Annotated in this window: 52 protein-coding genes (1 of these 52 running past the window's edge); 23 read left to right on the forward strand and 29 right to left on the reverse strand. The window is 42.8% G+C overall.

The features are described 5' to 3' along the window. From FDK13_RS30640 to FDK13_RS30685, 10 genes are all read right to left on the reverse strand, one after another. Nucleotides 1-374: DUF7133 domain-containing protein (locus FDK13_RS30640; protein WP_445438716.1), on the reverse strand; the 374-nt coding region annotated here is incomplete at its 3' end. Nucleotides 375-530: 156 nt separating this feature from the next. Continuing rightward, nucleotides 531-1559: a hypothetical protein gene (locus FDK13_RS30645; RefSeq protein ID WP_137343840.1), complete on the reverse strand. Its 1029-nt coding sequence runs from the start codon at nt 1557-1559 to the stop codon at nt 531-533. A gap of 62 nt (nt 1560-1621) precedes the next feature. Continuing rightward, nucleotides 1622-2458, reverse strand: a complete 837-nt coding sequence (locus FDK13_RS30650) for an SMP-30/gluconolactonase/LRE family protein (protein WP_220417466.1) — start codon at nt 2456-2458, stop codon at nt 1622-1624. Nucleotides 2459-2520: 62 nt separating this feature from the next. Further along, nucleotides 2521-4008 carry a M81 family metallopeptidase gene (locus tag FDK13_RS30655; RefSeq protein ID WP_137343842.1) on the reverse strand — a complete coding sequence of 496 codons (1488 nt, stop codon included), beginning with the start codon at nt 4006-4008 and terminating at the stop codon, nt 2521-2523. 30 nt (nt 4009-4038) lie between these two features. Continuing rightward, a complete protein-coding gene (locus tag FDK13_RS30660) occupies nt 4039-4422 on the reverse strand; it encodes a RidA family protein (protein ID WP_137343843.1) in 384 nt (127 codons plus the stop codon). Further along, a complete protein-coding gene (locus tag FDK13_RS30665; protein ID WP_137343844.1) occupies nt 4419-5063 on the reverse strand; it encodes an RraA family protein in 645 nt (214 codons plus the stop codon). The genes FDK13_RS30660 and FDK13_RS30665 overlap by 4 nt, the downstream gene beginning before the upstream one ends. Nucleotides 5064-5247: 184 nt before the next feature. Further along, entirely contained in the window at nt 5248-6471 is a 1224-nt protein-coding gene (locus tag FDK13_RS30670; protein ID WP_229216288.1) for an MFS transporter, read from the reverse strand. 80 nt (nt 6472-6551) lie between these two features. Next, entirely contained in the window at nt 6552-7631 is a 1080-nt protein-coding gene (locus tag FDK13_RS30675) for a pyridoxal-phosphate dependent enzyme (protein ID WP_137343846.1), read from the reverse strand. Next, on the reverse strand, nt 7628-8443 hold the full coding sequence (locus FDK13_RS30680; protein WP_137343847.1) for an SDR family NAD(P)-dependent oxidoreductase: 816 nt from the start codon (nt 8441-8443) through the stop codon (nt 7628-7630). The genes FDK13_RS30675 and FDK13_RS30680 overlap by 4 nt, the downstream gene beginning before the upstream one ends. A 57-nt stretch (nt 8444-8500) precedes the next feature. Next, complete coding sequence (locus tag FDK13_RS30685; RefSeq protein WP_137343848.1) at nt 8501-9568, reverse strand: sialidase family protein; 1068 nt, start codon at nt 9566-9568, stop codon at nt 8501-8503. 200 nt (nt 9569-9768) lie between these two features. On the opposite strand from FDK13_RS30685, the gene FDK13_RS30690 reads away from it, so the two are divergent. After that, nucleotides 9769-10470: a FadR/GntR family transcriptional regulator gene (locus FDK13_RS30690; protein ID WP_137343849.1), complete on the forward strand. Its 702-nt coding sequence runs from the start codon at nt 9769-9771 to the stop codon at nt 10468-10470. On the opposite strand, the gene FDK13_RS30695 is transcribed toward FDK13_RS30690, so the two are convergent. The 11 genes from FDK13_RS30695 to FDK13_RS35935 form a co-directional block, all read right to left on the reverse strand. Further along, on the reverse strand, nt 10454-11818 hold the full coding sequence (locus FDK13_RS30695) for an enolase C-terminal domain-like protein (RefSeq protein WP_137343850.1): 1365 nt from the start codon (nt 11816-11818) through the stop codon (nt 10454-10456). The two genes, FDK13_RS30690 and FDK13_RS30695, sit on opposite strands and share 17 nt — an antisense overlap. Beyond that, the gene (locus FDK13_RS30700; protein WP_137343851.1) at nt 11815-13197 is read right to left on the reverse strand and encodes a hypothetical protein; all 1383 of its coding nucleotides are present in this window, start codon (nt 13195-13197) and stop codon (nt 11815-11817) included. The genes FDK13_RS30695 and FDK13_RS30700 overlap by 4 nt, the downstream gene beginning before the upstream one ends. Nucleotides 13198-13221: 24 nt before the next feature. Then, nucleotides 13222-13584, reverse strand: a complete 363-nt coding sequence (locus tag FDK13_RS30705; RefSeq protein ID WP_137343852.1) for a high-potential iron-sulfur protein — start codon at nt 13582-13584, stop codon at nt 13222-13224. Between the two features lie 71 nt (nt 13585-13655). Continuing rightward, nucleotides 13656-15788, reverse strand: a complete 2133-nt coding sequence (locus FDK13_RS30710; protein ID WP_229216289.1) for a PVC-type heme-binding CxxCH protein — start codon at nt 15786-15788, stop codon at nt 13656-13658. A 90-nt stretch (nt 15789-15878) separates the two neighbouring features. Continuing rightward, nucleotides 15879-17321: a hypothetical protein gene (locus tag FDK13_RS30715; protein ID WP_220417467.1), complete on the reverse strand. Its 1443-nt coding sequence runs from the start codon at nt 17319-17321 to the stop codon at nt 15879-15881. A gap of 133 nt (nt 17322-17454) precedes the next feature. Further along, nucleotides 17455-19104, reverse strand: a complete 1650-nt coding sequence (locus FDK13_RS30720; protein WP_137343853.1) for a RagB/SusD family nutrient uptake outer membrane protein — start codon at nt 19102-19104, stop codon at nt 17455-17457. A gap of 22 nt (nt 19105-19126) precedes the next feature. Further along, nucleotides 19127-22555 carry a SusC/RagA family TonB-linked outer membrane protein gene (locus tag FDK13_RS30725; protein ID WP_137343854.1) on the reverse strand — a complete coding sequence of 1143 codons (3429 nt, stop codon included), beginning with the start codon at nt 22553-22555 and terminating at the stop codon, nt 19127-19129. A 168-nt stretch (nt 22556-22723) separates the two neighbouring features. Then, nucleotides 22724-23710 (reverse strand): FecR family protein, encoded by a 987-nt coding sequence (locus tag FDK13_RS30730; protein ID WP_137343855.1) that lies wholly within the window; start codon nt 23708-23710, stop codon nt 22724-22726. A gap of 239 nt (nt 23711-23949) precedes the next feature. Next, a complete protein-coding gene (locus FDK13_RS30735) occupies nt 23950-24636 on the reverse strand; it encodes an RNA polymerase sigma factor (RefSeq protein WP_137343856.1) in 687 nt (228 codons plus the stop codon). Nucleotides 24637-25039: 403 nt separating this feature from the next. Then, a complete protein-coding gene (locus FDK13_RS30740) occupies nt 25040-26020 on the reverse strand; it encodes a Gfo/Idh/MocA family protein (protein WP_137343857.1) in 981 nt (326 codons plus the stop codon). 660 nt (nt 26021-26680) lie between these two features. Continuing rightward, entirely contained in the window at nt 26681-26956 is a 276-nt protein-coding gene (locus FDK13_RS35935) for a BON domain-containing protein (RefSeq protein WP_220417468.1), read from the reverse strand. A 498-nt stretch (nt 26957-27454) separates the two neighbouring features. On the opposite strand from FDK13_RS35935, the gene FDK13_RS30750 reads away from it, so the two are divergent. The 19 genes from FDK13_RS30750 to FDK13_RS30840 all read left to right on the forward strand — a co-directional run bounded on the left by FDK13_RS30750 (nt 27455) and on the right by FDK13_RS30840 (nt 45502). Further along, entirely contained in the window at nt 27455-27799 is a 345-nt protein-coding gene (locus FDK13_RS30750; protein WP_137343858.1) for a hydrogenase maturation nickel metallochaperone HypA/HybF, read from the forward strand. Nucleotides 27800-27805: 6 nt separating this feature from the next. Continuing rightward, nucleotides 27806-28519, forward strand: coding sequence for a hydrogenase nickel incorporation protein HypB (gene hypB, locus FDK13_RS30755; protein WP_137343859.1), 714 nt, complete (start codon nt 27806-27808; stop codon nt 28517-28519). Next, nucleotides 28516-30906 carry a carbamoyltransferase HypF gene (gene hypF / locus FDK13_RS30760; protein WP_229216290.1) on the forward strand — a complete coding sequence of 797 codons (2391 nt, stop codon included), beginning with the start codon at nt 28516-28518 and terminating at the stop codon, nt 30904-30906. Before hypB ends, hypF begins: the two co-directional genes overlap by 4 nt. Before the next feature lie 103 nt (nt 30907-31009). Then, on the forward strand, nt 31010-31288 hold the full coding sequence (locus FDK13_RS30765; RefSeq protein WP_137343860.1) for a HypC/HybG/HupF family hydrogenase formation chaperone: 279 nt from the start codon (nt 31010-31012) through the stop codon (nt 31286-31288). A 1-nt stretch (nt 31289) separates the two neighbouring features. Then, the gene (hypD, locus tag FDK13_RS30770; protein WP_137343861.1) at nt 31290-32378 is read left to right on the forward strand and encodes a hydrogenase formation protein HypD; all 1089 of its coding nucleotides are present in this window, start codon (nt 31290-31292) and stop codon (nt 32376-32378) included. A 120-nt stretch (nt 32379-32498) separates the two neighbouring features. Further along, the gene (gene hypE / locus FDK13_RS30775) at nt 32499-33554 is read left to right on the forward strand and encodes a hydrogenase expression/formation protein HypE (protein ID WP_229216291.1); all 1056 of its coding nucleotides are present in this window, start codon (nt 32499-32501) and stop codon (nt 33552-33554) included. A 4-nt stretch (nt 33555-33558) separates the two neighbouring features. Then, entirely contained in the window at nt 33559-34665 is a 1107-nt protein-coding gene (locus FDK13_RS30780; protein WP_137343862.1) for an NHL repeat-containing protein, read from the forward strand. Nucleotides 34666-34698: 33 nt separating this feature from the next. Further along, entirely contained in the window at nt 34699-35325 is a 627-nt protein-coding gene (locus tag FDK13_RS30785) for an urease accessory protein (protein ID WP_137343863.1), read from the forward strand. Between the two features lie 11 nt (nt 35326-35336). Beyond that, nucleotides 35337-35564, forward strand: coding sequence for a hypothetical protein (locus FDK13_RS30790; RefSeq protein WP_137343864.1), 228 nt, complete (start codon nt 35337-35339; stop codon nt 35562-35564). Nucleotides 35565-35611: 47 nt separating this feature from the next. Beyond that, nucleotides 35612-36160 carry a bifunctional nuclease family protein gene (locus FDK13_RS30795; RefSeq protein WP_137343865.1) on the forward strand — a complete coding sequence of 183 codons (549 nt, stop codon included), beginning with the start codon at nt 35612-35614 and terminating at the stop codon, nt 36158-36160. Next, entirely contained in the window at nt 36160-36822 is a 663-nt protein-coding gene (locus tag FDK13_RS30800) for a TetR/AcrR family transcriptional regulator (RefSeq protein ID WP_137343866.1), read from the forward strand. The genes FDK13_RS30795 and FDK13_RS30800 overlap by 1 nt, the downstream gene beginning before the upstream one ends. 190 nt (nt 36823-37012) lie before the next feature. Continuing rightward, nucleotides 37013-37372, forward strand: a complete 360-nt coding sequence (locus tag FDK13_RS30805; protein ID WP_137343867.1) for a hypothetical protein — start codon at nt 37013-37015, stop codon at nt 37370-37372. A 4-nt stretch (nt 37373-37376) separates the two neighbouring features. After that, on the forward strand, nt 37377-37994 hold the full coding sequence (locus tag FDK13_RS30810; protein ID WP_137343868.1) for a TetR/AcrR family transcriptional regulator: 618 nt from the start codon (nt 37377-37379) through the stop codon (nt 37992-37994). Between the two features lie 189 nt (nt 37995-38183). Continuing rightward, a complete protein-coding gene (locus FDK13_RS30815; RefSeq protein WP_137343869.1) occupies nt 38184-40229 on the forward strand; it encodes a tetratricopeptide repeat protein in 2046 nt (681 codons plus the stop codon). A 321-nt stretch (nt 40230-40550) separates the two neighbouring features. Further along, on the forward strand, nt 40551-41534 hold the full coding sequence (locus FDK13_RS30820; RefSeq protein ID WP_137343870.1) for an NADH-quinone oxidoreductase subunit B family protein: 984 nt from the start codon (nt 40551-40553) through the stop codon (nt 41532-41534). Nucleotides 41535-41589: 55 nt separating this feature from the next. Next, the gene (locus FDK13_RS30825) at nt 41590-43185 is read left to right on the forward strand and encodes a nickel-dependent hydrogenase large subunit (protein ID WP_137343871.1); all 1596 of its coding nucleotides are present in this window, start codon (nt 41590-41592) and stop codon (nt 43183-43185) included. After that, the gene (locus FDK13_RS30830) at nt 43185-43661 is read left to right on the forward strand and encodes a hydrogenase maturation protease (RefSeq protein ID WP_137343872.1); all 477 of its coding nucleotides are present in this window, start codon (nt 43185-43187) and stop codon (nt 43659-43661) included. Before FDK13_RS30825 ends, FDK13_RS30830 begins: the two co-directional genes overlap by 1 nt. Further along, nucleotides 43662-43982, forward strand: a complete 321-nt coding sequence (locus tag FDK13_RS30835) for a hypothetical protein (RefSeq protein ID WP_229216292.1) — start codon at nt 43662-43664, stop codon at nt 43980-43982. A gap of 8 nt (nt 43983-43990) precedes the next feature. Then, nucleotides 43991-45502, forward strand: coding sequence for a tetratricopeptide repeat protein (locus FDK13_RS30840; protein WP_137343873.1), 1512 nt, complete (start codon nt 43991-43993; stop codon nt 45500-45502). A 714-nt stretch (nt 45503-46216) separates the two neighbouring features. On the opposite strand, the gene FDK13_RS30845 is transcribed toward FDK13_RS30840, so the two are convergent. Together FDK13_RS30845 and FDK13_RS30850 are read right to left on the reverse strand one after the other, a co-directional pair. Next, nucleotides 46217-46573, reverse strand: a complete 357-nt coding sequence (locus FDK13_RS30845; RefSeq protein WP_137343874.1) for a hypothetical protein — start codon at nt 46571-46573, stop codon at nt 46217-46219. Nucleotides 46574-46807: 234 nt separating this feature from the next. After that, nucleotides 46808-47893 (reverse strand): imelysin family protein, encoded by a 1086-nt coding sequence (locus FDK13_RS30850; protein ID WP_137343875.1) that lies wholly within the window; start codon nt 47891-47893, stop codon nt 46808-46810. 89 nt (nt 47894-47982) lie between these two features. Here FDK13_RS30850 and FDK13_RS30855 point away from each other — a divergent pair, with 89 nt between their 5' ends. Continuing rightward, a complete protein-coding gene (locus FDK13_RS30855; RefSeq protein ID WP_137343876.1) occupies nt 47983-48603 on the forward strand; it encodes a hypothetical protein in 621 nt (206 codons plus the stop codon). 692 nt (nt 48604-49295) lie between these two features. Here the strand turns inward: FDK13_RS30855 and FDK13_RS30865 are convergent. The 5 genes from FDK13_RS30865 to FDK13_RS30885 all read right to left on the reverse strand — a co-directional run bounded on the left by FDK13_RS30865 (nt 49296) and on the right by FDK13_RS30885 (nt 54983). Continuing rightward, nucleotides 49296-50156, reverse strand: coding sequence for a DUF8740 domain-containing protein (locus FDK13_RS30865; protein ID WP_137343877.1), 861 nt, complete (start codon nt 50154-50156; stop codon nt 49296-49298). Between the two features lie 4 nt (nt 50157-50160). Then, nucleotides 50161-50940, reverse strand: a complete 780-nt coding sequence (locus tag FDK13_RS30870; protein WP_170982959.1) for a T9SS type A sorting domain-containing protein — start codon at nt 50938-50940, stop codon at nt 50161-50163. A 504-nt stretch (nt 50941-51444) separates the two neighbouring features. Next, on the reverse strand, nt 51445-53703 hold the full coding sequence (locus tag FDK13_RS30875) for a response regulator (protein WP_137343879.1): 2259 nt from the start codon (nt 53701-53703) through the stop codon (nt 51445-51447). A gap of 14 nt (nt 53704-53717) precedes the next feature. After that, nucleotides 53718-54317: a TlpA family protein disulfide reductase gene (locus FDK13_RS30880; RefSeq protein ID WP_137343880.1), complete on the reverse strand. Its 600-nt coding sequence runs from the start codon at nt 54315-54317 to the stop codon at nt 53718-53720. 339 nt (nt 54318-54656) lie between these two features. Then, nucleotides 54657-54983 carry a PAS domain-containing protein gene (locus FDK13_RS30885; protein ID WP_310589953.1) on the reverse strand — a complete coding sequence of 109 codons (327 nt, stop codon included), beginning with the start codon at nt 54981-54983 and terminating at the stop codon, nt 54657-54659. Nucleotides 54984-55468: 485 nt separating this feature from the next. Here FDK13_RS30885 and FDK13_RS30890 point away from each other — a divergent pair, with 485 nt between their 5' ends. Both FDK13_RS30890 and FDK13_RS30895 read left to right on the forward strand, forming a co-directional pair. Continuing rightward, complete coding sequence (locus FDK13_RS30890) at nt 55469-55681, forward strand: hypothetical protein (RefSeq protein WP_137343882.1); 213 nt, start codon at nt 55469-55471, stop codon at nt 55679-55681. 268 nt (nt 55682-55949) lie between these two features. After that, a complete protein-coding gene (locus FDK13_RS30895) occupies nt 55950-57164 on the forward strand; it encodes a PQQ-dependent sugar dehydrogenase (protein ID WP_137343883.1) in 1215 nt (404 codons plus the stop codon). A 275-nt stretch (nt 57165-57439) separates the two neighbouring features. On the opposite strand, the gene FDK13_RS30900 is transcribed toward FDK13_RS30895, so the two are convergent. Then, nucleotides 57440-57671: the end of a 3-keto-disaccharide hydrolase gene (locus FDK13_RS30900; protein ID WP_137343884.1), read on the reverse strand. The gene runs 509 nt beyond the window's last position; 232 of the gene's 741 nt are visible here — the last part of the coding sequence; the start codon falls outside the window, past its right edge; its stop codon occupies nt 57440-57442.

Below are 57671 nucleotides of genomic sequence, written 5' to 3' on the forward strand. Positions count from 1 at the left end.
GTAACATATAAACTGCCCTGATAGAAGACTCCGCCCTTCGGGAAAGGGATATTTCTTGCGAAAATCTGATTTTTTTCAAACTTACCATCGCCGTCCACGTCTTCTAAAAGACGGATGTGATAGGACGGATTCGCAAGCATTTTAACAGTTCCCATGATATTGGGTTCAGTAGACTCAAAAACAAAAAGGCGCCCTTTGCCGTCGAAGCTGGCAAACATTGGATAAGAAATTGAATCCGATGCAATCGCACTTTCAATGGTAAAACCTTCCGGAACACTGAGCCCTGAAACTTCATCCGGTGCCTTTCCTATGGATCCCATAAAGAAAGTACCTGCTATAAAAAGACTCGCTCTTAATACCGTTTTTTGTATCATAGCTGATCTGCGGTTAGTAAAAAACTTATAAATTCTATTTGATATCATTGGATTGACGATTTGATAAAAAATTCACCTGGGACGTTTACGATCTTTTTTGATAATCACTATTATGGATATACGCAAATCTATTTTTCAGCCGGTTTCATTTTTTAACTACTGTATTCCTATCACGGTGGGCGTCCGTATTCCAGGTTTTATTTCGCCGCTCACGTACACCCACTGATTATTCCAGAACACAACCGGCAAAGTAACTCTTGACAAAATTTCAGTTTGCTCGCCGGCATATTCCCAGCGATCCGTTTCGGGAAAATAGTAAAGCAAACTTTGTGTAATGCCCAGGTGTGTTTCAGGATTTTTGTACAAAGCAGTAATCGGATCGATCCCACCCCAAAAAAGAAATCGGTCATTATTCAATATGGGTAACACAGTACCCGCGGCCGATATTCCTTTGGGCATGGGTGCCAGCTTTTGCCATTCGCTTTTCCATTTCCCATCCCTTTTATGCAAAGTCAGCCGGTAACTGTCCGAAAGGATGTGTCTGTATTTTACACCTTTGGAATTAATTGCTGTCGTTTCCCCGCCAAACAAATAACATTGGCCCTGATAAAAAGTACAAACCGGAAACACACGTTCCGGCCCAGGCCAGGCATCCAGTTCAAACCAACCGGCAGACATATCTTTCATATCAAGCGCAAAGCATTTTTTCAATGCACTTCCTGAGGAAGAACTGCTTCCTCCAAAAATGACAATGATATCATCAACGAGGGTACCCGCCATATTAGCCAGTGGAACGGGTAGCTGTGGATAATCTAATTTCAGGAATTTCATCCCGTCCCATTCCAAACCCGTTACCTGACTGAGGTGCCCGTTCTCATTATTTCCCCCGATCAAAATAATTTTATCATCATACGAAACGGTAACTCCATAACCCGAAGGCTCTGTTAGTTTTTCATTTGCCTTTATCCAATTTTTACCATTTTGAAACACGTAGATTTCATCATACCATTTTTTTTTGCCACCTGCCCAGGGATATTTATCAGGAAAGTTGGCTCCTCCCATTGCAATCAGCGTGTGATGACTTACCCCTGCATACATTCCTGCCCAGCCTTTTTCTGTTGGAAGCGGCGGCAGCTGAGTCCAGTGAATTGTTTGCTGAGCCTTCGTTTCTGAAATTATCATCATAAAAATCAATAGCAAACTGTGAGAATAATTTATCATTTTTTTGGAGCGCATTTAAGACATATTCAATGATCAACAGTAATCAAGAGAACAGCTCCCGGGCCTGGCTCGTCATATCCTCCCGTTACCAGTAAAACCTGGCATGAACCGTTTTCTTCCACAAAACACAGATTGCTGGTTAGTGGAAGAACCGTATCAATAGTAAAAAGCAAATTACCATCAGAACTCAAAATCTGTATGGCACCCATTCCATAATGAGCGACCCATAATTTTCCGTCAGCATCCACAGCCAACCCGTCGGGAAGATTGTCCGTTATTTTTCCTGATAGATGACAAGGAAGCCGGGCGAAAACTTCTGGCTTGTTTTTAGCAATGCCAGGTTCGCTAAGTTCAATCACAAGGATCCGGTTTTGATAGCTTTCCGCCACATATAAATATTTTTCATCCGGTGAAAGTGCCAGTCCATTTGCATAATCGATGTTACCGGCAACCAACAATTCTTTTCCTTCGTGTCCTTTAAAAAACACTTTTCCTTCGTGTCTGATGGAATCCGTAAAGTATAAATTCTGATGCTTGTCAATTACTAAATCATTGGGTGAACTGACGGAAAACCCTGCCCATTGGTACTGAATAATATAACCCGTAAATTTTCCCGAAGCATCATAACGACTGATACCAGCCTGCTTGCTGTCGCAGGACCAATGCTCATGATCCGGCAAAATTACCTGACCATTTGGACAGCTTCCCGTTGCCCATTTTGTATACTTTCCTTCTTTATCAATTTTTCCAATAAAACCTCCCGTTAATGTTGAAAAGAAAAAATTTCCGTCACGATCCACCGAAGGTCCTTCTGTATAAAAAGGCAAATCGATGAGTTTCTTAACGGAATAGTTTTTCATCATTAAAGGCATTAAAATAAATATTTAAAATACTTACAATCAGTAATATAAAACTAAATTTTCATTTAAAACCATTCAAATGGAAACATTGGTTTTCGCCTGTTTTTGTATTTAAATAAAGTCATGTCGGCCTGCGTTACGCCGGGTGTATTTACCTGCATAATGGTTGGGCAGACCGGCGCATAAGCGGCAATTGGAGCATTTACACCTTTGGCTATGATGATATCAAAAGATTCGGGTTCAATGCCAAAAGCTGTCATTTGCCGCAGACTATATGGAGGAGTCCGCTTTGTTGTGAGCATAATTGTGTTGCCTTTGGCTGTCGCCACAATGGCAGTGATTCCCATGTCATAATTTACAAAGCCACCGTGTTTCGGCGTGTCCTCAGTAAAAATTCCGTTGGAAATTTGTTTGAGTAAAACCATAGATTTGTACCCTTTTTCACCCATTTTTAGTTCAAAAGAATCTCCCTGTTGATGTTTGCAAGCCTGCTCAATGGCCAATGGATCATGAATGCAAATAAATATTTTACTGATGTTCTGCCCTTCCAGAAATTCCAAAAGATACGTGCTGTTTCCGGCTGATCCCGCGCCCACATTGTCTCCCATATCCAGCATTAGTACCGGCTTGGGAATCGTTGACAGCGAATCGACAAGCGTTTCTATCTCATTTTTTCTGCCATTAAAATCTTCCTTTCTGGCAAGCATGTATGCATGGAGCTTACTTCCCATTTCAGCAAGAAATTCTCCGCTTTCCGATGTCGTTTTTTTATCACCAATGATAATAAAGGCAGAGCCCATTTCAGCAACATCGGCATAGGGAAATCCAAGCAGCACACTGATAGAAAGCAGTTTATATTGATCCTTCAAATCTTTTACATAAGCATATAAACTTTTACATGGCTCTTGAGAAGTATACTGCTGCTCAATGCTGATCGCCAGCGGAAGCTGTATCAATTGCTGCACCGGCGATATATTTCCTCTTAATATTTCTGCCATAATGGTTGCTGCACGCCGCCCCGTTTCAAACTGATCAATGTGCGGATTGGTACTGTAAGCTACCAGCGCGTCCGTAGCAGCAACCATGGCATGACTCACATTGGCGTGCGGATCCAATGTACCGGTAACAGGAATTTTTGTTCCCAATTTATTTCTTAATAATGTAAGCCAATGGCCGTCCATATCAGCATAAGATTCTGCAACTCCGGCTCCGTGAGGCACTACAATACAACCGTCAACAGGAAGCACCCCGTCAAGTGTCAGCATCATTTGATTCAGGATAAATTCATAAGTTTCCTTTTGAATCAGCCCGCCGGGAATCGCCGAGGCATACAAAACCGGAACCAGTTCCATGTCAAAGCTGCTGTCAATGAGATCTATAACACCGCTTATTTCATGATTTGCACCTTCATATTCCGTCCTTATCGCATTTCCTACAAGCCAATAGCCATTATTGAAATCATCCAAAGTTGTGGACGTTTCGATAAAAGTGTTGGTTTCATGATAAATACCAAGAAGTGCGATACGTTTTTTGAGCACCGGTTTTATTGCCATATTATTAACTTTAAATATGAAAACCTGATCTTACTTTCCTACATAAATCACTGCATCCACTTCAAATTTCAACAGTTCTCCCAGGCAGCCGATAAGCGTTGTACGGGCAGGAAAAGGTTCTTTGAAATATTCTCTGTAAATGGCATTAAACTCGGAAAGGTATTCCTGTTTCCCAACATAATTCCTTACCTGAACCGCCTCATCCAGACTGGCGCCGGCTGCTTCCACAATCCTTTTAAGATTATCGAAAGAACGCCTGCATTCTCCTTCAAAAGTATCGTCAACAAAATTTCCCTGATCATCAACAGAGGCTTGGCCCGATACAAAAAGATAATCGCCGGAGATAATTCCCGGGGAAAAAGGTAATGTGCTTTTCGGAATATTTCCTCCGTTAATTATAATTTTCTTGCTCATAATACGCCGTATTTTTGATAAGCTTCCTCTGCTTTCATTCCATTTTTGATCGCATCGCGTGTGATGTTTTCAGCATTTATTTTTTGCAAAGCAGCTTCGATCACTTCCGCTTCCACTTCTTTGGGAATTACCACAATACCGTCTTCATCGGCCATTACAATATCGCCCGGCCGAAACTTCACACCATCTATTTCCACGGTAACATCCATATCCACAACACGTTGTCTGTTCTGACTGTCATAAGGATTTTTTGAAGTCGCGAAAACCGGAAATTTCATGTCTCTCATTTTGTCAATGTCCCTGACACCACCGTACACAATCACACCGGTACAGCCTCTGTTTCCGGCAGCGGTCGAAAGCAATTCTCCCCATATTCCTGAACGGGTTGAACCTCCCGCAGCAGCAATAAGAACGTCGCCTGGCTGACAGGAATCCACTGCCCGTAATTCCATCTCATAAGGATTCGGATCCACATCAAACATATCCATCCAAAGCGTCGTTTTACATCGCCCGATGATCTTCGAAATACCAGTGTAGGAAAAAAAAGCAATTCTTGTAGCCTGCCGGGTGTAACCCATCTTATCCAGTACGTCCGACAAAACGGCAACATAGAGCTGGTCTTTTAATTTTTCTAAATCCATTTTTGAAAAAGTAACAATATGGTTTAAGTTTTTTACTGATTTTGACTAGGGTGGATTTGTCACAAAGGCACAAAGACACGGTTTTTATATACTTATACAGATCAAAACAACTAATAATCTGACCTGGCAACTTTTTACTTTCTACTTTTTACGTTTTACGTTTTTCCAAATAAGCACCTGTAAACTAAACACGCTCCTCATCCTGTCTGACGAAGTACAACAATCCGGCACATACAAGTAAGCTGACCGCAGCTATCTGAAACATTCTTTCCAGATTAATTTCAGCATCTCTCAAGGCGCCAGCGGCATACAATCCCAACCCTCCGATAATACAGGAAATCATGTTCAGCACACCATAACCGGTTGCCCTGTATCTGGGATTTACGATCATGCAAAGAATAGGCATCATATTGGCATCCAGGAATGTACGTGTAAAAGCATAGATCATAAAACACACCACTGCAACGCCTAAAATAGTGGTGCTGCTGGCAATAAATATTCCGGGAGCTGCTACGATAAGGCCGATTACGGGCACCATAATCCGGGCTCTGGGAAAGCTGCGGCTCCACCGGTCGGCAAGGTATCCTCCTGTTAAAACGCCAAGTAATGATGCAGTATGAAAATAACCTGTCGCATACATACCAGCTATTGTCTGTGAAAGATTAAAATGCTCTTTATAATACGTTGGAAGCCAGCCCACAACCATCCAGCTGACCATACCACCCAAACCCCAAAAACCCATTGCCAAAAGGTAAGATCTGTTTTTGAACAAATCTGTAATCGCATTTTTAAAACTGATAACCGGTAGGTCTTTTATGGCAATCTTTTCCTGAACACCCTCTTTTCTGTCACGAAGTGTAAAAAGAAGAACCAAAGAGTAGATCATTCCAATTCCTCCAAATATGTTAAAAGCGAAATTCCAGGTACGATCCTCTGCAAGCCAGCCACCGATAAACCCCAGACTCTGGCCAACCATAATTCCGCCCATGTGGATACCGGTGGCGAGTGAACGGGTGCTCCCGCGGTGATAGTCGGTAATGAGCGCAAGGGCTGCGGGAATATAACACGCTTCACTTACTCCCATCAGCGCACGCGTCCATAATAATTCTTCAAACGTGGTGGCGTGGGCAGTAAACCAGGTAACTACCGACCAGACAAATAAACTGCCGATTATTACCCGGCTGCGATTAAAGCGGTCGGCAAGAAAACCTGCCAGCGGACTTAGCAAGCCATAAACCCAAAGGAAAAGCGAAGTCAGCAAACCAAACTGCGCGTCGGTCATCGGTATGGAATGCAAAATTGATCCCCGCATGGTAGTGATCATCGTCCGGTCCAGGTAATTGAGACAGCCCACCACGCAAAGCAGCGCTACAATGATCCAGGGATAAATATTTGATTTCGGATTCATTTCACCTGCCATTTTATTCATAGTAAAATATCATCCTTAAATTTTTTACAAAGTAAATGCTGCCTCTTCACGCATATCTTTTACAAGCATTCTTCAATGGTTGAAATGCAGTTTTCCCGGCTTAAAGTCTTAACCTCAGGCAATTCGAAATTCCGGTCCACGGACATCATATCTTTGAAACCGCTCCCTGTTACCAGGCAAACAACCGTTTCATTTTTCCCGATTTCTTTTCGTGCAATCGCATCCGCCAATCCGGCTAATGCCACTGCTCCTGCCGGTTCGCAGAAAATACCTTCTTTCCGGGCCAGCATTTTTTGCCACTTAAAAACATCCGGATCATTGACAACATAACCATTCCCACCAAGCTTGCGGCAGTTGTTAATAACCTGATCTCCGTCAATAACATTTGCCACTTGCAAACCACTTACTGCTGTAAAAGAAGCACTTACAGATTTTGCCTTCATTTCCCCTTTTCTCAATGCAGAAGCAATTGTATCATTTCCCTCGGGCTGGACACAATTCACTTTAATGTTAAATGAAGATGAGAAAACACCTTTAGTTATCGCCAAAGTAAGACCGCCGCCACCCGCAGGAACAAAAATTTGATCGACTCCGTCAGGAAGCATTTCCTGTATTTCGTATACGATTGTTTCCACGCCTTGCATAGCCGAAGGACAGTATCGATAGGCGCTGATTGGCAGAGGCAATTGTCTGGAAGAGCATATTTTTTCAAGATCATCAAAGACCTTGCTAGTCGTTTCAGCATTTTTCCCAAAATCCTTTACCATCAAAATCTGTGCCCCATACAACTGCATTTGCTTCACTTTTGATTCTGGGGCGCCGTCGACTACCACCAGCATGCAAGTGATACCCGCGGCTGCACAATAGGCAGACAACGCAGCACCGGTATTTCCGCTCGATGTAGCAATGCAGACTTTTTGCCCGGCCGCCCTCATTTCACTGACCAATACGGCTGCAAACCTGTCTTTATAAGAGCCAGTGGGATTTAGGTTTTCCAGTTTGAAATACAAATTACTCAAACCCAATTCATTACCAATAAATCCTGATTTTATCAATGGCGTATCGCCCTCTCCCAGTGACAGGCGATACTGTTCAGGGACATCCGGTAAAAAAGATTCGTATTTCCAGATTGTTTTCAAAACTCGTCAGGGAACTGTTGTTTTTTAATAGAATATTTACTGAAATTCGGTTTAAAACCGCCATCGACCAATATGGTTGTACCGGTAATGTAGGAGGCCGAATCTGAACTTAACCAAAAAATAGCTTCCGCGACTTCACTGGATTTTCCTCCTCTCCCGAGTGGCGTGTAATCTGTAATTTCCTGAATGATGCGGTCGCTGATATTGTTTCCATCCGGACTTGTATAATCATTACTAAGTTCGGTTTCAATAAAACCTGGCGCCACACCCACCACACGAATTCCGCTGCGTCCATAGGTTATTGCCGATTCCCGGGTCAGACTTTCCAAAGCTCCTTTGGCAGCAATATATGCCGGACTGGTTCCAGATGGACGTTCCGACATGATACTTGTGACGTTAATAATGACACCTCCGGTTTGCTTTTGCTCCATCACCAAAGCAACCCATTTGGTTAAAAATAAAGGAGCAGTCAGGCAGATTTTCAGCGTCTTTCCCCAGGTATTTATTTGTATTGTCCGTAAAGTTTCTATCGTTCTCCAAGCAGCATTATTGACCAAAACATCTATCCTACCCCACTTTTCCTCTGTTTTCCTTGCTATACTTTCCAGATAAAAATCATCCGAAAGATCGCCCTGCAATAGCAGGCATTCGGTTCCGTACTTTTGTACCAAAGATTCTGACAAAATGCTTAAACCGGTTTTATCAATATCACAAAGCGCCATTTTATAGCCTTTCTCTGCAAATTTATTAGCCGTGGCAATGCCGATACCTCCGGCCGCTCCGGTCAGAATAACTACTTTTTCAGTACGCATTTATCTCTATTTTACCTGGTTTACCGGCAGAAAAAATCCATCGGTTTGCAGCCCTGTTTAATTGTAAATGTCTGTCAGCTTTATCCGTACGATGCGACAATTCTCCAATCCTGCCCCCATTCCGTAACCTAACAATACATAATCCTTAAAAAAATGAACAGCAGTGTAACAAAATGAGCCATCCGGATCTTTCTCAAGAATTTTCCTGTGCTGCCAGGTTTTACCTTCATCTTTGGAAACAGCCATTGTGAGCGGCGTGCGTTTGCTTTTAAAATAACCTTCTCCTTTTAAACCATTGTTGTTCCAAATCAGGATTAAATCTCCAGAAGCAGGAATTCGGGCAATGGTAGCAGGCGATATGGGCGACGGAATGGTACCTGGCACTACCGGGCTCCATGACTGTGCGTTATCCTTTGAAAAAGAAAGATACTGGACTCCGCCATTGGCACGGATGTTCATCATAATTTCGCCGTTTTTAAGCTCAACAACACCGGGCTCCTGCGTAATCACGCTATCCGGATTTGGCACCGACTGGCCTGATTTCCAGATTATTCCATTATCATCTGAGTAATAACATCTTATAGTTCCACGGTTATTCCATTTACTTCCGGCAGTTTTGTGCCGGGAAACAGGCACCAATATTCTTCCGTTGCGCAGCAGTTTGACCCTACTATTATTTACAACAAAATATCCTTTTTCATTGGTTATGCAGGGCTTTGGTTCACCCCACGTTTTTGCTTCATCTTTTGAAATCCGTATGAAAGGAATACAGTCGTCGAGCGAATTTTTGCGGGCATAAATCATCGCAATCTGACCATTCGCCATTCGCAGAAGCGATACCGACATGATATTCATTTTGCCTTCGTTTTTCACAACCACCGTGTCTCTGTCTGTCCAGGTTTCACCACCATCAGATGAAAAACGTGCCGACAGGTCCGCTGGCGAAAAATCACCCGAAGATGAGCCGCTGTAACGTGAATACAGAAACATAATCCGTCCGTCCCTCAATGTGATAAAATCTCCTTCACTGTTTCGTGGATTATTTTCCTTTGATTTTATATCCAGAACAACACGCTTGATAGCCTCCGGGTCATGTTGTGCAACAACATCACTGGCAAACAGCATTGATAAAAAACAGAGGATCCTGACAACTTTCATTCCGCAGTATGGGATTGCGATTTATAATAAGAAATTTATAATTTTATTTGTAGGACAAATATATAAATAATATTTAAGTATAAAAGCAATTGTATTTAAAAAATAATTAGAGCTGATTCTTTCATTATTTTTTAAACTTTACCTTACCTTGCAACCAAAAAAATTCAATGACAGGCAAAAAAAACGGCGCGCTTAAACCCATGGAAAGCTTGTCGCTGACAGACAGAGTAGAAACGATTCTTCGGCAATATTTTACTGAGAATAAATTCAAACCGGGTGATGCAATTCCCAATGAACTGGATATGGCCAAGAAACTCAACGTTAGTAGAAACGTTGTACGCGAGGCATTGAGCCGCTTACGAATGCTCGGAATGATTGAAGCCAGGCCAAGAAAAGGAATGGTCATGACGCAGCCTGATCTTTTTACTGGCATGGAAAAGGTACTTAATCCGTTCATACTTGGCCGGGATAGTTTGAATGAAATATTTGAGCTTCGGCTGATCATGGAAATGGGAATCGCTGAGTTTCTTTTTGCCCGTAAAACCGATAAAGATTTAGCAGAGCTCGAAGCAATCATAAATAGACAGGCAAGTCCATTAGTCGCCTCCAAAGAGGAAGAAGTTGCCTTCCATGGAAAACTCTATCATATGACCGGAAATGAAACATTTAAGCGGTTTCAAACTTTACTAATGCCTATTTTTGATCATGTCTTTAAAGAATATTCTAATCCGGAAATTTTTACTGAAACAATTAATCCGGTAACTCACTATGACTTGTTCTTACTACTAAAAAATGGGACGCCGGACGAATTCAGAAAAGGTATGCATAGCCATCTTGCCGTATATTTCCCCGTCACTGAAACATCTTAATATAATGTTTTGACGGAGTGAGAATTCCTCCGCTACTGGAATAATAGTCATCGTCAAGCTCAAAAACGCCATTACGAACCTGTGTCCATGAGGCTCCGGCCAACGGATGATAACCAAGCATTTTCTGCCAATTTGCATAATTCATATTTCCATTGGTTTCGATCATGCCCATTTCCAAACCAGGAAAAGGCTGCAAACGCGCTGCAAGGTTTTTGTTCCAGTCAATCAGGATTGGATTTACCGTAAGATCGGCACAAATACAAGGCACATTCCGCTCATATGCCAGTTTGGCTATTTTCATGGACTGGCTTAAAGATTTGGCAATACCCTTCAGAACAAATGCCCCATACCCCTGTTCCAGACGTTTAACAGCGTCCAATTCGGTATGGATACTTTCATCAGCAGCCATTCGTACACCAATTCCGGCAACACTTTCATTGTTAGTTTCAGAAAGGGGTTCTTCCACAAAAAGTATTTGGCCCAATGCTCCTATTTTCTCAGCATGATCAAGCAATTTCAAAAGTGTTTCCTTTTTTTCGTACCGCCCATTGGCGTCCAGTGTGTAAATAAGTTTGCCATCCTGCGTTTGAGAAGTAGTCCTGTTTTTCAGCAAACGGTGTATTGCTCCCATTCTTGCCTTATCTTTTTCCAGCATTTCCGCCTGACTTCCAGGCTGACCCGTTTTTATCTTAATAATAAAATACCCCTGGTCAACAGCCTCAGTCACGTCTTGTTCAGTCATTCCGTAGGAAACCTGGAACATGACCCCAACCTTCTTGTTACGCGCTGAAAGTGCTTCTCTGTAATCAACAGGTATCATTTCATCAAAATTTTCAAACCGGTTCTCGGAAGCATATAATAACCATGCGGCATTATCAACGCTGATCAGAGAGTTAAATACGAAATTGACATTCAACTGATCACTTCCTGTAATGTGCACAGCCTCTTTTTTCAGTTCAGGCAAAATATTATCCTGCAGGCCAATAGGCGTCTCAAATGATGTTCTTTTCACCAGCTGCAAGGCCCGTTCAGTAACTGCATACATCAGTGCATTCCCTCCCACTTCTGAGTAATGCGAGAAGAGATCTGCATCGCCATAAAGAACACTTTGAGTACCAATTCCAATGCAGCTGCTTGATCCCGAACGGAGTTGGGAAGCAGTTTGCCAAAGTTCCGTCAGATAGCCTCCCTTAAATCCAAAAGGTTTCAGTAAAGACTCTCTTTCAAAGTTAGAATTGGTCGTTTCAACCCGGATCGATTTCAAGGATCTGTACATGGGAAGTTTTAATGAAAGTTCATTTAAAGAAGTCAAAATAGCAGCGCTTTTGATAAAATCTCGTCTGTTCATCTTTTCAAAACCTGCTCTATTGCTTTTGCAAGCACTTCTTCCACCTCAGGTGCAACACCGGAAACAATGTCGCCGGTTTCGTAGCCACCCTGAGAATAAGCGATTTTGGTGCCGATATAACCTGGCCCATATTCTTCATAAGCCGCGGTACAAACATATTCTCCGCTGGGCCTCAGCTTTTGGGCGGCCAGCTGATATTCCACAAACAGCTCGCCGGGAACATTGAGCAGCCAAACTTTACCCAATCGCAGGGAAGAAATATTAACTGCTGTTTTGTCCATTGATCGCTGATACCAAGCCAGCTTTTCAGCCGCACGGTATCGCTCGGAAAGAGTTGCCTTTTGATCTGACAAGCGTTTTCTCAAATCCTCTTCTATAATATTTTTGCCCAAAGGAAGAATAATCCCTACATTTTTCCACGACATCTCGTCAGAGGTAATTCGCCTCTTTTTGGTCGAATCCCAGGCTTTTTTCATGGCAATTTCTACCCTGGCAGCAAGTACAGGACGCATTGGGACAGAACCGTCGTTGTATTTTCCGGCCGAAATGTTGCCGCTGGCCCCGTTAAAATTAATATGCGGTACTCCGTTTAAAGACTTTTCTCTTGCATTGCGGGCAATGCCTATAAATTCACAGGTAACATCGCCTTTTCCATAATAACTTTGCGGATGGGTTGTGTAATAGGACATGACTACGATGGGCTTATCTCCATTCCAAAGACTGACACTTTTCAGCCAGGGATCTATCAGGCCTTCCGGAGCAGTAATTGCAGCAGGATCTTTCGAACTGCTCCACCGAATAATAGCCACCTTCCCGTCAGGCCCTAAAATTCTCCGGTTGGATGCTACGCTATCAACTTTTGCCTGTCCGAAACCAATATGGGTTACTGGCTGTGCATTTTTAATTGCCTCGGTTACAGCCGCCGCTACGTTATTTATCACTTTTGAAACAAAGGGATTATCTATGCTGGTGCCGCCCAGACCATATTGCTCTAATATTTTTTCAATAGTAAAATCACATCTTACACCGTCATGCTGGTGAAGCACATGAACAGAAACCCGGTCAATTGTTGTGTTGGCGGCCTGAGCTAATTGTTTTCGCCACACATCCTGCCCTTCGTTGGAAATACCAATCCAGTCAACCGCGCACAATACAATCGGTTTTTGGTCTGATAAGATCACGATCCCGCGTGCACTTAGCGGATCGGTAACTGACCGGGCAATTGCGTAAGCGACCGGACTGCCAACCGGCGGCGTGGCATCGACATTAAAAACGCCGACCCGAATTTGACCGGCAATTGTTAAATGCGTTATCGAAAACAAAAGCGCTACAAGAAATCCGGTTTTATACATTGTTTCATTTTTTATGCTAATATTCATTTCAAACCGATTATCAAAACATTCTTAAACCTGGGGAGCCCAGTAAGTGCAATGTCCGTCTTCTGAAACAGGTCCGGCAAAGAGTAGACATCCGCCGCATTCTTTCCCATCTTTAACCGGTATCCAAAGTTTGCAATTGCCGCATTGTTTGTCCTGAATCGGTGACAGGCCGACGTATCCCAATGCCTTTCTCTTTTCTACATCAACAGCATCAACTCCGGTAAGATCCTCACAGGGATTGACCTTTGCGACAGGACTTGTATTTTTGTTGGCCACTGTTTTTTTTCTTCCTGCACAACTGCTTAGCAAAAACCCGCCTGTTGAAACCATTAAACTCAGTCCAAAACAGTGTTGCAGGAACTTCCTGCGTTCAATTTCCTTTGTCATATTTTCAAACTGTTACTTAATAAAAAAAAGCTTCGTCCCCTTCCCGATTCGAAAATCGTGCGGGTGCCGAATTAAATTGCCAGTGAATTCCTCACTCCCGTAATGGCCTTTTTCACATCCTCACTGGCTCCCTCTTCGAGTTTCTGAAGACCTTTTACAATGCTTTTATCCGCTTCTTTTTTATTTTTTGATCTTTTAATTCCTTTGGTCAACCCGTTCAAACCTGCGATTTGCCAGTTTTTTTCAGTTTTGGATAAAATAGAAATCAAACTGCTGATTTCATTTTTACCATTACGGGATCCGGCCACAAAGGCGAAGTCTTCTATGAATTTCAATTTCCCTTCCGAGCTTTTATTAAAAAATACTCCTCTGCTTAGCAAAAGTTCCGGAAAGTCAGCCGAAGAGCCCTGATTTGAACTTAATATGGCCAGTCTGTAGGATGCATTTTCTGCCTGTTTTTCGGCAATATTTACCAAAATCGGCAGAACCTCTTTTTCTGAAAATTGTCCCAGACTGAGCGTCGCCTGAAAAGCCACCTGAGGAGACACATCTTCTGTTAGTTTGATGATTTTAGGAAGGTATTGCGGGTATTTTTCTGCAAGCACCAAACCATGTTCGCGAACACCTGGTTCGGTATCGTTTAATGCTTTTTTTACAATTTCCTCATCCAGAGAATTTAATCCTTCCAAAACGTAAAATATGTGCAGGCGGCCTCTTGCATTCTTGCTTTCAGTGAAAGTTTTTTTCAGCAATGCAACCATGCTCATGTCCTGCCTTTCCAGCAACATACGCTGCACAGTGAGTCGCCACCATTGGTTGGGATTTGATAGTAAGGCTACCAATTCTTCTGATTTTTTGGCACTTAGATCAGGAAGTTGGACATCACGTTTCTGTCCGTTTGTGGGAAACACGCGCCAGATTCTGCCATACTTATCCCCGTTGGTAAAATCCATGTCCGATTTCAAATCTTCGGGAATTGAAACCGGCGTTTCTATGTGCTGCCGGTACATATCCACAATGTAGAGATAACCATCGGGGCCAACCGTGAAATTTGCCGGACGAAACCAGGTATCGGTAGCGGCCAGAAATTCATGATCTTTTTCCTTGTCGTCCCTTGATGCCAGGTAGACTGGCTGGCCGGAAACTGACTTTAAAACGTCACGGTGGACCAGATTTCCTGACACATCTCCTGTAAATATGGAACCGTAAAAAGATGCGCCAAAACCATCACCGCCATAGAAAGTACCACCCGACGCTCCCGTGAAATGGTCACGGGCATATTCTTTATAACCTGATTTCAATGAATCATATTTTGCCTGGCGCCGGTTGCTTCTTTGCTGCCGCCAGTAAGGTGTTTCCGACTTTTGGAACATGACAAGTTCGTGATCCGAAATATTGGTTTCAGAACGGTAAGTGGGCATGAAATTGTGTCGGTGAATGTAGCGGGACGCGATGGGCGACTGCTGTATATGAAGCGTGTTTTGAGTTACAAAACGATGCCCCCAGTCATCCAGGGCTAAACCAAATTGCCCTGAACCTGATTCAACTTCAAACAACCCACGATCCAACCGAAAGCGAAAATCACCTCCGCTAACATCCAGAGCAGCAGCACCAGGATTTCGTTTAGAGGTAATTTGGCCGCCTTGTCCGTGGTTATTGGCATATATCCAGTTATCGACCCCGAAGCGAAGACTGGTGATCTGGGCCTCAGAATTCTTTGCAAAAAAGCCTGTGAAAAGTATCTCTTTTACATCCGCTTTAAAATCCCCGTTTGTATCTTTCAGATATAAAATATCAGGCGCAGCGGTAACAATAAGTCCTCCTTTCCAAGGCAAAACAGAAGTGGCGCTGGGCAATTCTTCTGCAAAAACATAGGATTTATCAATCTTCCCGTCGCCGTTTGTATCTTTCAGCAAACGTATCCTGCCCTTAAAATTACCAGGTTTGGCATCATAAGGATAATCCCCCATTTCTACCACATACACGTTTCCATGTTCGTCAAAAACCATGTCAACCGGCAACAATACGTCAGGTTCTGTAACAAATGGTTCTATCCCAAATCCTTCCTGAAGCTGAAATGTCTTCATTGATTCCTGCGGGGAAAGGCCTTTTACATAACGCTGTGCAAAACCGGGAAAATATAAAAACAGAAAGACTGATAAAACAAAAAAATCAAGTCTGTTCTTTGAAAATATAGTCATCATTTTAAATTAATTCTTTGACTGTTCGCAATTGAAAAAGGAGCCCAATTGTAAAATTTAATATTAAATTAGGTCTCCTTTCATACTTTTCCATCATTTTTGTAATAAAACCTTCATTGCTTTCATCAGCACAACTTCCACTTCGGGAGCCACATTCGAACCCAGTTCGCTTACTTCATATCCTCCTCTTTTATACGCATCAGCCGTGCCAATGTAGCCTGGTCCCATATCGCCATAAGCGGCCATAGCCACAAATAAGTCAGGCCGCTGGGCCTTTGCAGCAAGCTGATATTCAACAAAAAGTTCGCCGGGCATATAAAGTATTCTGGCATTTTTTATCTTCAGACAGCCCAAATCTATTTTATTTCCACTTTCGCTTCTACGCAGCCAGGCCATCTTTTCCGCGTTTCCATTATTTTTTTTTAGTAGTTCATTAGTCAGCAATAATTCTTTCTGCATTTTAAACAGATATTTGGCTGGCGGCAAAACGACCGGTTCTACTACCCAATCAATATCTTGCGCTTTGACAACCTCCCGTTTGGTCGATTCCCATGCGAGCTTCATACCTTCGGCGAGCCGTTCTGCAAAAATCAAGCGGTTTTTATGCGAGCCGTCGTTATACTTTCCGGCTGCAATATTTCCACCCGCTCCATTAAAATGAATGTGGATCGCATCGGGTTCTGCCAGCTGGCGGTAAAAACGGGCCACACCGGGAAAATCCGGATTCACAACGCCGGTCCGATAATAACTTTGCGGATGCGTTGCGTAATAGCTCAGTACAGCAACCGGTTTATCATTATTCCAAAAACTTATCAGCGACAGTTCAGGATCAATCAATCCCTCCGGTTCGGCACGCACCAGCGAATCCTTTGTGGTGGACATACGCGTCAACCGCACTTTGCCGGAAGCATCGTAAATATTTCTGTTAGACGCGACTTTGAATACCTTCGATTTACCCAAACCGATATGTGTAACGGGCTGGGATTTGCCAAGAGAATTACGCACTGCAATGGTCAGCTGCCGGATACATTCTCTTGCAAAAGTACCTTCGAAATTGGTTGGGTGAATAATTGCCGGATCTATTCCTGCCTCCAGAAGAACCTGTTCAGCGCCGGGATCATAACCGGGGGCATCATGCTGATGCAGCACATTCACCGTAACACGATTAGGAACAGTTCCGGCAGCAGCGGATATCGCATTTCTAAACTGATCCATCCCTTCATTTCCTATCCCGAGCCAGTCCACTGCACACATGACGATTGGCAATCCTGAACCAAATAAAATAATTCCTTTTGCCCGTAAACCAAGATCCCATTTATTAATTTCAGGATCATAAGCCAAATGGCTTCCTACCGGAGGGGTAACGTCCATGTCAAAGGACGACAACCGAACCGTGTCGGAAAGCTGAGTTCGTAAAATAGGATCAACCTTTGCATATAACAATGTATTCCGGGTAAGTACTACCAATAAAATAAGGCATATTTTACCAAAATAATCCATACGAAACAGGCTAAAATAAGAGCTGTAAGAATTCATAAAATTTGCATAAAAAAAATAAACGTTTTCAACTTTCTGCCTTCAATATTGGGCTGATATAACCGGTTAATTCTATAGCTTCGCCAAAGAAATTAACCTGTTATTCTTTGAGCTGATTATAGTTACGAATTCATCAATAATTAGGATTCTGTTTGAGCTTGGTATTTTTATCAATCACTGCCTGGGGAATGGGTAATAAATAATTCCTTTCAGCAAAGAACAACCTGCCGCCATTCGGTGCTATGATGACAGAATACACCTTTTTGTCTCCCTCTTTAACGATTTTCATGGCATGAGAAGATCCGTTCAAACTGATTTCAGCAGTCTTGAGCCTGAGAAGGTCAGTCCAGCGTTTCTCTTCAAAAGCAAGTTCCACTCTTCTCTCCTGTTGTATAAAGATGCGCATTTGTGCCTGGCTCAAACCAGATTTCAAAGCTGGTAAACCCGAACGTGCCCTTACTTTATTCACCGCAGTATAAACAGATTCATCCGGGCCTGATTCCTCGTTTTTAGCTTCTGCATAACTCAGCAGAACTTCTGCATATCTGAAAATAATAAAATGCGCACTGCTAAGGTTTTGGTAACCGTTCGCAAATTCATACTTTGGATTCAGTCCCTTCCGGATGTAATATCCTGTATTGGTTGCCTCGTTGGCACTGGATAAATCCAGTGTATTGGCAGAACCTGAACCAATCCACATCTGCATTTCGTAGCCCAGCCATGTGCAGCCGTCATAAACAATGGATTGATAGAATCTTTTTTCCCGGTTCAAATAGGGGTTTTGAGGATCATATCCCGAAGCAGGATCCGTGATTGGCAAGCCATTGGCCATAAAATAAGAATCAACCAGTTCCTGTGTCGGGTTGGGGGCACTATATGACCGCTGGGTGCCTCCAACAGTCCAAGCCGCCTGTAAACCCTCTTTACTGGACCCCAGTGAGGTTCCTCCCAAATAAGCTTTATCAAATATGACCTCGATATTGTTATTTTTTTCTTCGTAAAACATTGATTCCAGATCAGGGAACAAGTCATAGATTTTCAGATCCATAACCTGCTTATTTGTGGCCGCTGCAACTGCCCATCTTGATTTATCATTTAGCGGATTCTTTAAAGGACTCGCCTGAAATAATTCACACCATCCTTTCAGTGTAAGGGCAGCACCCCGGCTTGCTCTTCCGGTTTCAGCAATAAGCGGTAAGTCAGCCGCCAGTGAAGCACATTCGTCTGTAATGAATTTAAATGTTTCATCCGAAGTATTACGGGTCCTGAAAATAGCATCGCCCTGTTCGGCCTGGTTCAACGACTCGGTAATAATAGGGACTCCTCCGTAGCGTGTCCATAAAATCTGGTAAAAATATGCCCTTAAATAGCGCGTTTCAGCAATTCTCTTTTTTTTCCAGTCATCAGCCAAAGCAGATGCCGTAACCTTTTCTATAAATATATTGCACTTACGGATTTTGAGATAATTAGTGCTCCAGTCATCCCGTACAGATCCGGAAGTATAGCTGGATTTGGCATAGGTTGTAAAACTATAACCTGACGAAGAACCCCGCATGGTATTATCTGAAAAGCCCTCGTCGGGATCATTGGTAGCGAAAGGCCCCGATATCGATCCGTAGATATCATTTAAAAACAGGTCTGCATTCCCTGTTGTTTCCCAGGCATTACCATCAGAAACCTGATCCGAGGGAATGACATCCAAATAGTTGCTGCACGAAGTGGCTAAGGCTAGCGGCAGCAGCACCGCTATTTTTGATAAAAAATGGTATGTAATTGCCCGCATGAGTATATTAGTTATCAGTGGATTAAAAGGTAAGGTTCATACCTAGCGAAATCACTTTCTGCTGAGGATAATTCAGGCCTGAACTCACTACATTTTCAGGATCATAATTAACAATTTTTGTCCAGGTCAGCAGGTTTTGTCCCGAGACAAAAACCTTTGCATTTTGGACATGTATTTTGTCAAGGATTTTAGATGGAACCATGTAGGAAAGCATCGCACTTTTCAATCTTAAATAGCTCGAATTATTCATCCAGAAAGAAGAGACCTGGGTGTTATTTGTCGTGGGCGCACTGGTTATACGAGGGTTTTTAGCGTCCGTATTTTCCGGAGTCCAGTAATCCAAATTCTGCCTCACAGGAACTGTTCCACCATAAAAAGCCCAGGCCGCGTAGGAACTGGTATAAAAATTGGTTTTTGCTGCACCTTGGAACAACAAATTTAAAGTCACGTTTTTATAGGTAACATTGGGCATAATACCATAGACAATTTGCGGAGTATCTGCATTGCCAATCACGGTTTCGTCATTTGTGGTGATCTTGCCGTCCCCGTCCATGTCCTGGTAGCGAATATCGCCAGCCTGTATTTTCCCCCACGGCTGGGTGGCAACACCACTTTTCAAATTGCCCGACTCATCAAAATCTTTGACCTGAAACAAACCAAGTGACTTGTAACCAAACTGGGTACCCAGCGGTCTGTTTGTTCTTCTTCTGTTGGGATTATCGTAAGTAGAGGAGGTTTCAAATACTTTCAACAGTGAATTTTTAGCATAAGTAAAATTTGCAGTAAGGGAAAGCTTTAAATCTTTATTAATGGTACGCGCAGTTCCAATAGAAAGGTCAATGCCATGGTTCACCATAATACCGGCATTGACCTGACTTAATCCGATACCGTATTCTGAAGGAACTGTCAGGTCCGGACTTGTTAACATATTTGACCTTTTTTCATGAAAGTAATCCGCTTCCAGTGTAATTAGCCCTTTCCAAAGTGAAGCCTCAATGCCGACATCTGTTTTCTTTGCTCTCTCCCAGGTAATATTGGGATTTGATTCTGCCTTTTCTCTGGTGCCCTGAACGGCGTTGCCGCCGATCACATAGGCAGGCCCATAAACACTGTAAGTACTTAAATACTGAAATGCACTGCCAGCCAAAGCACCGACCTCTCCATACGAAGCCCGGATCTTTAAATTATTAATCCAATTTAAATTTTGCTTAATAAAATTTTCTTCTGAAAGCCGCCACCCTACTGAAAAGGCAGGGAAAAATCCGAATTTTTTACCGGGTGCAAAATAATAACTGCCATCATATCGCCCGCTGGCTTCAAATAAATACTTGGAATCATAGTCATACTGAGCGCGGTAAACCAATCCGAGCTGCCTTGCTTTGATTGAACTGCCGGTGTTAGAAATATCAGCCTGACTGGAACTTCCCATGTTTAGCTCATCAATACTTAGACCAAAGTTTCTGCGGGTTGCCGAAAAACTCAGTTCATCGTTTCCTTTGGATTCAAAAAGGGCCAGCAGTCCAACGTTGTGTTTCTTGAAGGACCTGTTGTAGATCAAACTGGCCTGAAAAGTAATCTGCGATGCCCGGGTATAACTTTGGCTCAGCTCAGATTTGGACCTTTCGCCATAAGAAAGATTATATTGACTCGTCACTGGGTCAAGCGCCCAGATAGAAATAGGTGTAAGCCAGTTTTTATTTAAGGTATTGGTAGGATCATAGGCAACGGAACCTCTCGCTTTTAGGCCAGGCACAAAGTTTAAATCCTGGTCAATAGATAATTGTGAAAAAATTTGCGAAGTATTCGTTTTACGATAACCATCACTCTTTATCAATCCTGACAACAGATTCCCTGTCAGCCCGTTGGGATAAACCTGGATCCAGGTAGGATTTGCATTCGTAATGGTAATAAACATCCGGTCAGTTGTCGCAGATGGATAGTGGTTGTTCTGCTCTCTGCCCTTTATTCCTAAGGATATTTTAGTCGTTTTTGTTACCTGGGCATCCAGGTTCAGGTTAAGATTGTACCGGTGCTGATAGGTCGACCCAAAAAGACCTGCTTCGTATTGATAACCTATGCTGCCATAATATTTAACCAGATCCGTTCCCCCTGAAACTTCGATATTATGACTTGTCAGGGTATTATTTTTATTAATTAAATCCCAGGGGTTATTATTTGGATAGTTTGCAGGATCCGAACCGTCCTTGAACTTCTGGAGCTGGGCATCTGAATATTTGGCTGGCAGCCCATCATTTTTTGAAGCTGCATTCAAAAGGGAAGCGTATTCGTAGGAATTAGGATATTTGGTAAGCACAGTTGGATTTTGAAAGCCAACATAACCATTGTAGGACAAGGTAGGAGAACCGCTCTTGCCTCTTTTTGTCGTTACCAGAATTACACCGTTGGCGCCGGCAACACCGTACGGAGCGACAGCGGCAGCATCTTTCAAAACCGTAATCGTTTCAATTGAATTAGGGTCAAGATCCTGAAAAGAACGTGGAATATTATCCACGATGAATAAGGGTTGATTATTGCCGGTAGTGGCCACCCCTCTAATAAAAATACTCGATGCATCCTTGCCGGGCTCACCTGAGCCTTGCCGAAAAATCACACCGGACAATCTGCCCCCCAGACCATTACTCAAATTGGTTATCGGCGTTGAAGCTACATCACTTCCACTCATGCTCGATATGGCAGCTGTAACAGAAGTTTTTTTCTGGGTTCCGTAGCCAACCACCACCAGCTCCTCCAGATTTTTGGTATCGGCAGCCAAAATAACATCCAGAACGCTTTTATTTCCAATGGCTATCTCCTGAGGTACGTACCCGACAAAGGAGAAAATAAGAGCTGCTGCTGCCGAGCTTTTTTCTTCCTCAGTGATCTCAAGGGTATAATTTCCGTTGGCATCCGTAACGGTTCCGTGCTGGCTGCCCTTTATCAGAATGCTGACGCCGGGAAGGTCATCGCCCTTTACATCGGTAACCTTACCTTTTATTGCCGTAGCCGCCTTATTGTAAAGGCTGACCTCAGGGTTGCCGGCTTGGGAAACCTCTTTGACCGGCGTGATTAGAATCCGGTTATCCACCTGTTTGAAAGCAAGACCGTTCGGAGTCAGTAACTGATGTAAGAGTTTTCCAACGGTTGTCTTGGTTTCTTTAAGGTTTAAGGCAGTAATATTCTTAACATCCTGCTTTCGGTACATAAATTTAAAGACCGTATGCTGCTCAATCTGTTGAAAAACGTTGGTCAGTGACTCGTCTTTCAAAGAAATTTTTATTTCGGTACTCTCTAAATTTTGTCCTTTCAGCGAGGAGGCGTTCAGCACTTGAGCGGTTACTACGACGGACAGGCAAATAATCAATGAAAAGCGCATAACCTTCTTTAATTTTGCAACAGGAATATGCCGGCATAAATATACGCCCAAGCCTCCTACTGTTGTAGAGTTTTTCATACATTTGATAAGTTTTAATGACAATTTCTTACAAAGGGTCTTGATCGTTAAAGCAAAGCTGTTTCTTTCGGAAACCAGCTGCGGCACTGCATAAATGTTTTCATACGTCCAATATGAAAGCAGTTTGCAGTGCTTTTTTAAGGTGGGTATATTCGCATGAAATGGGTATTATTTAGGTGAAATGACAACTTCTTTATTTTTCAGATTTAATTCATACTTCGCATCATTGAACTCGGTAATGCTCTTTAGAACACTTTCCAGGTTTTCGTCTTTGCCAAAGGTGGTTGTAAAACGCTGATTTTTTAGCCTGTCGTCCGTTATTCTAATTTTTATGCGAAAGCGCTCTCCAATATAGCCAGCTGCGTTGGATACGGTAACGTCATCAAACAACAAGTCCCTCATTTTCCACTCCACCGTTTTTTGCGCGTCCACAGTGCTTTGGACAGCCTCTTGTTTTACCGTATTATACGTTATTTGCTGATCGGGAATTAAGATTGCATAGGTGGTATTCTGATCACTGACTTTCACCTTCCCTCTCGTAACGGTTACAATTATACGTTCATCCTCAGACATGGCTTTTACATTAAAAGCAGTTCCTAGTACAGTCGTTGACAATTTCCCCGAATGCACAATAAAAGGTTTTTCAGCATTGTGCCGCACATCGAAGTATGCCTCTCCGGTCAGATAAACTTCCCTCTTTTTCCGATTGTCAAAGGAATCGGGGTAATCGATCTTACTGCCGGCACTAAGGATCACAGTGCTTCCATCAGGAAGTTGCAACAGATTATTGGCTTGAGCTGCTGGCCGACTACTTTTTACAAAAGAAACCTCTTCAGGCGTTTTCTTATTGTGCTTCAATAATACCGTGCAAACCAGCAACGCAAGCACCACTGCTGCGTAAGCCAGCCATTTTTGCTGTTTTCGTCCGGCTAATGGCAGGATTGGTTTGTTGTTTTCCGGCAAAAGTAAATACGTGTCAATGTGTTGTTTAATTTCCAGTTCCAGTTTGTCCTGCTCGCTGTCCGATAAATTATCCAGCACATTGGCTTGAATGTCGAATGCATTGTAGTAGGCTTTAAGCAGGCTTATTTCCTCCTGGGTAGCACTACCTGAACGGTATTTTTTTAATAGCTTCAAAAACTGTTCTTTCTGCATCTGATCGTTTGCTTTTGGAAAATTTCGTCCTTTAATAATCCCTTTATTACTTAAATTCCAAGGTACCTGCTTATAAGACAGCCAAAACCAAATTCCGCCCACACGCTGTGCAAACTATTTTTGTTTAAATGCTTTTCAGAGGAATAAAATCTGTTGCCCGCCACTGTTTTGCAGGAAGATAAGGTGCACAGGCGCTGCATTCAACCAGTTTTAACAAATCCATTATTGACGGCTAAAAATTAGCTGGCAGACAGGATTGAAACTATTTTTTGATCCGTAAGCGGTATTAATCCTATACTTTTTACAACAAGTACCTCCCGTAAAAGGTTGGATCTATCTGAAAAAGAAGCCGTCCCCAGCAATAAAAACAGCAATCCCATTAGTAACTCTGCCTTTAATTTTGACATCGCTCTGCCCAGCTGATTCCGGACAGTTTTGGGAGAAATAGCCAGCTTGTTTGCGATTTCATCGCTGGACAAGTCATGATCATAACGCATTCGAAAAATAACCTGCTGCTGCCTCGGTAAACTTTCAATTAATACTTCGTAAGCTGAAAAAAGTTCATTGTAGCGCATCTGAGCATCTGCGTTATCTTTTTGATTATCAAGTTGTATTAGCAGATCAGCGATAGATACAAATTTTTTCTCTTTTTCGATCCAGTTAAAAACGCTGTTGCGGACAGCGATATACAAATAAGATGGCAAACTTTCAATATTCAAAGATGGGTTCGAGCTCAGGCGGCCCCAAAGTTGTACAAATATATCCTGCGCTATATCTTTTGCCTGATCTGAATTACTGAGCCGTTTATAGGCTGCATTGTATACAAATTTCCAGTACTTTTTGTAAAGCACATCAAATGCATCTCTATTTCCGTTGCAAATGCCAAGAATCAGCAGGCTGTCCTCTTCCGTAGCTATATCCCTCATTATTTCTGATTACAACCCTTTTATGGATAAATATCTATTAAAAGTATAAACTCTGATTAAGCAAAGCAAATTCTATAAAAACATAATCGAGAAATATTATATATTGACTTTTAACAGAATCACAAAACAAATGACCTAATGTGATTTTTAATATTAATAGACAACAAACCGAGGGCACACCATTGAGACCACCCAAGAGCACGCCAACCCATTCTCAACAGATTAATCTATTCCCTGTAATGGCCTGTATCCAGATCGTCCGCAAGCAAACCAGCAGCAAGGAGCCCTTTTTAACCCAAGTTGTATTAGCTCATTAAAGCACGCCGTGGCAAAGATCACATTGTCATGACATCCAAATAAAAGTTAGGAGTCAGAAGTGTTCTTAAATTGGTTTAACCCGAACTTAGATCAAAGACACAGCTTTCCCTCCTTTTTTCTTACTGCGGTCGGCCGCCTGTATAAATCTGAATATTTCGAGGGTTTGTGTGGAAGATACCGGAGGTTTCCCTGTATCAAAAAAGGATATAATCTCGCCAACCAGTGGTTCATAAGAAGCAAATGGCCCAAGCGGAGCGATGCCCTTCTCACCAAAAGCCGTTCCGGCGATATTGGCAGCTCCTGCCCTTATACCTCTGAGTGTTCCAATTCTTCCGTCATCCCATACACCAACGACCACATCGGTACCTTCCTGGTAAGTCCTGCTTACATGCCTGCAACCCGTCCCCATCACTGTGAAAAGCATTTCTACGCCATGAATGGCATACCAGGCCAGATCACTGTGAGTTTTATCCATCTTCGCAGGCGTGTATACATCAACACCAGTAATTTTACCAATAGAGCCTGCCACTACTTTTTGGACACTCGCATCAAATCTTAAGGCAGAGGATGAAAAAATTGGCGTATTGGCTTGCTGGGCAGCACTAAAAATCGCTAAGGCACCCTGAAGATTCGCTGCCACCGGTTTGTCGATAAACATTCTTTTACCCGCCTTTAGTACCGGCAACGCCTGTTCCAAATGAGATCTTCCATCGTTTGATTCCAGTAAAACCACATCAACCTTAGTCAATAGCTCTTCAATGGAATTGACAATCTCTACACCTTGGTTTTGCACTGCTCTTGTAATGCCGTCCTTGATTTTCAAAGCTGAAGCGATGTCTTTGCTTCCGTGAGGATAAGCAGCCACTACTTTATAGCCTTTCATTTCCGGGTGATTTGCATTGATGATTTTAGTAAATACTTCACTGTGGCTGGTGTCAAGGCCTATGATCCCAACTCTTTTCCCTACCTCGGTAAGGGAAGTTTGTCCCCAAACCATTTCCTCGGCGAAAGTCATCAAACCGGTTGTACAAAGAACTGCGTTTTGTACAAAGTTTCGTCTGTTCATAAATTGGTCATTGTTTAAAATACATTCAGTCGATATGAAATAATGCTTCTCTTGCAATTTGATTTTAAATACTAAAAACAAGCACGGATCACCCTTGCCGGATATCCGGCAAAACGATTACTTTTTAACCCATTTTGGAATCTATCCCTGCCTTCAGGTGATTTCTATTTTCCCAAAAAATAGTTCGTCTTCGCTGCCATGACATACCTTATCAGTACAAACAGCAACGTCATGCGGCTTAGATCCGGATGGCTGTGATCCAACTCACAGCCCGTTAAAGGTATTTATTTCGTAAGAGCTGCAATATAAGAAATAAAACTGGCCTCAGGATTTTTATAAGAATTGCGAACCGCTCAAGACGTACAACGATTCCCTAAAATAATTTTCGTTTTGTTACTTTTTTGGTGACTAGCCGTATTTTATAATGGTATTGAAAATCTCCTGTTTTAAATTTCAGAACATCTGTATATTCCGGGAAAACTTTACCAGTAGCTACTTATTTACTCCAATAAGTATGTAAGCTGAATATTCAATATTAGTTTTTCATTTTTGTCTTCTTAATAAACATCCGACAAATCAATTTTATTTGCAGAGGCTGTCAGTCGTTCGAGTTCCGGGTCGGCATAATCTCCGTGCCAGCGCGCTTTCAATGCCCATTTTCTAAACCTCATCATGCGTTTCAGATTTGATGGTGATCAGGCCGGATACGCCTTTTATGCCTGCAAGTATTTTAATGAGCCTTTCAGCTGCTTCTCTCTGGTAATTCCAGTTGAGTTCTCCTTCCAGGGTAATGCAGCCATTTTCAACTTTTACCTTTACTTTGTCGTTGGGAATTTCCCAGTTCCATTTGTAAGCGTTCAATACTTCATTGACCAGATCGTTGTCATCACGGTCGTACAGGCTGCTATATGTTTTGATCTCAATTTGTTCAACCACTACTTTTACGCCTGTAACTCTTTTAGCAGCTTCTGATTTTTTGACGTAACTGTCAACTGTTCAGAAAAGTGTGATAATGCCATCTTTTGCGGTAACGCCTATTTCGGCTGCTTTCAATAACGGCTCCCATTTGATAGTATCCTGAACGTCTTTCTGTAAATCCTCATTGGTTTTCATAATCTCTGTGTTTATTGGTAAAAGTGTTATCACCAGAATAAAGGTCAGTAAACGCAGAGCCGGTTAACTTACATCCTTATGGCTATGAGTTGTATCAATCACTGTTTTTGGCGGTACTACACACTATCTCAAAAAAGAAAACGGAACACAGAAATACAAGGTGTAAGTCAATCTGCCAGTTTTTTTGATCCATAAAATGACCAAATCACAGGCAAACAGAAGGGTAACAATAATTAGAAAACATTTTCTAATTATTGTTACCCCGTCACGTTTATAAGCTTAAAACAAATAGCTTTGGCTTAATCAAAAGTTGAGCTTTTCATGCACGAAATTTCACTGGTAAGAAACATTTTCAGAACGCTGGAAGAAGAATTCCCTTACGACTTCGGGCAGATCAGGGATATCTATCTCACGGTGGGGCTTTTGTCCAATGTACAGCCCATTGCTATGGAAAATGCTTTTCAGGCTGTTTTGGAAGATGAGCCACGTTACCGGAAAACCAAATTGAAAGTAGAAGTATTGCCTATACTGATTCATTGCAGCGATTGTGATAAAAACACGGCGGTGGAGCAGTACCGCTTCGTTTGTACGTTTTGCGGAAAGCCAAGCAAAGAGGTTATTCAGGGAGAAGAGTTACTGATCAAAAAAGTTGAATTTGAAGATTAGAGATATATGGAAGCAATAAAACCCAAGTCAAACCGTGCGGCCGCAGGTTCGGTGCAATGCGACAATACCACTTTTAACTTACTCAAAGTGAATGACTTTGTCGCAAAAGCCATTCGTGACCGTTTGCCTGAAATATTGGTGATAAACTTATGCTCCTCACCGGGAAGCGGGAAAACGACCCTTTTGCAGGAAACAGGCAAGCGCTTAAAAGGTAAAATTAACATGGCTGTGCTTGTTGGTGATCCTGAAACCGAGCGTGACGCCATTCGAATGCGCGATGTCGGCATTCACGCCTTACAAATTGTGACCGGCGGCATGTGCCACATTGAGGCGCAAATGGTTTACCAGGCCCTGGACCATTTCGATCTGACTGGCGTGGATCTGCTTGTCATTGAAAATGTCGGGAATCTGGTTTGTCCGGCTGCTTTTGATCTGGGTGAAGATTTTCGGGTAACCGTACTTTCCACGACCGAAGGCGACGACAAGCCGAAAAAATATCCGCGTATGTTCCTGAGCAGTGAGCTGATGCTGGTATCAAAGGCCGATTTGCTACCCTACGTGCCTTTTTCAGTGGAGGCAGTCACGCAGGATGCGCGCGATATCAATGCAGATATTGAAGTGATCACCGTTTCGAGCCTCAAAGGAGAAGGCCTGGATCAATGGTGTGATTGGCTGATTGAACGCGTTTTGGCTAAAAAAAATAAATTTCAGGAAGCATGAACAAAACGGATTTTACCGGATTGGAAGAAAAATTCACCCACCAGGGTGAATCAGATATCTTTTGTCCGGTATCTCCACAAGAAATAAAGAATGATATCAGTACCACATTTTCAATTAAACTAAATGGTCTGGTGCAAGGGATCGGTTTTCGCCCTTACGTATTCCAACTTGCAAAAAAATGGAATCTGAAAGGGACGGTGAGTAACGGCCCATCTGGTGTTCATATCCAAATTTTAGCGAACGAAAAGATTGCCAACGATTTTCTGGAAGAAATTATCTCTAATCCGCCTGCGTTATCACGAATAGTCAGTCATGAGCTAACTGAAAATGCTTTTACAAATTTCAGCCATTTTGAAATTATTGAAAGCAAAACGGAACAATCCGGCGCTTCAACACTACTGACGCCGGATCTGGCGATGTGTGAAAATTGCCGGCAGGAACTTCAAGATCCCGACAACCGCCGTTTTCGTTATCCATTTATTACCTGCACGCATTGCGGCCCAAGGTATTCGATCATTCAAAAACTGCCTTATGACCGCGTGAATTCTTCCATGCAGGATTTCGACATGTGTCCGGAATGCCACGATGAATTTGAAAATCCGGAAAACCGAAGATTTTATTCGCAGACTAATTCGTGTAAATCCTGCGGTCCCCGCTTGTTTTGGTATGAATCGAAACTGAGTAAATCCGAACAGGTTCTCATTGACAATCAGGATGCTATTTTAACAGCTGTTAAAGACGCTCTCACAAAAGGAAAAATCCTGGCAGTTAAAGGAATCGGTGGTTATTTACTGCTTTGCGATGCAGCCAACGAGATGGCGGTTAAAACTTTAAGAGAAAGAAAACACCGACCTTCAAAGCCGTTTGCCATTTTATATCCGGATATAGAAAAACTTCGCCACGATACCTATGTTACAGATTGCGAATCTGAACACTTGCAAAGCCCTGTCTCTCCTGTGGTTTTGGTAAAGAGAAAAGAGATCAGTCGTTTTTCAATCGACGAATCGGTAGCTCCCGGACTGGATCATTTAGGAGTAATGCTCCCCTACTCGCCCCTTTTAGCCATCATCGCAAGTGATTTTCGAAAACCGCTTGTAGCGACCAGCGGCAATATCAGCAATAGTCCCATTATTTTTCAGGACAAAAAAGCATTAGAAGAACTGGTTGGCATAGCCGATTTTATACTGACTAATAACCGGGAAATAGTCACGCCACAGGATGATTCTGTGATCCGTTTTTCAGCTTTACATCAAAAAAAGATCATCCTCCGGCGAAGCAGGGGAATGAGCCCTGACCTAGCCATTTCCCAAAAGACATCACCTTTTCCTTCACAAAAAATAGCATTTGGTGCATCTGCCAAAAGTACTTTTTGTATACAAAATGGCAACGAAAAATACATCAGCCAGTATCACGGAGACCTTGAAAATTATGACACCCAGGAAAGTTTCAGGCATTCGCTGAATCATCTGACAACTATTTTCGGACTGTCACCTGCAACGCATGGAAATTTCGCAATGCTACTGTCTGATATGCATCCAGGCTATTTTTCAACCCTTTTGGCAGATGAATATGCAGCGAAGTTTCATGCAAAAGTGACGAAGATCCAGCACCATCAAGCCCATTTTGCTGCGGTTTTAGCGGAAAACGACCTCGCCGAAGATTCTGAAAATGTGTTAGGTGTCATTTGGGACGGAACGGGTTACGGAACCGATGGAATGATCTGGGGCGGCGAGTTTTTTTATCAAAACCAGCGACTTCACTTTCCATATTTCGATTCTTTACTGGGGGATAAAATGGCAAAGGAACCCAGGCTATCGGCTTTGGCAGTACTTTCTGCTTTTTCAAAAGAGCCATTGCCTCGTTTTCTTGAAAATAAATTCACCAACACCGAATGGACTTACCTGCAAAAAGTAATTGGCAGTAATACCTTAAAAACGAGCAGTATCGGCCGCCTTTTTGATGCCGTGGCAAGTTTGACAGGATTAACTGATAAGACAAGCTTTGAAGGCGAAGCGGCCTTACTTCTGGAACAGGAAGCACAGCGCTATTTTGATGCCAACGGATACGATTTTCCAGAAAACTATTTTGACAAAGCGGAATTTTTGATCGATGAATTGATCGCCGATATCCACAAGGAAAAGCAAACGGGCTGGATAGCCGCCAAATTCCATTATTCCGTGGTAAAATTCGCGGAGCATACAGCAGTGCAGCTGGGCGCGAAGAAATTAGCTTTCAGCGGCGGCGTATTTCAAAATACACTACTTACAGATCTTTTCATCGAAAACCTTTCCGGGAAATTTGACCTTTATTTTCACGGGCAGCTTTCTCCGAATGATGAAAATATTTCTTTGGGACAATTGGCTTATATAAATGCAGTAAAGGTTTGAGTTCAAAACATAAAACCAAACCTACCCCCCAGGGAAACCTGATTGAAATACTAAAATATCGTTCAACCCGCTTCGTGCATTCGTGGCATAAAAATAAATCTGTATGTGTCTAGCGATCCCTGGTAAAATAAAATCCATTGAATACCAGTACGATGGGCTGGTAAAAATGGCAAAAGTGGTATTTGGCGGAATTACCAAAGAAGCGAGCCTGGACATGGTACCACTGGCCAAAGTAGGCGATTATGTGCTGGTTCACGTTGGTGTGGCTATCAGTATTGTGGATGAAGAGGAAGCCGAAAAAACATTTTCATACCTAAAAGAAATCGGCGAACTGGACGAATTGATAGAAAGCAGCCAGCTTGACCGGCCTAACCAACTATAATATGAAATTCCTTACCGAATACCGAAATCCTGAAATGGTGGCGATGTACCTGGACGAGCTGCGAAAAACCGTAACCCGGCCCTGGACCATTATGGAAGTTTGCGGAGGACAAACGCATAGCCTGGTAAAAAACGGCATACTGAACCTGCTTCCACCGCAGATCCAGATGGTACACGGGCCCGGCTGTCCGGTTTGTGTAACACCACTTCAATTGATAGACAAAGCCGTGTTCCTGGCTGAGAAAAAAGGGGTTATCCTATGCTCTTTTGGTGATATGATCCGCGTTCCCGGGTCAGAACGCAGCCTGCTGGAAGCCAAAGCCGCCGGTGCGGATGTCAGGATCATGTATTCGCCTTTGGAGGCTGTTAAAATGGCAAAGGAAAATCCGGACCGGGAGGTGGTGTTTTTTGCGGTTGGTTTTGAAACTACGGCGCCTGCCAATGCGCTGTCTGTGATCCATGCAAAATTGCTGGGCCTTAAAAATTATTCAATCCTGGCTTCCCACGTCCTTGTTCCGCCTGCAATGGAAGCGATCATGAACGACGAAGTAACACGCATTCAGGCCTTTTTGGCGGCCGGCCATGTCTGTGCGATCATGGGCATGGGACAATATTACGATCTGGTCGAAAAATTCGACGTACCCATTGTGGTGACCGGATTTGAACCTGTGGATCTTTTGCAGGGAATATTGATGACTGTCAGACAGCTGGAAACGGGTAAGGCAAATCTTGAAAACCAATATGCCCGTGTGGTCAAACCTGAAGGAAATCCCGAGGCCTTAAAAATTATTAAACAGGTTTTTAAAGTAACCGACCGGGAATGGCGCGGACTGGGCATTATCCCATTGAGCGGTTGGGAAGTCAAGGAAGAGCTGGCACTTTTTGATGCTTCCAAAAGATTTTCTATCAACATAGCAAGAGCGCCTGAATGTCCGGATTGCATTGCCGGACAAATACTAAAAGGAATTAAAAAACCAGCACAATGCAGCCAGTTTGGCACCCGATGCACGCCTGAGCATCCGTTGGGCGCTCCGATGGTTTCTTCCGAAGGTGCCTGCGCGGCCTATTATCATTTTGCCAATGTAGGATGATGATTGGCTGTCGGTTATCAAACTACGGTAAGGCACAAAATTCCAAACAATTGCCTGACCGCACCAGCCGAAAGCCGACTGCATAATCTAATTCGTCTTAATATCTAATAATTACATATAATGTCCGCACCTTTTTTTGCCCAGCTTTCCTGTCCGATGCCCAAGCTCGACTTTGATATCATTACACTGGGACATGGTTCGGGTGGAATTTTAACTAATAAGTTACTGGAATCGGGTGTATTCAATTTGCTGAGCAACCCCTATCTGGATGAAAAACATGACGGGGCAGTGTTCACCGCAACGGGTAAAATGGCCTTTTCCACAGACAGTTACGTCGTAACGCCTGTCTTTTTTCCCGGTGGCAACATTGGCGATCTGGCGGTAAATGGAACAGTGAACGATCTGGCGATGTGTGGCGCCATACCGAAATACCTGTCACTGAGTTTTATCATCGAAGAAGGACTGACGATGACTGAATTCTGGGACATTCTGGTTTCCATAAAAATAGCATCGGAAAAAGCCGGTGTACATATTGTAACGGGTGACACCAAGGTCGTGGAAAGAGGAAAAGGCGATAAAATTTTCATCAATACTTCCGGCATTGGGCAGGTACATCCGAAAGCTGAAATATCTTCCAAACATATTAAAACCGGAGATAAAGTGATCATTTCGGGCAACATCGCAACGCACGGAATCGCTATCATGTCGGTGCGCGAAGGACTCGATTTTGAAACCGATATTGTGAGCGATACGGCCAATGTAGCCCACGATGTGCTGAGCCTCCTGGACGAATTTGGATCAGACATTCACCTGCTTCGTGATCCTACCCGGGGTGGCGTGGCAACTGTACTTAATGAAATAGCAAAAGATATTTCCCTGGGTATTGATCTGGTTCAAAAACAGATACCCGTACTCGAACAGGTGCAGGGGGCCTGTGAACTTCTGGGACTGGATCCGCTGTATGTGGCCAACGAAGGCGTGTTCATTGCCATCGTTGCATCAGAAATTGCCGTACCTTTTTTAGCAAAACTAAAAACCCTCGACGTGGGCACGGATGCCGCCATGATCGGAGAAGTGGGCGAATCTCATCCCGGCCAGGTCGTGATCAAAAGCCCTATCGGAGGCAGAAGGGTTGTCAATATGCTGGTTGGAGAACAATTACCAAGGATTTGCTAAAATAATGATCACATACAATCAAACCATCGAAAGCCTGCCAGCAATAGTCAAACGAACCCGCATATTTGAGGGCGCACCAGGAAACCCGTTTTTGGCTCCGCGTGGCGTATGGATCACTGGCACCAAACTGATCGTTGCGGATACAGGGCAGAACCGGATTTTTATATGGCATAAGTTTCCCAAAGATCAGTTCTGTGAGCCGGATATGGTTCTTGGGCAGCTGCAACCTGCTGATACCGGGAGAAATTCGGGAGGTGTAGTAAATGCTTCAACATTACAATATCCATCCGGGATCTGGTCTGACGGGGTTATGCTGATCATTGCAGATGCCTGGAACCACCGCGTGTTGGTATGGCATACTTTCCCTGTTGTTTCCGGCCAGCCCGCAGATGTCGTGATCGGTCAGCCCGATTTTGGTTCCAACTTGCCGAATGTAAAAGGCATAGGAAATAACCCTTCTGAAAGATCGCTTAACTGGCCGTACGGTGTTTTTTCTGATGGACATAAACTCTGGATTGCGGATACAGGTAACCGCCGTGTTCTTTATTTTGAGAAAATCCCGACAGTCAATTTTGCAGCCGCGAACAATGTAATCGGAAAAGACTTTTTTAACGAGCGTGATTATGAGAGCAATGACGCGGTCTGGCCGTATTCTGTGAGGGTTTCAGATGCAGGCATTTTATCGATCACCGATACCCAATACTACCGCAGCCTGATCTGGAAAGACTGGGAAACGGCTTTTTCTCAAAAAGCAGATGTGATCATCGGACAGCCGGATCTGGAATCCAGCGGACAAAATCAGTACAGATCCTTGCCTGAAAGTGATACCATGAGCTGGACTTACGATAGTTTTTTTTTCAAAAACGGTATCGTTTTGGCTGATACAGGGAATAGCAGACTTTTGTTTTTTGATAAAATCCCTCAGACGAACGGGGCCATGGCAGACAACCTGATCGGACACGGATCATTTCAGATAACCAGTGAGAATGCAAATACAAAAAATGGCACCAGCCAGCAGCTTTACTGGCCTTTCTCAATTTGCATTTCAGATAACCACATGGCAGTCGCTGACACCGGGAATCACCGGATTATTTTATACGATTTAAACTAAACCTCTTCTCATTTTTTCATCAACCGAATTCAAATGGAAATCCTTCCTTTATTGCTGGCAAGCCTGGTTGGTTTCACCCACGCCTTTGAAGCCGATCACCTGGTGGCAGTCAGCTCGATTGTAACGCGTCGGAACAATACTTTGCTTGCCTTAAAAGATGGCATTTTTTGGGGATTGGGGCACACTTCTACCATTTTGCTGGTGGGCTGTATTTTTATTCTGGGTACTTCCAGAATAAATTTAGCCAATTTTAAATATTTGGAAGGTGGCGTTGGTATCATGTTGATTTTTTTAGGTTTGAAAAGATTATCGGGGCTCTATAAGGCAGGCCTGGTACATACAGAAGCTCATCGTAAAGGAAACCCACACGAGCATAAACTCGCATACAGTGTGGGTTTGATGCACGGACTAGCAGGGAGCGGCACGTTGATATTTTCGGTTTTGACAACCATCAAAAGTTCTTTGAGCGGCATGGCATATCTGATGATCTTCGGCATGGGATCCATTGCAGGCATGATGGTCGCGGCGGGCATATTCAGCGTTCCATTTTCAGAGAAGTTGCTAAAAAATAAAACCCTGAGAATAGCATTAACCTTCCTTTCGTCACTGCTTTGTATTATTTTGGGTGGAAAAGTAGTGTACCAGAATTTTATCGCATAAACAAAAACTTCATGACTTACGATGAAAGCGACTTTGTCGCCTATGCTTTAAAACAAATGGAAATTACCGTTATTAAACGTGAAGGCAAGTATTTTGATCTGGAAAACGGTTTCTCTCTGGAAGTGGAGCAGCGGGAATTATATAAAATCTCACACGATGGCCTGGTGATTTCCCCTTTTGATGACATCGGTAAACTCTGTACCTTTATTAAAAATGCCACAAGGCCAGACTTTCAATAAATCGTTCAAAACACGTTCAGCCTGAGTTAAACTACACTCTTTCTATCATGAATCATGAACTCAGCGTAGTGGCACTTTCGGAGAGTATTTCCAGCGCAGGAAACTTTGTCCTTGTCCTGGAAAATTCCGTCAGCAAACAACGAATTCCATTGATTATCGGCCGGACAGAGGCCCAGTCTATTGCAACAGCGATGGAAAAAATGGAAGTTTCCCGGCCCCAAACACACGATCTTTTTGCAACAACGTTAAATCTTTTACAGGCTGATTTAAAACAAGTGGTTATCAACCGTTTTGAAAAAGATGTATTTTACGCCTCCATATTTATAAAGAATAAAACGGAAATCTTCGAAATCGACGCCCGGCCTTCCGACGCCATTGCTTTGGCCGTCCGACTGGGCTGCCCTATTTTTGCATCAGAAGAAGTCATTGAACAGGCATCTTTTATTTCGGAAGATAAATTCAGGGACAAAAAAGGTTCATACGCTGAATTCTCTCTGGAAGAACTCGAACAACTGCTGGTTTCGATTCTGGCAAAAGAGGATTACGAAAGTGCGGTCAGGATCAGAGAAGTTATTGAAAAACGAAAAAATCGTTGATGTCAAAAAACAGGCCCCTAAAGGAAGCGCTCACGACTAAGGCCAAAATTAGTGAAGCGGCTTTGTTTTTATTTAACCACTTCGGCTTTGTCAATGTGCGTCTGCAGCATATTGCCGACGAAGCCGGATTAAGTGTGGGAAATCTTGCCTATCACTTCAAAACCAAGGATGAGATCGTCGAGCTGCTTTATGAAGAGATTATAGCCAGGCAAAAAAACCTTTTGACCGATCTGAGAATGATCCCGCTTTTTATAAACCTGAATAGCTACATCGACAATACATTCCTGATGCAAAAGCGTTACAGCTTCTTTTTTACTGACACACTCGAAATCATGCGTGCCCATGCTGCTATCCGAAAAAAACACCGGGAACATATTCAGTGGCAAACGATCCAGCTTAAAATTTATATCCAGTTCAATATCGCAAGGGGCGCCCTCCATTCTTTCGAACTTCCCGACAGTATCGAGAACTTTTCCAACCGGTTTATATTATTAACCGATTCCTGGATGGGCTACAAAATACTTCAGGGAGAAAAAATTTCGGAATTGGAGTCTCAGGAATTTCGTTCGTCACTATGGGGCATGACGGCTCCAAACTTCTCCCAGGCAGGAAAAAACGAGTTTATGCAAATGCTAGCCTATCCTTACGACGGTCTGGGATAACAACTAAATTTTGAATATTAGAAAAAATTTTCCAATTCCATTTCATTTTGCTAATTTCAACAATTAATGATAAACCGTTGTGTTTGGGAAAGCTTTTAAAATGAAATCGGACGATCTTACTTTTGTTTATACCTGCCAGCTAAATACTTTCTAAAAAGTTTCACCCTTCTTTGCAAATACTAAAAAAACAATGAAACCCAGATTCAACATCGATATAAAAGCTTACGATGCCTTGTTAGAAGGGTTGAATCAACAATACTTTGTTGAAAAACGAGGCGACCAGTCCGATTTCCGGCTCTACTTCGATGATCTCTGGCTGGCTGATACGGCCGTGATAGACGATGTTCACCGCAGCCGTGGAGCTTGGGCCGTCGATCTCATATTCGCATCCATCCACAATCCGTTGAAGTTTATCAGGCGGCATATCACGTTGCATTCATGTCCGAAACGTGCAGCCCAGCAAGGTGAGTTTATGCGTCGTGTGGCGGCTAAAGACCAGCGCGGCACACTTTCTGTAAGCATCCGGTCTTTACAGATATGTAAAAACTGAAACCATGTACAATACCAAAATAAAAATCCTGAACGCATCCGTCCGCCTGTTTAATGAAAACGGGATCGATAGCGTGCGGCTTCAGCAAATTGCGGATGAGTCAGAAATGAGTGTTGGTAACCTTGCGTATCACTACAAAAGCAAAGATGTTTTAATTGAAGCTGTTTACGAGCGCGTTTTTGATGAATTTAACGAAATTTTCCGTCATTATCTGAAACGTCCTGACCTGGCCGATTTTGACATCCAGATCAGTATCTATTACACCTTTTTCAGCAGGAACCGTTTTTATCTGAGCGAGTTTTTTAAAGCCAACAACAGTACGGCACCGCATTATCTGCAATGGCAGGATTGCACGGCCAAAATGCTTTTGCAACTGAGGAGCCGGTTGCAGTTTATGGTCAGAAAAAATGAACTGTTGCCTGAAAAAGAACCTGGCCAATACGAACTGCTGGCCGAGCAGATATGGATGTCGCTGGTCTTTTTCATCCCAAAAAGCAATATGATTGGTCAGCATTATGACGAGATCAGCTACAAAAAAAATATCTGGAATTTGCTGAGGCCTTATTTCGGACCTGACGGGCTTGAAGAATTCAGGGCGTTGATCGTGCCGGTGTTGTTTTGATAAAAGAATTTATCTTCCTGCTGGCAATCATTACAACGGCGATAAGCAGCGCTTGCCGGAACCATTTTTGACTTTTATTTTCCCTCATTTCAATTCCCTGTTTGCTAGGCATTTATGACCTCTTATGCACGCAATTTCAATTTAGCAAACAAACTATTATCTTCATGACTGATTTTTTAACTTCGTAAGGTGCGATATTTAGAGAATAGTTTTTTAAAAGGCAATTTTCAATATCCTGCCCTCCAGATTTTATTTCCTCAATACGCAACGATGTCCGTAAAAGCGAAAAAAACTTTCAGCCCTTTCCTATTCATTGCAGTAATCCTATCCATTACACTTCTTTCCATTGCTGGTTATGGCCAGGGCTTATCTGACCTAATCAATAATTTCAATCGATTTAAAGGCAAACCATCGGATTCTCTACAGGTTTCAGTATGCAACAGACTGGCTGAAAAATACTTGTACAACAACCCTGACAGCTCCATTTTATTCGGAAAGATAGCCTTGCAATCCGCTAAAAAGCTTCACCTCTCCAAAGAAAAAGCAATAGCTTACAATCACATTGCAAAAACCTACTATGTTACCGGGTCCTATTTTGAGTCGTTATCGTATGCGGATTCAGCGCTGGCCATTGGCAAAGAACATGATTTTAAACCAGAGATCGCCATTGCGATCAATACCAGAGGGTTGATCTATCTTGGCCAAAACCGGTTGACCGAGGCAATACCGGAATTTTCGAAAGCATTGCTCCTGAATGAACAACTAAAAGACAGTGCAAAAATTGCGGCAAATTATTTCAACATAGGCTTAGCATACGATGAACTTCACCAGTTCGAAAAAGCTTTTTCTAATCTAAAAAAAGCCCTGCTGGTTGCAAAACAATGCAAAGACGGACATTTGAACCAAATGTCTCTGAACAGGATCGGCGAAACCTATTACCATTCCAAAAATTATAAACAGGCTTTATACTACTTCCGGTCTGCGCTCAGTTTTGCCGCTTATCAGGACAATTGGGAGAAGGGTTTTGCGTATTCCGGTATAGCTCAGGTACTCTACGAAATGAAGCGCTATCAGCAAGCCCTGGACTATGCGGGCACGAGTTTTACACTAGTGAAAAAGCTGAATACCGACTGGGATACCGAGAGGGCAGCACACATTTTATCAAAATGTTATGCCGCATTAAAAAATTACCAGAAGGCTTATGAATACCAGACCATAGCGCGCGCTTATGGCGACAGTATTCTGAACGAGAAAAAAGAACAGGAAATTAATTATCTGCATTTGCAGGACAAAAAAGCAGAGAACTTAGAGTTATTGCGAGAAAATGAACACAACCGGCAGGTGATCAGAAATAATCGTATCGTCATCTCTCTGACCACACTGTTCTCGCTACTGCTCTTGGCAGCGTTATTCTTTCTGAGACGTAATATAATTCGAAAAAACGCTTTGAACCAGGAACTAAAACATAGAAATAATGAAATTGAACAACAAAAAGAAGAGATTCAGGCACAGCGAGAGGAGCTCGTATCAATCAATATAACCAAAGACCGTGTATTATCCGTAATTGGCCATGATCTGCGAAGCCCTTTTGCGTCCGTTCGTCAGGCACTGGAACTGATAAAAAGTGGCGATCTGGACGAACGTGATCAGGAAGTATTATTGGAAGATTTCCATAGACAAATAGCGCTGGTCTCAGAGCTGATCGATAATCTGCTAGCCTGGGCCAGCAGCCAGCAGAGCGGCGAAGAGATTAAATATAAAAAGGTCAATTTAACAGAAACCACGGAAAAGGTACTCTCGCTATACAAATACTCTTTTGAACAAAAAAAACAACACATCGTATGCCTCTTCAAGGAGAATGTGTTCATTGAAGCGGATGAAAATCATGTCAGAATCATCCTCCAAAACATCCTTAGCAACGCCATCAAGTTTACGCCTCAACACGGGACCGTCACCTTGTTTTATACCCTGGAAAACGATTTCGTAGCCGTCCATATCAAAGACAACGGAATGGGCATGTCAAAAGAAAAATTAGCAGAATTATTCAAGTCCTCCGGCGTGGCCATAACCGAAAAAGGAACCGACCTGGAACCAGGAACCGGCCTTGGCTTATTGCTTATAAAACAATTTGTAGAAGAAAATAAAGGTCGGATCGAAGTGAGAAGCCAAAAAGATAAGGGATCTGAATTTATCGTTTATTTTAAGGCAATTCAAAAGTCCGGACCCGGTTTATAAAAACGTTCATAGCCACACCGGCGTGAAATGCCAATGCCTCGGCTAATAATAACCTGGCCGAATTAAAATAAAAAGGCTACCTGGCCAAAAGATGATTTTGATCATTTTCTCCCCATTATCTTGTATTTAACTTTAACCAACCCGAACGTTTTAAAAAAAACCTCGAAATCAAACGGTTATCAATTGTACAAAAGAACTACGTTATTTAGAATATTAATAATTTAGAAAAGAATTTCTATTTTTAGAAAATAATTTCTAAATTTCGTTTGTCATAGAAAATATGAAATAAGTTCTATAATTCACCATGTAACTTTTTAACCAATGGCAAATGTATTATGGCTTCAGGGAGGTGCGTGCAGTGGCAACACCATGTCTTTTCTGAATGCGGAAGAGCCTACCGTTGTCGATCTCGTAACAGATTTTGGGATCAACATCCTCTGGCACCCGTCTCTCGGACTTGAAATAGGTGATCAGGTGACTCAGCTGCTCAACGACATTATACAGGGGCGGATACAATGCGATATTCTGGTTTACGAAGGAAGCATCATCAAGGGCGCACACGGCACAGGAACGATGAACTTCTTTTGCGACAGACCAATGAAGGACTGGGTGAAAGAACTTTCAGAAGTGGCTGCCTATGTGGTTGCCATTGGTGATTGCGCAACGTGGGGAGGGATTCCGGCAGTCGAACCAAATCCGTCAGAATCCACAGGAATGCAGTTTTTAAGAAAAGATAAAGGCGGTTTTCTGGGAGCAAACTATGTTTCCAAGGGTGGCCTGCCCGTTATCAATATCCCGGGCTGCCCGGCCCATCCCGACTGGATCACCCAAATTTTGGTGGCGATCTCAACCGGACGCATCGGCGACGTACTCATTGATGAATACCACCGTCCAAAAACTTTTTTCACTGATTTTACCCAAACAGGCTGTACGAATGTTGTCAATTTTGCCAATAAAATTGACGGCGGTTTTGGCAAGCGCGGGAATGGCTGTCTGTTTTATGAAGTCGGCTGCCGCGGACCGATGACACGTTCGAGCTGCAACCGTATACTTTGGAACCGCCAGTCGTCTAAAACACGCGCCAATCATCCTTGTCTGGGCTGTACAGAACCGGGATTTCCACATCACCAGCTCGTAAAAGGCAGTATTTTCAAAACCATGCATTACCTGGGTTTTCTTCCCAAAGAAGTGCCTGACGGGAATTCCAAACTCGGTTATTACATGCGTGCCGGATTTGAAAAGACCATCAGCGTGGTTGAAAATGCATTTGGAAACGAACCTGTGAGCCATCAGAGCTCAATATAATCGCTTGTTTACCAGTCTAAATCTATCAGTGATAACAAGTCAGTAAAATCATATAATGGGAATTCAAAAAGAACTTAATATTTCACCAGTTGGCCGTGTAGAAGGTGATCTGGATGTGAAAGTATATATGGAAGGCGGCGTAGTGACGCGTGCCCATGCCCAGGCTTCGATGTTTAGGGGTTTTGAAAAAATTATGGAGGGCAAAGATCCCCAGGCCGGCCTGATCGTCACGCCACGTATTTGCGGAATTTGCGGAGGCTCACATCTTTACTGCGCTTCCTCGGCATTGGATACGGTTTGGAAGACTACTTTGCCGCCCAATGCACTGCTGCTTCGGGCTATCGGACAGGCTACAGAAACGATACAGTCTATTCCAAGATGGTTTTATGCGATTTTTGCGACGGACCTTGCCAATAAAAAATTTGCGAACAAGCCCCTTTATCCCGAAGTGGTCCGCCGTTTTGCTGCATACGTCGGCACTTCTTTTCAAAAAGGCGTCGTGGCTTCGGGTCGACCTGTGGAGGTGTATGCCATTTTTGGCGGACAATGGCCGCATTCTTCCTATATGGTCCCGGGCGGTGTGATGTGCGCCCCTACCCTGAAAGACATCACACGTGCACATGCTATTATGAACCAGTTTCGTAAAGACTGGCTGGAAACGCTTTGGCTGGGCTGTTCGCTGGAAAGGTATCTTCGGATTCAAACCTGGGAGGATCTGATGGAATGGGTGGATGAAAATGAATCCCAGCACAACTCCGATCTTGGACTTTTTATCCGGGCCAGCCTGGAATTCGGGCTGCATAAATTTGGTCAGGGTGTGGGCAAATTCATTGCATTTGGCACCTATCTGAGCAAAGATCACTACCAGCACCCGACCGTTGAAGGTCGCAACCAGGCCCTGATTAGTCGTTCAGGCTTTTTTGACGGAAAAAAATATTCAGAATTTGACCATTTGAAAATTAAAGAGCACGTTAAACATACCTGGTTTGAAACCGTTCCGGCCGCACATCCCTGGGATGAACCTTTGCCGACGCCGATGGAATCGCAAAACCTGGCGGGTACTGATTTCAGTGGAAAATATACCTGGTCCAAAGCGCCGAGATACAACAATATGGCCGCAGAAGCGGGACCTTTTGCCAGGGTTCTAATGAATGCCAATCCGGATAATTTACTGCCACATCAGATCTATGACCCGCTTTTCGGCGATGTTTATGAGAAAATGGGTCCCAATGTTTTTACCAGAACATTGGCTAGGGTTCATGAAGCGGCCAGGTTATACGAAAATATTAACAAGTGGTTATCCGAGATTGACCTGAACGGCGATTTTTATATCAAACCCGAAGAACGTGACGGAAAAGGTTTTGGTGCCACCGAAGCGGCCCGTGGCGCGTTGGCGCACTGGATTGAAATTGAGAATGGTGTGATCAAAAATTATCAGGTGATGGCTCCTACGACCTGGAACATCGGCCCAAATGACGACAGCGGAAACCCGGGACCCATTGAGACCGCGCTGGAAGGCACTGAAATTGAAGACGTTAACGACCCTGTCGAAGTAGGCATGGTGGCGCGTTCTTTTGATTCCTGTATGGTATGTACGGTTCACGCACACGATCAGAAATCGGGTAAAGAACTTGCCAGATTTAAACTTTGATGAAGAAAACAGCCATCATGGGATTCGGGAATCCCGTCAGAAGCGACGATGCCATCGGCTGTTATGTCATAGAAAAACTGAAAGAAACCGGGCTTGAAAGCGAAAAAATCAGTCTTTTTGATATGGGCACAGGTGCGTTTGAGGTTTTATTTAAATTGCTGGGACATGAAAAAATCATCATTGTAGACGCAGTCATAAACACAGGCGAACCAGCCGGAACACTATACAGGGTTCCGGCCAGTGAGATCCAGACCGCAATTCAGGACGATCCGATGGTTTTTCTGCATAGCATCAAATGGGACCAGGCACTTAGCTATACCCGGAAGATCATGCAGGAAACTTACCCGGAAGACATTACGGTTTACCTGATCTCGGTGGATGACACACGTTTGGAAATTAATCTTTCAGAGCAGGTAAAAACCGCTGGGGATAAGGTAATTGGCCTGATTTATGACGATGTTTTTTCAATAAGTTAAATGGTGTCAGAAAGTTCCATGCTGTTAAAAAACGGACATATTATTATTCCGGCTGACATTGTAACCAAATGGCTTGATACGGACGACTATGTCAATATGGTTTACTATCCTGAACGCAGCCAGCTGCTGGTCGCTGCCAAATCAAAAACATTTTTCGAAAAGCTGCATAAAACGAAATGGATGGTTTTAAAAGATAAAAACCTACAAGGGGACAAAACATTGTATGTAAGGGAAATATTGATTGACAATGATCTGGATGATGCGGACAGACCTTTACGTTTTGAAATTAAGACCACCGGAATTGTGACCATAGATCTTTAAGCGAAAGCATGAATATATTTTCAATTTACACAGCAGCAGAAAACATTGCCGAAATTCAAAAGATTATTGATACTCAATTTCGACTGAATGAAGTGGTAACCGTAACTGATTTAACTGGAATCCAAACGGATTCCACCAATCAGTACTTAATTGTTAATGATGGAATCCGTTTACCAATTGACTGGAACAATGAATTCCCTCCCTACTTATTCCCGCTCCCATTATCATACAGCCAACAAAACCTATTGGCCATATTGTATGCCAGGCTGAATAATTATGAACTGGCTTATGCTTGTTGTGAAAATAATCAGCCCTTGCTAAAAGAAATTGACACCGTTAATTGTATCCAGAATGGTATTGAAATAACGCCTGTTCAAAAGCCCGGATATTTCGAAAGCCCTTACGACCAATACCGTTTCCTGCATAACCAGGCAATTACCATCCATTATGGAAACCTGACTAATTCGGGCTGGCACCAGCAATTGGACCAGTATTATGCAAGTGCATTTGAACAGGCCACCAACGATGAGTGGAAGGCTTTTACCGGAAAACACCGGGCAACTTACTTGCTTGATCAGGAGGAATTAAATTGTGCCGAAAAACTTCTTGAGAGCTGTATTTCCTTTGCCATTTCAGAAGATGCACGGCATGAACTGATGAGCGTTCAGTACGCGGTCTGGATGAAACAACTGGCTGTGCCGTACGACAAAGTTTTACTGGAAAAGATAAAAAACACACTTTGGCAGGTACTCCAGTACCAGGAAAAAAAACAGAATGCCGCACAATCCGCCCTACTTCTTATTGATGCATCGCATATCGCCAACATTACCGACAGTTTTGCCGAATCACTCGGATACATTAGCAGGGCGATTAATTTACTGGATGATCTGGATTTGCCTGAACTGCTTGCGAGCGCCCATTACAGAAAAGGAACGCTGTTATACACGTGGTCGCAAAATGGAAATCCCCAGTTTCTGAAACCAGCCATGGAAGCCTATCAACGCGCGCTAAAAGTATTCACAAAAGAACAGGCCCCCGACACTTTCGCCGAAATACAGCATCATTTAGGTGTGATTTATTCGGAAATTCCGGACGAGGTCAGAAAAAAAAGCATTTGGGCGGCCGTTTCGATCAGCTCGTTTAATGAAGCTTTAAGTTATTTTACCCGGGAAAGTAATCCTTACGAATACGCGAGGGTATGTAACAATTTTGCCAATGCTTTAACCAAGTATCCGGACGCGAAGTTGTCGGACAATTATGCCAAAGCACTGTCATTTTACCGTGATGCACTGGAAATCAGGACAGCGGCGCTTTACCCGGGTGAAAGAACACTGACGATCTTGAATTTCCTTGAAGCCGCATGGCAGGTTGCCCAGCCCAACGAATTTGCAGAACAAAGCCTTTTTAAAGAAATGACCCGGCTTGCCAGTGAAGTAAAAAACCTTGTTGATGACGATTTTCTGCGAGACCAGGCAAACAGGCAACTGTTGCGGCTGGAGGAACTCCGGCTGGTACTTTAGAAGGGAAGGATCGCATGATTATTTAGATTGCATCCTTAGCTTGTCGAATTTTCTCTAAGCGATCTTCCCTCCAGCTATATGACGGAATAATTACCTGGCGCATCAAAGCTGCCCAAGGTGAACTAACCCAGCAGCAGGCTCAGGATAGTATAGAAGCCTTTTCAGGCGCATTGCTGATATTTATAAAAATCCAACCGCGACGAACAAAGAAACAGGTGGCCACTCTTACTTGCGCTGGGCCAGTTTCGGCACCAATCATCCCTTTCGAGCAGTTGCGCAAGTGAGTATACTTGTCTACATGATTGCTGCTAGCCAAGACGATAGTTCTCCCATTTACGGACTCGCTTATGTTCGACTTGGATTTTTGCGTTTGGGTAAGACCAATTTAGTATATGATACATGCATAGGATGCAATCACTATTTTAGCAGAAATAGAATATTGCCGTAAAGATTCTGCTCCTTACGAGTAGGTTTGCCTTGCGAGCCCAATCTCAAACAATGCCTATTTCTTGAAACAGTAATTCTTTATAGTAAGCCGATCAAAAACCACCGTTTTTCGCGACAAACAAAAAGTTGCCTCACACTTACATCCGAGACGGCCTGAAATTTCACTAACCGGTAAGTTGAGATCTCTTATTCTTTCACAACCCGGAACACCTCTCCCGGATCTGCGACAAGTAAACACTCGGCACTAGCTTGTTGGTATTGAAATACTTACATCTTTTTAATATCTGTAATCTGAATCGGTCCTCCCGAAGGCGGTAACCTTAACTCAGGATTAGGACCCAGACACGTCTTTGTAATATTGCCGGAGATGGTGTAATTCCAGGTTTTTTCATCTTTACTAATTTCCCAGGCAGTATCCACATCACAAGCCGATACTTTTAGGAAACCTACATTTGTATCCGGAACAACAAAAGTACCGTCGCCAGAGTATCTGGCTTGTAGGTTTTCAATGGTTCGGTATGTTGAACCATCACACCCACAGTCTTCATCATCTCCTTTTGAGCATGATGATACAAAAAAGAACAGTAGAATGAAGTAGAATGGAGCCTTGATAATAAAGCGCATATAGAACGTTGCCGGATGATTATAATAAAGACCAACTAATAAGAAAATAGTTGGAATATTTAGACAAAAAATTTACTCTTCCTATAGCGGTGGCTTACATCAGTGTCTTTGTTGTTAATGAGAACGATCTTCACCAGACCAAATCGGATCTCACAAAACCCTCATTTCATGATATAATAGTTATTTCTGACATTCCCGCAAAACCACTGTTTATATGGACGTTTGATGTGAGGATTATTCGTGAAAATTAAGACTAGCGACCATATCCTGTTGAATCAACAATTGCAATTTTGAAATCGATTCATATACATCAGCCACTTGCTTAGGGTTAGTCACTATTGCTTGTTCAAGTGGGCTTTTTATGAGTTCAAGTTTCAAAAAAATGTCAGTGAACTGTGCTTCAATTGCCGTACTTAGTTTTACATCCCCGGGTCTGGCATCAGCTTGATCCAGTAACCAATACAATGCCTTTATACCGAAGGTAGTTGTCCTCATTCCTGAAAAGATTTGTTGAACGCTTTGTAGTTCGGCACGGATAAAGGTGATTGACTCTCCGCCATATTTTGACTCTACCAGCTCCGGCTGGCCCGTTCCATGACTCACTCCCAAAGGTGCCCCGATCCGGTCATCTTTGATTATTGAAATAGTAGAGATCATATTGTCGGCCAACACACCGAGAGAAGAACTCCGCTCAGGGCCACTGGAAGCCATGAAATTATTAATATAACCATCACCAGCAATGCTCCATTGATACAATAGTTGATCACTTCGCTGCTTTAAATCCTGACAAAGTGCCCGGAGAAAGGCACCACGACGCGAACCCGTAGCTTTGAATGTTGATATCACGGAATCCGCATTACCATGATTGGTGCCAAATATCAGATACTCTATTGCCGCCAGACCGGTAGACGCCTCATTAAGTGTTTGTACATAGGCAAGATCAAATTGTGGAATATCTGACAATATAACATCCTCTATCGCTGTTATATTTGCGTCGGAATAGCATTTCAACGATTTGAAGTCGTCGCTGAATTTTCCCTGCAAAAATATGGATGACAATTTCCACGAAATTACCGTATTAGTCCATTCTCTTCTTAATGTAAGCAGTTTCTGGGTATTTGTTGAATCGTAGACATATGAATTTGCAAATTCATTTAGTGCATTTACGGAGTTTTGAAGATCGAGAAAGCTCCGGATAATTACTGCGTTGCCTACCCCTTGTATAACAAGCTCGCGATTTGAAATATAGGTAGGTTCGGGCTGTTTTTCCTTGGAACAGGCCAGCAAAACCAATAAAGAAAAACATAGAAAATATTTCATATAGATTTCTGAAACTGCTACTTACTTTTATAGCCTCATTTTCGTTGTAACTGTAAGTAAATCAATGGCTATATAAAAACCGCATTGTGATGAATAAAATTGTCCGCATCCTTATGTTTTTTTGTCTATCAGGGATTTTATGGGATTGTAAAAAGAATAATCCTAAGCCCGACAATACCAATCCATTTGAAGGATGGAAATTAGAAGGAGAAACTAACGACCGTCCCGGGCCGGGATTTTCTTGGCGGCTATCGACAGATAATCAAACGGACGGATATTTTGATCTTGCCGCAGACCGTCTGTTTTACCTGAATATGTCGAGTGAACATACCAGAGACGTAATCCTTACAGTTACCAAACGGGATGACTCCTTCATTGATCCAACTTTTAGAATTTACGGTCGTTTCCAGCAATGTTTGCTGATGTCAACACCAACAATTTCATCAGGAGCTTTCAAAGCATCAGGAATTTTTCAGGGGGATGGGATCGGGAGCAACTCTCTGTATTACGGAATTACCTGGACACCAGCTCTGTCAAAAAGCCCGGTTAACAGCAAAGAAACATACAAATTCAAAGTTTACATAGATAGCAAAGACTCACTATGCACCGAAGGCTTTGTTCAGGTTGATATGGTTGCCCCGGCTGTAATCAATAGTAAAGGAAGTTACCTGGATGGAGATCACCTGTATTTTGTAAAAAAAAGCAGGTAATGTTTCTGCTCTATCATCAACTCTGAGAACTATCAAAACGAAGTGATTTGAAGTAAACCTTACCCCTCCTTTCTATACCAACTTTGGCAGGTTTATAGCCTTGGGTAAAACTATTTATAAACCACGCCTGCTCCTTCCCGGATATGGGCGAAATAACAATTGAGGACGATGTAATGATTGCTCCTCGGGTGAACCTGACATCAGGTAAGATCATCCCCTCGATCCGGAGGAGCGGCGACGATCTTACCTGATGTCAAGATTGGCGAAAACGCAATTATTGCAGCTGGTTCATTAGTTAGCAGGAACTTGCCAGCTAATGCAATCGCAGCAGGTATTCCATCAAAAAATTGTTAAAATGATCTGGGTAATACATTACTTACACCATTTTAATTAGCCCTTTTGTTTTCAGGAGGACTTATTGCAATATAATGACGTCCTGTATCTCAGCTTACTCTGCATTGCCCCGGTCAATAATAAGCACTTTAATGTGTGTTAAAAGGCAGGGTACTTGTCTGCGCCCCCCTGACTTCACTCGTTATTTAGCAATTGGGCTACGAAATATAAAGCCAGAACAAATCCCCTGAATATTTACAAAATATCCACATGCATTTTGAATATCACTAGTAGCGTTAATCTGATAAAGATGCCCCTCAATCCCATGGAATACCAAATGTCCTGACAAAAAATGAAACCTACCGAAGCTTTGTTATAACCAGATGGGCAGAAACAGGATTTACTCCTCCGGCAAGCGGAGTGATTGTCAATGAAGAAAAGCTCACGGCCGGGTTTCTTAATTGTAAAGTAGAAAATCCAATAGTTTCGACAAGGGCCATCCCTACAATTTGTGAAGTCCCCGTTGCCCTTCCCACAACCGTATACGCCAGATCTACCCCATTAATATTCAACACGAGCTGACCCGCTTCCATCACACTCACCTGAAAGGAGACCTGATAAATACCAGGATCATTCAAAAGAAAAGTATTATTATCAACACGTTGAATCCCTTCACTGACAACTGAATTTTGAGGAAACGATACTGCGTTTCCCGGGGCAACCGTAGCCGCATTATCCGGAGGTGACAAAGCATAAAAGTCGGCAAATGCGAGAGCTCCTGCCGCGGTGGCGGTAGTTGCTGTTGCGGCGGTCTTTGCATGCAGCGCATACGGAACACTCAGCAGCTCACTCGTTCCGGAAATCGTGTAACTTGTGCCTCCTGCCGGGTCTGTTTCGATCTTAATAAAATACGGTCCGTTTGTCCAGTCAATGGATACAAATGCTCCGGTAACAACAGTGCCTGTGCCAACGGACAATGTCACCAATCCATTGGCGTTGGTACCAGGCGTATGGGTTTCCACATAGACGGCTGTTCCCCCGACCGAACCCCGCAGGATGCTTATCTTCATACCTACTGTCTGGCTAACCACCAAATCACCTGCCCCATCCCGGATCACTGCCTGATAACTCATTTTTTCCGGAGCCTGAGCATAAAGAGCCATGCCGATGAACATGATCAAAGATAAGATTGCACCCGTTTTACGTAGCGTTGCTGCCATAGATTTAGTTTTTAATAATCTTGAATTGTTTTATTTCACTTTCACCAACAATCCGGATCATGTAAGCGGCTGGCGAAAGCCGGCTCATATTTATTATGCTTTCTCCTTCTGCAAGTTTGCTGTTCTCTACTATTCTTCCACTCAAATCAAATATCTGATACGTGCGGATTTCATTTTTAATGGTGAGCAAATGCAGATACCCCTGAACAGGATTAGGATATGCGATTGCATTTGCAATGTTATTGATCCTTACAGCTCTTATTGTGGAATAGGCGAAAGTCTGGTCCAGATCGGTCTGTTTGAGCCGATAATAACTGACACCGGAATATGGGAGAGCATCTGTCCAACTGTATTTTTTCAGCGTACTGCTGTTGCTTATCGTAACATCTACACGGGCTACTTCAGCGAATGTCGTACCATTGACGCTTCTTTCAACGGTAAAAAAGTCATTATTGATTTCAAAAGCTGTTTCCCAATGAACCAATACATGTTGGCTATTTTCGGCCGTTACGGGTAATGCCTCAAAAGAAACCAGGGTAACTGGCAACGGAGCATTAGCAAAAGGCTGCTGCACTCCCTGATTGACAGTGCCGCTCGCAGCCGAGGTACTAATATAAAAAACCTGCCCGACAGAATAGCTCACCGAGCCCCCGCTTCCCGCTACATTGCCACCGGACGAGACACCACCCTGCTGGGCGAAAGAAGATTGGAAGCAAAAGACCAACAGCAGAACAGAGTAATATGCAGAGAGACCATGGTATAATACGTTGCTCCTGATTTTCACTTTTTTAGGTTTAGGGTTGATGTTGTAATAATAACAAATATAATTTAAATGATCTAATAAATTCGTCACCTATCGCACAATACCATATCGGAAGATTATTCTAACTACAACCTTCTTTCCGCCTTTGGTTTTGGATCCAGTACTTGCCTTTGTTCTACTTAAAAAGTTTCACAATTTCGGAGATCATCAAGGGCAGAAAGTGCAAAAAGTGCTGTATAAAAAACGTTCATTTTAACGGTGGTTTTTGAGAGACTTGCCATGAAGAATTACCCTTTCAAGAAATCAGTTTTTTTAGACAAGATATTTTTAGGCTTTATACAGAAATGATTTAAAAGCGGTGCATTTTGTAAGACAGTCTTAAAAAAAGATTACTAAGAGCTGATGCAGTTTGTGGCAATTACAAGATTATCATAAAAAATCTTTAAGATAGTAAGTAGTCTGATACTCATTACTTAGCAACTACAACGTGAAACACAACTGCACTTAGGGCCAAGCCGGACCATTTCAATTAATAGGCGGGGGTACTTTCTGATACCATTTCTCCAGTTTACTCATTAACTCTTCCACCTTAATTGGCTTACCCAAATAATCGTCCATGCCCGCTTCGAGGCATTCTTGTTCAACACCTCCCATTGTATTGGCTGTGAGCGCAATAATCACAGGTTGTTTTACAATTGTCTGCCGAATAAGGCGAGTTGACTCCAGACCATCCATGAAGGGCATTTGCATATCCATCAGGATAAGTCCATAATCCTTCTGGTGTGCTGCTTCAAGAGCTTCACGGCCATCTTTGGCCAGATCGGGCTTATAACCAAGTTTATACAGAAAATTCAGGATCACATGCTGGTTTATCAGATTGTCTTCGGCTACCAGTAAAACAAATGGATATTTTTCAGAAAAATCAGTAAACATTTTTCTCTTTGCAACAGGTTCGCGGATATCAGCAGTCTGTTTCTGAAGCGCATTGAGGATATGTTTGCTCAAAACATGTTGCCTTGTTGGCTTAGTAAGCACGGAAGCGAAAAGCTCGCGCTGGCTTTGCTGCAATTCCTGACCAATGGAACTAAGTAAAATAATCGGGAGAGCCGGAGAGCGTCTTTTAATATGGGAGGCCAGCATCAATCCGTCCATATCCGGCATTTGCATATCGGTAATCACCAGATCGATGACTGGATTTGCAGTCAATAGGGTCAACGCTTTTTGTCCGGAACTTGCTAGTATGGGGAATAGATTCCAGGATTCCAACTGCCTTTCCAATATGGCAAGATTTGTGGGGTTATCATCCACGACCAGAATTTGTTTGCCCTTCTGCTCCCCCATGTTATAGTTGGTATACGGTGCCAGAATTTTCGTTCCTGTGCGCGTCTTGACTGTAAAAGAAAAAGTAGAACCTTGTTCAGGTTCACTGGATACGGTAATTTCTCCGCCCATTAACCGGACAAGCTTTTCAGATATAGCCAGGCCAAGACCCGTACCACCATATTTTCGTGTAGTAGAAGAATCCACCTGAGAGAAAGGATTAAAAAGTCCGTCCAATTTATCCGCAGCTATACCGATTCCGGTATCCTTTACGCCAAATCTTAATTGAAGTTCTCCCGCAGTATCCTCTTTTCCCAGGGTTACAAGAATATAAACCTCACCTTGTTGGGTAAACTTAAGCGCATTTCCAACCAAATTGATCAACACCTGTCTGAGACGTAAAGAATCTCCTACGATTTGCAGAGGCACATTATCTTCAATATGATAAACCAGATCGAGACCTAATTTTGTAGCCCTGGTACCGAACATATCCAGAACATCTTCTATACATTGGCGCAGGTTAAAATCCTCGCGCTCGATCTCCAGATTGCCGGATTCGATTTTTGAAAAATCAAGAATGTCATTGATCACACTGATCAGCGCATCACCACAGGTAGCAATCGTTTCGGTAAACATATGCTGTTCCTCCGACAAGGACGTTTCCTGAAGCAAAGCAGTCATTCCTATAACTCCGTTCATTGGGGTACGGATCTCGTGGCTCATAGTTGCCAGGAATATACTTTTAGCCTGGTTTGCTTTTTCAGCTTCACTGCGAGCTTTTTCGAGTTCAATATTCGATTCCCTTAGCCGTATATTGGCCTGCTTTTGGATTTCTTCGTTGCGTTTTCTTTCTTCGGAAAGCAGGGCCTCTTTTTGTAGCTCTGCCATTGCCATGGCCTGACTTATCTGCAGGTCACTATATTTCTGAAGCATGTATGCCCATAATCCGCAGATGAAAAAAATCACTGCGGCCAGTAAAATATGAATGGAAAAAGTAAGCAGATCAAAATATTCCAACCTGGTGAAATAAACTTGCGAATAACCCGAATTTTGCAAATAACCAAAGATTGCATGGTGCACAAGTACCAAAATCAGCATGGGAATTTGTAGTTTCCATTTTTGGTAAGTGATAAGTATTGCACTACCAATGAAAGCATAAAAATGCATTTCGAAGAGCCCGTGCATCTGAAAAATATACTGGGCCATAAAAATCCCCAGCACGACACTTAAAACATACTGATAAAGATCAGAGGAAGGCAGCAACAATTTGGTTGAATAATAGGCCAGTAATGATAGCCCTCCTACGCCGAAAGCAATTAACCAGGTGTCGTAAAATGATGCAAAAACAAGGCCAGTGACGAAATATCCAAGCAGGAAATAATTCATCACCCTGTCCGATCTTTCCTTCACCCCCGATACAATAGCCAGGGCATTATCACCGGACGCGGCAGGCTTGGAATTCATAATTCTTTATGAAGTTAGTTTTTACAATAAGGTAAACTACAGCCATATGATGTTAGTGCAAATTGATCAAATGAGAGACCAGAGTTGTGTTGCAACAGGCCATTAAGGGCAATTTTGGCATAGCTGGTCTTTTCATCTGTACAGTAACGGCTGCGATTATAGTTCCCTCTGTAATATAATTGGCGCCCGACACCCAGAAGCACGGCTTGCGGAGTAGAATAAACTCCGCACAATCCAGCAACTTTCGAGTCAAAAACAACAGGAATATTCAAATCAAATTTCTCCTGAATTGCTCTGGCGGTGTAAGTCTTTGTACTCATAACAACCACCATAAAATTTACCTGTTGACCGTATTGCCGGACTAAAGCCTGAAATTGTTTGATATTGAACCGCGAACAAGGACATTCGGGATTGAAAAAGTGCAGAAAAGTTGGCTTGCCAGAATTTCTCGATCCAAGTTCCTTAAAATCAATTACTTGCCCGATATCAACTTGCTTAAAGTTTTTTGGGATCGGGGTTGGCAATTGGTACTTCCAATCATTATACCAGAATAACGCAAATACTCCGGAAAGTAAAAATAAAAGCCAAACAAGCACCCAACTCTTTTTAAACATTTCTCTAAGTAGCCGTTTGTATCTATTTTTGACATAATCACTGGCAAAGATAGCTATTAATATCGTAGATGAAAGTTATTGTACGCTCTTCCGATTAATTAATACGGGTAAATTTAATGCAATACCAGTCATCTGTGATAACCTTAAATTTAATTATTGACAACAGTTACCAGCCTTAATATCTTACCTTGCACAATATCTCAATAAATCTGGAAATTATGAAATTAATTTCCTCTAGAGATAGCACCTTACGGCCAGAAACGATTTTGTTTTAAACAGTGCAGACACCGACCACAGATTTCTACTTGCTTCAAATTGATCCGGTTATATATAAGGAATTTATAATGAGCCAATACTCCCCACGATTATATTTTTCTCAGCAAGACCTTCAATCGCAGCAAATTCTGCTATTTTCCGCACATCAATATCCTGAAAACTCCCGCTTATTCTTACACATTTGCCATTTTCAAATTCAGGTTCACCAATCACGCGCACCCATTTTAAATTTTGATTTGCAGTTAAGATCCGTAACTCAATGTCAAAAAAATGACCCTGCTTTATTGCCAGTGTGATTTGGCCCATAATATATATTCTATCTGTTTCTTCTGTATAAAAACTAATTGATTTTTCCTGATCGGGCTCATAATTCTGTTCAACTTCGTGAATTTTCCTTGGTAACCACGGACCAGAAAACTGAGTCCTTGATCAGATCGATGACCCAGCCACCGATGCCTGCCAGTCTGGAATGATTCAATGTAGCGGATCAATTTGCTGCCTTCCTGAAATGGCTTCCACGATAACTGGTCAATAAACGAATAACCATCTACAAGTGAGACGTGGATTTCAGAAATCCTTTTCTGCATCGCAAAATTAGTGTAGCCCAGGGTATCAGACTGTCAATTTTAAGACAAATGCTGTCAATTTTTGGTCATTTTGACTTCATTGAAGCTTTTTAGTGCTTTTGGCGCTGTTTTCAGTAAATGATTTTTGCATCATCACGATGTGCTCAATGATGAACGAAAATTGGCAAACTATCCGAAAGGCGAACAGATGGGTTATTTGTCACTTTTTCATAAAATAAATTCAGTTCTTTGAGCTGAAATATGTAAAAATTTTCAGTTTGGCTCCGCTGAAAAAGCTGCTGATGCTTTATGGCCATAGCCCTAAAAAATGAATGGTTTTCGAAAGGAGAATACGCTGAAAGATATTTAAAACCAGCTTTGGAATTAATTCCTTTAAAAAATGGAGCTAGTTCTGATCTATTAGTTGTCTGGCACAAAGACAAGATGTGCACACTTTTGCATGACAGATTTGAATGGTATTGGCGCGCTGGCAGCTTTTCTTCCCGGCATATTGAAATCTGATCTGCCACATTACATGATTATGTAGTTATTGTTACATGCTTGTTTTAAATGCTATGTTTACAAAATCATTCAACTGAATTAACTTTGTAAACATAGGAAAGGTCCCAGACCGACCAAACGTCTGTGAGCAATTGTACTCATCAGCAACTGCTTTAAAATTTTATTATTTCATTTTTGATCCTAAAACCGATCTTTACCGTTATAAGCATGATTGTGCATCTAAATTTCGCAAGCCTAGGTCTGATTTTAAAACTTAACATTAAAAACGATGACTAAAAGTATTCTTCTAATGCTGACCGGATCCTTCTTCTCTTTTGTATTCAGTCAAAAAACATTCTCGCAGACCAGTAGTACAGCAGCCCCCGTCGAAACCCAGAAAGCAAATTCAGATTACAAGCCGGCTTTCACAGGTCAGACAAGAATTGGCAGTGTAAAGTCTACCACTGCTTATGAAGGCAAAGTTTTGACAGAAGAACTGAAAAATCCCTGGGGCATCACCAGTCTGCCTGATGGCCGGCTGATTATCACAGAAAAAGCGGGGACCATGCGCATTGTGACCACCGACGGAAAATTAGGCGCACCTATTACCGGAATTCCTGCTGTCAATGCGGACGGACAGGGAGGCTTGCTGGGCATCCGTGTCGATCCTGACTTTGAAAAAAACCGAATGGTTTACTGGGTGTTTTCACAAGCTCTGGCAAATGGCAACCTGACCGCCGTAGCGAAAGGTAAGCTTTCAGCAGACGAAAAGAAAATAGAAGGCGCAACTGTTATTTACCGTGCTACGCCTGCCTTTGCCAGTACTCTGCATTACGGAGGGCGTATTCTTTTTGACAAAGAGAATAATCTGATCATCAGCACAGGTGAGCGTTCCGACATTATCACAAGGCCTCAGGCGCAGCAGCTAAATTCAAGCTTGGGGAAAGTGATCCGCATCACCAAAGAAGGAAAGCCTGCCGCAGGTAATCCATTTATAGGCAAGGCCGGCGCTAAACCCGAACTCTATTCTTACGGACACCGGAATGTACAGGGGCTGGCATTTCATCCGGTTACGGGAGATCTGTGGGAAGTCGAATTCGGTCCAAGAGGCGGCGATGAGCTTAACCGGATTGAGCCTGGGAAAAATTACGGCTGGCCAACGATCACCTACGGTATCGAATACAGCGGTAAAAAAGTCGGCGAAGCGATTCAGCAAAAAGACGGGATGCAGCAGCCCGTTTATTATTGGGATCCGGTTGTTTCTCCAAGCGGAATCACCTTTTATAGCAGTGACAATATTCCTGAGTGGAAAAATAATTTATTTATTGGCGGGTTAAGCAGTATGCACATTGTCCGTCTGATCATTGAAAACAACAAAGTCGTAGGGGAAGAAAGGCTTCTTGAGGATCAACATCAGCGTTTTCGCGATATCACTGAGGGTAAAGACGGTGCGCTTTATGCAGTAACCGATCAGGGCAGACTCTACCGTATCGACAAAAAATAAGCACAGCGGTAGATCGTAATAAAAAGGGATTAAGAAATACACATCTATTTTGAGGACATATAATAATACCGGAACAACGTATCGAAAAGATATCGAAATCGGGGAAATTTGTGAGATATCGCCGTCATTTTTTATGGCAATTATTACCTAAAAGTGCATTAGGTAAATTATAAAAAAAACTAAAACCCTGGAAATCATTGGTTTTCAGGGTTTTAGTTTTTAAAAGACTGCCCTTGAAACCGGCGCCAGATTCAAAGGAATCGGCAATTGATAAATTATAATTTTCTTATTCTTATATTTTTGAAATAAACCTGATCGCCATGATCAGTAATCATGATGTGCCCGCCGGATGCTTTTGCATATTGGGGATAATCTACAAACTTGGTTGCGGCCACTTTTTCGAGAAAATCCTGACTGCCTCTTGTATATTCAACAATTTTAACACCATTCAGCCAATGCTCAACATGGTTTCCCTTCACAATAATGCCCACTTTATTCCACTCTCCC

The organism is Dyadobacter frigoris, assembly GCF_005280585.1.
Classification (GTDB): Bacteria; Bacteroidota; Bacteroidia; order Cytophagales; family Spirosomataceae; genus Dyadobacter; species Dyadobacter frigoris.

Coding starts and splice junctions, on each gene's coding strand:
- FDK13_RS30645 (WP_137343840.1), bottom strand. CDS start 1,559: ATGATGATAATTTCAGAAACGAAGGCTCAGCAAACAATTCACTGGACT.
- FDK13_RS30650 (WP_220417466.1), bottom strand. CDS start 2,458: ATGATGAAAAACTATTCCGTTAAGAAACTCATCGATTTGCCTTTTTAT.
- FDK13_RS30655 (WP_137343842.1), bottom strand. CDS start 4,008: ATGGCAATAAAACCGGTGCTCAAAAAACGTATCGCACTTCTTGGTATT.
- FDK13_RS30660 (WP_137343843.1), bottom strand. CDS start 4,422: ATGAGCAAGAAAATTATAATTAACGGAGGAAATATTCCGAAAAGCACA.
- FDK13_RS30665 (WP_137343844.1), bottom strand. CDS start 5,063: ATGGATTTAGAAAAATTAAAAGACCAGCTCTATGTTGCCGTTTTGTCG.
- FDK13_RS30670 (WP_229216288.1), bottom strand. CDS start 6,471: ATGAATCCGAAATCAAATATTTATCCCTGGATCATTGTAGCGCTGCTT.
- FDK13_RS30680 (WP_137343847.1), bottom strand. CDS start 8,443: ATGCGTACTGAAAAAGTAGTTATTCTGACCGGAGCGGCCGGAGGTATC.
- FDK13_RS30685 (WP_137343848.1), bottom strand. CDS start 9,568: ATGCTGTTTGCCAGTGATGTTGTTGCACAACATGACCCGGAGGCTATC.
- FDK13_RS30690 (WP_137343849.1), top strand. CDS start 9,769: ATGACAGGCAAAAAAAACGGCGCGCTTAAACCCATGGAAAGCTTGTCG.
- FDK13_RS30695 (WP_137343850.1), bottom strand. CDS start 11,818: ATGAACAGACGAGATTTTATCAAAAGCGCTGCTATTTTGACTTCTTTA.
- FDK13_RS30700 (WP_137343851.1), bottom strand. CDS start 13,197: ATGAATATTAGCATAAAAAATGAAACAATGTATAAAACCGGATTTCTT.
- FDK13_RS30705 (WP_137343852.1), bottom strand. CDS start 13,584: ATGACAAAGGAAATTGAACGCAGGAAGTTCCTGCAACACTGTTTTGGA.
- FDK13_RS30710 (WP_229216289.1), bottom strand. CDS start 15,788: ATGATGACTATATTTTCAAAGAACAGACTTGATTTTTTTGTTTTATCA.
- FDK13_RS30715 (WP_220417467.1), bottom strand. CDS start 17,321: ATGAATTCTTACAGCTCTTATTTTAGCCTGTTTCGTATGGATTATTTT.
- FDK13_RS30720 (WP_137343853.1), bottom strand. CDS start 19,104: ATGCGGGCAATTACATACCATTTTTTATCAAAAATAGCGGTGCTGCTG.
- FDK13_RS30725 (WP_137343854.1), bottom strand. CDS start 22,555: ATGAAAAACTCTACAACAGTAGGAGGCTTGGGCGTATATTTATGCCGG.
- FDK13_RS30730 (WP_137343855.1), bottom strand. CDS start 23,710: ATGCAGAAAGAACAGTTTTTGAAGCTATTAAAAAAATACCGTTCAGGT.
- FDK13_RS30735 (WP_137343856.1), bottom strand. CDS start 24,636: ATGAGGGATATAGCTACGGAAGAGGACAGCCTGCTGATTCTTGGCATT.
- FDK13_RS30740 (WP_137343857.1), bottom strand. CDS start 26,020: ATGAACAGACGAAACTTTGTACAAAACGCAGTTCTTTGTACAACCGGT.
- FDK13_RS30750 (WP_137343858.1), top strand. CDS start 27,455: ATGCACGAAATTTCACTGGTAAGAAACATTTTCAGAACGCTGGAAGAA.
- hypB (WP_137343859.1), top strand. CDS start 27,806: ATGGAAGCAATAAAACCCAAGTCAAACCGTGCGGCCGCAGGTTCGGTG.
- hypF (WP_229216290.1), top strand. CDS start 28,516: ATGAACAAAACGGATTTTACCGGATTGGAAGAAAAATTCACCCACCAG.
- FDK13_RS30765 (WP_137343860.1), top strand. CDS start 31,010: ATGTGTCTAGCGATCCCTGGTAAAATAAAATCCATTGAATACCAGTAC.
- hypD (WP_137343861.1), top strand. CDS start 31,290: ATGAAATTCCTTACCGAATACCGAAATCCTGAAATGGTGGCGATGTAC.
- hypE (WP_229216291.1), top strand. CDS start 32,499: ATGTCCGCACCTTTTTTTGCCCAGCTTTCCTGTCCGATGCCCAAGCTC.
- FDK13_RS30780 (WP_137343862.1), top strand. CDS start 33,559: ATGATCACATACAATCAAACCATCGAAAGCCTGCCAGCAATAGTCAAA.
- FDK13_RS30785 (WP_137343863.1), top strand. CDS start 34,699: ATGGAAATCCTTCCTTTATTGCTGGCAAGCCTGGTTGGTTTCACCCAC.
- FDK13_RS30790 (WP_137343864.1), top strand. CDS start 35,337: ATGACTTACGATGAAAGCGACTTTGTCGCCTATGCTTTAAAACAAATG.
- FDK13_RS30795 (WP_137343865.1), top strand. CDS start 35,612: ATGAATCATGAACTCAGCGTAGTGGCACTTTCGGAGAGTATTTCCAGC.
- FDK13_RS30800 (WP_137343866.1), top strand. CDS start 36,160: ATGTCAAAAAACAGGCCCCTAAAGGAAGCGCTCACGACTAAGGCCAAA.
- FDK13_RS30805 (WP_137343867.1), top strand. CDS start 37,013: ATGAAACCCAGATTCAACATCGATATAAAAGCTTACGATGCCTTGTTA.
- FDK13_RS30810 (WP_137343868.1), top strand. CDS start 37,377: ATGTACAATACCAAAATAAAAATCCTGAACGCATCCGTCCGCCTGTTT.
- FDK13_RS30820 (WP_137343870.1), top strand. CDS start 40,551: ATGGCAAATGTATTATGGCTTCAGGGAGGTGCGTGCAGTGGCAACACC.
- FDK13_RS30825 (WP_137343871.1), top strand. CDS start 41,590: ATGGGAATTCAAAAAGAACTTAATATTTCACCAGTTGGCCGTGTAGAA.
- FDK13_RS30830 (WP_137343872.1), top strand. CDS start 43,185: ATGAAGAAAACAGCCATCATGGGATTCGGGAATCCCGTCAGAAGCGAC.
- FDK13_RS30835 (WP_229216292.1), top strand. CDS start 43,662: ATGGTGTCAGAAAGTTCCATGCTGTTAAAAAACGGACATATTATTATT.
- FDK13_RS30840 (WP_137343873.1), top strand. CDS start 43,991: ATGAATATATTTTCAATTTACACAGCAGCAGAAAACATTGCCGAAATT.
- FDK13_RS30845 (WP_137343874.1), bottom strand. CDS start 46,573: ATGCGCTTTATTATCAAGGCTCCATTCTACTTCATTCTACTGTTCTTT.
- FDK13_RS30850 (WP_137343875.1), bottom strand. CDS start 47,893: ATGAAATATTTTCTATGTTTTTCTTTATTGGTTTTGCTGGCCTGTTCC.
- FDK13_RS30855 (WP_137343876.1), top strand. CDS start 47,983: ATGAATAAAATTGTCCGCATCCTTATGTTTTTTTGTCTATCAGGGATT.
- FDK13_RS30865 (WP_137343877.1), bottom strand. CDS start 50,156: ATGGCAGCAACGCTACGTAAAACGGGTGCAATCTTATCTTTGATCATG.
- FDK13_RS30875 (WP_137343879.1), bottom strand. CDS start 53,703: ATGAATTCCAAGCCTGCCGCGTCCGGTGATAATGCCCTGGCTATTGTA.
- FDK13_RS30880 (WP_137343880.1), bottom strand. CDS start 54,317: ATGTTTAAAAAGAGTTGGGTGCTTGTTTGGCTTTTATTTTTACTTTCC.
- FDK13_RS30890 (WP_137343882.1), top strand. CDS start 55,469: ATGGCCATAGCCCTAAAAAATGAATGGTTTTCGAAAGGAGAATACGCT.
- FDK13_RS30895 (WP_137343883.1), top strand. CDS start 55,950: ATGACTAAAAGTATTCTTCTAATGCTGACCGGATCCTTCTTCTCTTTT.